Origin of the sequence: uncultured Barnesiella sp., assembly GCF_946496565.1 — a bacterium.
GTDB classification, from domain to species: domain Bacteria; phylum Bacteroidota; class Bacteroidia; order Bacteroidales; family Barnesiellaceae; genus Barnesiella; species Barnesiella merdigallinarum.
In genome coordinates this window covers 1-57,671 of sequence record NZ_CAMMHD010000010.1, presented here as the reverse complement: position 1 = coordinate 57,671, position 57,671 = coordinate 1, and the positions used below count along the sequence as shown (strand labels likewise).

Here is a 57,671-nt window from a genome sequence, read left to right as displayed (position 1 = left end):
ACATAGACGACCTGATGCTGCTGTGCGAGTCGGACATCACCTCGAAAAATCGCGAGAAGGTGAAACGGTTTCTCGACAACTTCGAACTCGTGCGCACCAAACTGCGCGAAATCGAAGAGAAGGACAGCATCCGCAACATGAAGCTGCCCATCCGCGGCGAAGAGATTATGGAGACCTTCGGGCTACCCCCCTCGCGCCCGGTAGGCGAACTGCTTTCGGCCATCAAAGAGGCCATACTCGACGGCAAAATTCCCAACGAACACGAGCCGGCCCGCCAATTCATGCTCGAGACCGCAGCCGCCATGGGATTGCAACCGGTCGAGAAATAGTATAATTATGAGAGATTTCTCACATTTCGAGCGATAATTCGCTCAAAAAGATATTATTCCGTCAATTTTCTTTGTAAAGTGAAAGTTTTTATCCAAAAAGGCTTTCACTTTATTTATTTTTACTATCTTTGTCGGCACAAATAAAGCCGAGCCGCTATTCTACAGCACAATTTGTTACGGAATCGAGGCACTGCACAACACGATGTCACCATAAGAAAGCATCACGCTTGCAACGTGTTACACCAGGAATAGCATTCCATCAAACCAAAAAACATACTTATCGATGAAAACAACAGAAGTATTGAACGAATTGAAACGCCGGTTCCCCAACGAGCCGGAGTACCACCAGGCCGTCGAAGAGGTATTGTCGACGATCGAAGAGGTCTACAACCAACACCCCGAGTTCGACCGCTACAACCTGATCGAACGCCTGTGTATCCCCGACCGCATCTTCTCGTTCCGGGTCACCTGGGTCGACGACCAGGGCCGCGTGCAAACCAACATGGGCTATCGCGTACAGCACAACAACGCCATCGGCCCGTACAAGGGAGGTATCCGTTTCCACTCGTCGGTCAATCCTTCTATCCTCAAGTTCCTCGCCTTCGAACAGACCTTCAAAAACGCCCTCACCACGCTGCCCATGGGTGGCGGAAAAGGAGGGTCGGACTTCAACCCCAAGGGTAAATCCGACATGGAAATCATGCGCTTCTGCCAGGCCTTCGTCACCGAGTTGTGGCGCTACATCGGCCCCGATACCGACGTGCCTGCCGGCGATATAGGCGTGGGCGGCCGCGAGGTAAGCTACATGTACGGCATGTACAAGAAGCTGGCCCGCGAAAATACGGGAACCTTTACGGGCAAGGGGCTCGAGTTCGGCGGCTCGCTCATCCGCCCCGAAGCCACCGGCTACGGCAACGTCTACTTCCTGCTCGAGATGCTCAAGACCCGCGGCATCGACCTCAAAGGGAAGGTGGTTACGGTATCGGGCTCGGGCAACGTGGCCCAATACACCGTGCAGAAACTCATCGCACTAGGCGCCAAGGTAGTGACCATGTCCGACAGCGACGGCTACATCTACGATCCCGACGGTATCGACGAGAAGAAACTGGCCTATATCTTTGAACTCAAGAACCTCTATCGCGGCCGCATCCGCGAATATGCCGAGGAGTATGGCTGCAAATATGTCGAGGGCGGACGTCCCTGGGGCGAGAAGTGCGACATCGCCATGCCCAGCGCCACCCAGAACGAACTCGACGGCGACGACGCCCGCACCCTGCTGGCCAACGGCTGCTTCGCTGTGTCGGAAGGTGCCAACATGCCCTCGACCCCCGAGGCCATCGAGCAGTTCCTCGCGGCCAAGATTCTCTACGCTCCGGGCAAGGCTGCCAACGCAGGCGGCGTGTCGGTGAGCGGACTGGAGATGACGCAAAACTCCATGAAGATAAGCTGGACAGCCGAAGAGGTGGACCAGAAACTGAAACAAATCATGCACGACATTCACGAGCAGTGTACCCGCTACGGCAAAGAGAGCGATACCTACACCAACTACGTGAAGGGCGCCAACATCGCCGGCTTCATGAAAGTGGCCAAGGCCATGATGGCACAAGGCATCTTGTAACAAACAGACAGTTAGTTATTGTTGAATAAGCCAAACAGGCGGGAGGTTCTCCAGAGAGTCTCTCGCCTGTTGTGTGTTTACAATTCTTCTAATTCTTCTTATTGTAGACGATATTCACCGTCCTACCATTATATGTATAATTACCTTTCGAAAATTGTGCTGGCACATTGGAATTATCGAACCATGCGGTTATAGGAAATATAGAACCGCTACCTGGATTTCCTGTACAGGAAAGGATTTCCAAAGATTTGTTTTTACTAATATCCAATGAGGTTAACTGGTTATCATCACAATACAATCGGGTCATATTAGTAAATAATTCTATACCTTGTAAAGAGGTTATACCCATTGATGGACAATAAATCTCTTGTATGGAATTTATTTCCGACTGGCTTAGTATCCCATTAAAATCCATATCAAAATTCTTAATAAGATATGATCTAAACCGCTCATCCGGGAAATAGCTCGATGTCCCGGCAGAAGAAATATATGGAGACTGGTATTTTACATAAGCACCCAATATAGCATTGTTTGCCGATAAGATATATTTCTCTACATACAAACGGGCATAGCTATTATTTTGGTTTCGGACAAAATAACCTTGTCCCTCTTGTACCGCAATCATAGAAGCCCACCCTTTGTTTGGAACTTTAGAAACATTATTCAAACTACTGACAGTCCCCACTGAACAGAATTCAAGATTAGAATTGTTAGGAACAAAATTAACCCCTTCGTCAATATAAAAATCACCTACCTCTGGAAGGCGAACAATCGTCTTCCCTTTATTTTCTTTACGAACAGAAACAAATCAAGAACCATCCGGATCGGAGTTTACCAAAGAAACGGGTTCCTCATCTTTTTCAGTACAAGCCACTCCAGCTACCAAAAAAGTAGCCAACGCCATCATCATAAAAAATTTTGTCTTCATAACAGTAAATATTAAGGATTAAACTTAGTGCTACTCTAGACAAAAAAACGTGGACAATTTGCATATCCACTGATGAGGTCTTGGCGTACCCGGATAAAGAGATAATGCAAACGCCCACGCCGTATGAACAGCGCGAGCATCAACTTTGCTTTTTCTTTATCCAATTAAACCGCCAAGTTTCATCAGTAAGAAAGAAAAGCCAATGCGCTTTTTATGTCGTAATATGTCTGCACACCTTGCAGATGTGCGAAGCAAAAGTAGTGCTTTTTCTTAAAAAAACAAAATCGGCATCACCTTTCTGCCTATACTCCTCTCGCCACTTGTGCTCCCCGTGGCATTTTGCACGGCGACACTCGGTCATTCCGCGCCACGACGCGGAATCCAGGGAAACCGACAAGAGACTACGTGAATAAATCTCCCGCCTGCTCTCTCTGGACCCCGCATCGAGTGCGGGTGACACGACATGTTCATTCTTCTCTGCAGCGAGAAGAACGAACCAAGAAGCGCCGCCGCTGTTATCGGGCTATCTCGCTCGGAGGCTGGCACCGCCCTCGGGGGCTGCGGAACTCGCTGCGCTCAAACAGTCCTCGCCCTTATTCCTCAACCGGCTGGCCTCCTCCCGGCCCGATAAAGGCGGGGGTATCGCTACTCTACACAGAAAATGTCCCGGACATTTCGCAGTACGATATCCAAAGATATACCGGCCTATCTCGTCATTCCGCGCCACGACGCGGAATCCAGAAATACTCGGGCACGGTATAACTCAAGACGCACGAGCCGTGCGGCACTACTCCACCAACTGCCACCTCCAGAAGCTGGACCCCGCATCGAGTGCGGGGTGACACAGTGCGCATCACGTGTGGGGTGACACAAAGCCCCCATCGAATGCAGAGCGCCCCTCTCCCTCAAAAAAAATACACCCACTCACTAAAAAAATATTCCGAAATATTTGGTTTATATTATAAACCGATTTATATTTGCAGCATCAATACTTTCCAAGGAGAGACCATATAGCTATATAGTTTATAAAATAAACCAATTTGTAAACCTTAAAATTTGAACGTATGGAAGAGAAAAAACTGAACGAAAAGGAGAGCCTGGAGCTCATCACCCAAATGATTAGGCAGAGCCGGAAGAATATCGGGACCGGAAGCGGTAACCGGTTCCTGCTCTACGGTTACCTGGCCGTAGTGCTTGCTGTCGTGGTCTTTGCGCTGGTCAGCACAACCGGCAGCTCGGTATGGGCCGCCGCCTGGTTCCTCATGTTTGCCCCCTTTATCTATACAACGGTACATGACCGCAAGCACCGCCCCACGGTGATTACCTATACCGACCGCATGATCGACGAGACGTGGAAGGTGATAGGCACCCTCTTCGTCATCACCGTGCTGACGATGATGATTCTGGGTTATGCCCTGGGGAGTGTCAACTTCGGGCTGATGATGCCGTTGGCTCTTATCTACTGCGGCATAGGAACCTCGATTACGGGGCTGGTGATTAAAGACTCGGTGCTGGCCTACCTGCCGCTCTTCGGACTGGTCTTTGCCATCTACATGCTGATGACCCTGCCCGCCCTGCTGCACGTACCTGCCACCTGGCACCTCTACTTTGGTATTTCGTTTCTGATTATGATGGTTATCCCCGGGCATAACCTGAACGCTAAATGTCGTAAGTGATGCTGCGCGAACTGAATCCCCTGCTACACTCGCAACTGCGGCTGGCCATCGTGTCGATACTTCTCTCGGTAGACGAAGCCGACTTCGTCTACCTGAAAGAGCAGACGGGCGCCACGGCGGGCAACCTGAGCGTGCAGATAGACAAACTGGCAGCGGCCGAATACATTCGGGTAAAGAAAGAGTTTGTGGGGAAAAAGACCCGCACGACCTGCCAGATTACCGAGCGGGGCCGCGAGGCTTTCGAGCAATATGTCGAAGCGCTCAAGGAGTATCTGAAACTGTAAGCGAGGCATCACACGGTATACAGAAATACCGGCGTCTGTGTCATTCCGCGCTACGACGCGGAATCCAGAAATACCGGCAAGATATAACTCAGGACGCACGAGCCGTGCGTCCCTACTCCTCCCACTGCCACCTCCAAAAGCTGGACCCCGCATCGAGTGCGGGGTGACACTCTCGTCATTCCGCGCCACGACGCGGAATCCAGAAATACCCGGGCATGGTATAACTCAGGACGCACGAGCCGCGCGTCCCTACTCTACCCACTACCACCTCCAAAGCTGGACCCCGCATCGAGTGCGGGGTAACACAATGCGCATCGGGGTATGGAGTGACGCGCACAAATACACCACGGGCCGGCTCGATTGATTTCGAGTCGGCCCGTGTTAGCTTTTTCTGCCACGCTTAGAGCAGAGCCTTCACCTTAGCTTCGAGGTCGGCCTTCGAGGCAGAACCTACGTGCTTATCTACCAGTTTACCCTCCTTGAAGAAGAGCAACGTGGGGATATTGCGGATGCTATACTCGGCGCTGATATCGGAATCGTCGTCGACGTTATATTTACCGATAATCACTTTACCTTCATACTCTTCGGCGAGTTCGTCGACCGAGGGGGCGATAGCCCGGCAAGGGCCACACCATTCTGCCCAGAAATCGATTACCACGGGTTTGCCCGAAGCAATCAGTTCCTTTGCATTTTCATCATTGATTTTCAATGCCATAGTTCTATCTGTTTATAATTTATCGTTATCACGTATTACGGAACAAAATTAGGTATTCTGTGGTTGAGTCGCAAACGATTATTCATTTATTTTGAAGGTCACCTCTTCGTTCTCGTTGAGGAAATCGATGAGCTCCTCGGTAATCATGGGACGACGCCGCGAGCGCAACCGCACCGACTTGCCCAGCTCCGAATCGTAAATCTTGAAGTTGAGTTCGGCCTTGTGCTGATGAGCCGGCGGCATAAAGTCGGAGAGGGTCTGGATGAAACCGTTCTTCACGAGGCGGGCCGGCATCTCGATGGTGATGGAGTTGAGCATCGTGCCCTTCAGCTCCGAGAGCAGTTTCATTTCGAGTATCTTCAGGTCGATGCGTCCGGGGGTATACTTCGAGGGGACACAGCGGGCCCGCACCCACACGAAGGTGCCGTTGTTGGCACCGAACTTGCCGTAGTCGATGAAATCCTGCCCGAAGAGAGGGATGTCGTCGGCCCCCGAATAGTCTTCGATCTTGATGAATCCATACTGCCCGCCGCGCTTGCCGATGCCGGTGCGGTAGTCGACCACCACGCCGCCGAAAGTGAGCTCCTTGTCGAGCAGCGCCTCGCGGTTCTTCAAGTCGGTCATACGGGTGTTGCAACCGTAGAGCAGTTCCAGTTTATAGGCATCGAGAGGGTGAGCCGAGAGATACATGCCCACGAGCTCGCGCTCCTTGTCGAGCCGCTCGATGTCGGAGAGAGGTACACCCCGCGGTATCTCGGGCGGAGTCGTCACGATAGAGGAGTCGCTGCCGAAAAGCGAAGCCACCTGCGACAGCTTGTCGCTCTGTACCTTCACTCCGTAGCGTACCAGCGTATCGAGGAAGGGCTCGCCCTTGCTGGTCATGGCCGAAAAGTCCTCGCGGTGAATCTCCTTGAACGAATCGAAGGCCCCCGAAATGGCCAGCGACTCGATGGTCTTCTTGCCACAGGCCGAGAGGTTGACCCGCTCGACGAAATCGAAAATGCCCTTGTACGGACCGTTGGCCTCGCGCTCCCGCACGATGGCCTGCACGGCCGAGTCGCCCACCCCTTTGATGGCCCCCAGACCGAAGCGGATGTTTCCCTTCTTGTTGACCGAGAACTTGTACTGGCTCTCGTTGACATCGGGGCCCAGCACCTGAATCTTCATGGCCTTGCACTCGTCCATGAATTTGGTGATTTCGGTGATGTTGTTGAGGTTTCGGCTGAGCACGGCCGCCATGTACTCCGAGGGGTAATTGGCCTTGAGGTAGGCGGTCTGGAAAGCCACCCACGAGTAACAGGTGGCGTGGCTCTTGTTGAAGGCGTAGGAGGCAAACTTCTCCCAGTCGGCCCAAATCTTCTCGAGCACCTCCTTCTTGTGACCGTTCTTCTCGCCGCCCGAAATGAAGAGGGGCTTCAAGGCGTCGAGCTTGTCTTTCAACTTCTTACCCATGGCCTTACGCAGACCGTCGGACTGACCGCGGGTGAAGTTGGCCAACAGACGCGAAAGCAACATCACCTGCTCCTGATAGACGGTGATGCCGTAGGTATCCTTCAGATACTTCTCCATGATGGGGATGTCGTAGACGATAGGCTCCTTGCCCTGCTTACGGGCGATGAACTGGGGGATATACTCCATAGGTCCCGGCCGGTAGAGGGCATTCATGGCGATGAGGTCTTCGAAGGTGGTGGGATGCAGCTCGCGCAGGTACTTCTGCATACCGGCCGACTCGAACTGGAAGGTACCGGTCGTGCGGCCGGCGCTGTACAGCTCGTAGGTCTTGGGGTCGTCGATGGGAATCGAATCGATGTCGAGGTCGATATGTCGGGTCTGCCGGATGTTCTCGACCGCCTCCTTGATAATCGAGAGGGTTTTCAGCCCCAGAAAGTCCATCTTGATGAGGCCGGTATCCTCGATCACGCTCCCTTCGTACTGGGTCACGAGCATCTTCTCGCCGGTCTCCTTGTCGTCGGCCGTGCTCACAGGCACCCAGTCGGTAATGGCATCACGGCCGATAATGACACCGCAGGCATGCACGCCGGTATTGCGCACGTTGCCTTCGAGCATCTGGGCATATTTCATCGTATCGGCCAGGAGCTGGTCGCTCGAGTTGCAAGCATCTTTCAACTCCTGAACATTTTCGATACAGTTTTTCAGATTGATTTTTTGAGCCTTGCCGTTCTTCTCGGGCAGGCGGTCGGGAATGAGGCGGGTCAGGCGGTCCGACTCGGAGAGCGGCAGCTTCTGCACCCGCGCCACATCCTTGATAGCCAACTTGGTGGCCATGGTACCGTAGGTGATGATGTGGGCCACCTTCTCGGCCCCATACTTCTCGGTCACCCACTGCAGCACCCGTCCGCGACCATCGTCATCGAAGTCGACATCGATATCGGGCAACGAAATACGGTCGGGGTTGAGGAACCGCTCGAACAGCAGGTCGTACTTCATGGGGTCTATCTGGGTAATCTTCAGGCAGTAGGCCACCACCGAACCGGCGGCCGAACCACGGCCGGGGCCTACCGACACGTCGAGCTCGGTGCGGGCGGCGTTGATAAAGTCCTGCACAATGAGGAAGTAACCCGGGAAACCCATCGTTTTCATGATGTGCAGCTCGAAGGTGATGCGCTCCAGCACCTCGGGCGAGAGCTCCTCGCCATAGCGCTCGTGTGCCCCCTTGAAGGTGAGCTCCTTCAGATAGTCGGCCTCGAGCTTGATACGGTAGAGTTTCTCATAACCGCCCAGCTTCTCGATTTTCTTGCGGGCCGACTCCTCGTCCATCACCACATTGCCGTTCTCGTCGCGGGTAAACTCGTTGAAAATATCCTCGTCGGTAAACTTGCGGCGATACTCCTTCTCGGTACCGAAGCTCTCGGGAATGGGGAAGGTAGGCATAAGCGGGGCGTGGTCTATCGAGTAGAACTCGACCTTGTCGAGAATCTCGAGCGTATTGGCGAGCGCCTCGGGCACATCGGCAAAGAGGTCGTTCATCTCCTGCTGGGTCTTCAGCCACTCCTGTTTGGAATAGAGCATGCGGGTGGGGTCGTCGAGATCCTTGCCCGTGCTCAGGCAGATGAGGCGGTCGTGCGCCTCGGCATTCTCCTCTTCGACAAAATGGACGTCGTTGGTACATACCAGCTTGATGCCGTGCTTGCGCGACATCTCGATAAGGTGGGCATTCACCTCGTTTTGCAAGACGAAGGTCTCGTGGTTGGCCCGCGGCACGGTGGCCTTGTGGCGTTGCAACTCCAGGTAGTAGTCGTCGCCGAAAATCCGCTTGAACCACAGGATGGCCTCCTCGGCTCCCGCCAGGTCGCCCGTCAGTATTTTGCGGGGAATCTCGCCACCCAAACAGGCCGAGCAGACGATGAGCCCTTCGTGATATTTCTCGAGTTCGTACTTGTCGGTACGGGGACGCGAGTAGAAACCCTCGGTCCACCCTTTCGACACCAGCTTGATGAGGTTGTGATACCCCTTCAGGTTCTTGGCCAGCACAATCAAGTGATAACCGCCATCATCGATGGCACCCTTGCGGATGGAGATGCCGTTCACCTCGTTGACCACGGCACTGCGCACCTCGCGCGGAGTGGCCTCCTTGTCGGTGAGCCGACGGCGGGCCACATACACCTCGCAACCCAGGATGGGCTTGAATATCTTGGCTTCGAGGTCGGCTACCTGCTGGCGCAACGAGGCCAGCTCGGCCTCCTTGTCGTCGACCGTTTCGTCGCCCTTCTCGATGGCATCGATGCGTTTTTGTATCTTTTTGATGTCATCCTTCACCGCACCGTTTTTCTTCTTCACCAGATTGAAAAACTCTTTTATCCCGAACATGTTGCCGTGGTCGGTCAGGGCCAAGCCCTTCATGCCGTCTTTCATGGCCTTGTCGACCAGCGCCGGTATGGAAGCCTGTCCGTCGAGAATAGAGTACTGGGAGTGAACGTGCAGATGAACAAAGGGTTGCATATATGAGACTAGATTTAGATTCGTGGGCTTAAAGGTACAAAGATATTCGCAGAGAACGAAGCCGCCGGCCGATGTTTTTTGAACAACTTATACACACCGACCCGCTCCTGAAAAAGCTGTCCCGGCAGACAACTCTGCCGGGACAGGAATCCCCAAAAGGGAAAATATCGTTTCGCTCACCCCCAGAGAGGGGGGGGGGGGAAGGAATCAGAAGAGCGGGAAGATGTCGACCGGGGCCTGTGTGATGGCCTGCAAACCGTCGGGAGTAACCACATAGGTATCTTCGATGCCTACGGCCCCCACGTGCGGAATCACGAACTTGGGCTCGATGGCAATCACCTGGTTCTCGGCCAGCACCTCTTTCGAGCGGGGAGCCAGCACCGGGGCCTCGTTCACCTCGATGCCCACGCCGTGACCGACGAAACCCGCCTTCTGGGTGTGACCCATGAAGTAGTCGTCCAGCCCCGCCTCGTGCGCTATCTCGACCGCCTTGTGGTAGAGGTCGGACGCAGCCACGCCGGGCTTGCCCATCTGGCTCAGCTGGCGGTGTATCTCGATAGAGCAGCGGTGTGCATCGAGTGCTTTCTGAGGCAGTTCGCCTATCGAATAGACCCGGGTCATATCGGTCATGTAACCGGTGAAGTTGCCGCACATGTCGACCATCACCGCCATGCCCGGACGCATGAGGGTACCGTTGGCACCCACCGGTATCGAGCAGCTCATGCCGGCTCCGCCCATGGCAAAATCGTAAGGTGTAGGAGTGTCGGCATTGTCGCCGCAAAGCACATTGCCCATGAATATCTCCATGCTCTGCCCGTTGATGCGGAAGAGCCCCAGGTTGCCGTGCAGACGCAACAGACGCTCGATTTCGATCTGGAGTTCGATGTCGGTCATGCCGTCGCGATAAATCGACTCGATGCGGTGGTACACCTCGGCATGCTTCACGGCCGACTCGCGCAACCGGGCCAGTTCATACTCGGTCTTCACGGCCCGCGCCCCACGCATCACAGCCGACGCGTTCGCCACCTCGGCCTCGGGGAATACGGCAGCCAGACGTACATAATCGCCATGTGAGGCATCCCACTCCAGCGCGATACGCCGGGGTTGCGGCATACCCAGTTCGGTCAACAGGGCAGGTATCTGCTCGGGCTTGTGGATATAGTGCACGCTGTCGCCTTTCAACCCCACGGGACGACGTACGAAATAGTGCGGCTCACCCTTGGCCGGGATATAGGTGTAACCGTTGAACACCCGACCCGACGTGTAATAGAGGTTTGCATTGGTGTGAATCAAGGCGGCATCGGCCCCCACGGCCTGCAAGCCCGCCTGTATTTTTTGACAACGCCGCAAAATCTCGGCATGAAATTCACTCGAGAACATAGCTTATTTACAATTTAAAAAGAATTCGGTAAAATCGGTAAACGAGTCGAAGGCCAGTTCGTAGTCGTCGGTCTGTCCAAAGCCGTAACGCGCATAGACAAAGGGCAGACCCACGCGGTGGGTCTCCTGCCCGTCGGCGTCGATGTCGCCCATGTAGAGCGGTTGTTGCAATCCGTATTTCTCTTTGAGCAGCAGCATGTTGTCGCCCTTCGGCTTGTGCGTGTTGCCAAAGGCGAGCCCCTCGGTAATGTAGGGCGTAATGCCTATGCAAGCCATAAACACGGGCAGGGTGTGCGAGTCGCAGTTGCTCACCAGAAACAGCTTGTACTTGTGCGACAGCCGTTCCAGCCCCTCGACCACCCCGGGATAGGGCGTGCCTCCGTAGCGCGACAGCAAGGCGGGTTCCTCCTGCGCCAGCTCGGCCGAGAAGCGGGCCGCCTCGCCGGGAGTAATATCGGGGAAAAGATTTTCCATAATGCGAGGAATCGGTTTCCCGATATTGCCGATGAGTGTCTCGCGGGTGACGTGGACCTCGCGGCCCGCCCGGACAAAGACCTCGTTCCAGATGCGGGCATAGGTGTCGACCGCATCCCACAGCGTGCCGTCCATATCGAAAATAAGAGCGTCGGTACGGCTCCAATCTACATGCTTTCTTTCCATGCCGCAAAGGTATGGATTTTATCGGGAAGCTCGCAATACAAACTTGAGGGAGAGATATTAAAAAATGTTCCACCGGAAGAGCCCGATGGAACATCTTGTACACCCGTGGGGAGTCGAACCCCAATCGAAGGAACCGGAATCCTTTATTCTATCCATTGAACTACGGGTGCCGCTAAACGATTCGAGGGAAAAGTACGCCTCGTCGGTGAGAATCTCCCCCTAATTGCGTGGCAAAAGTAAGAAATATTTGTAGCTTTGCAAACAGTTACGGTTAAAATCTTATACAAAGATTATGAATGTTCGCATCGAACCCAGCTGGCAACAACGGCTGCAACCCGAATTTGACAAGCCTTATTTCGAACAACTGACCTCTTTCGTTCGTCACGAGTATGCCACCAAAACGGTCTACCCGCCCGGCAGCCAGATATTCGCGGCGTTCGATGCCTGCCCCTTCGACCGGGTGAAGGTGGTGATTCTGGGACAAGACCCCTACCACGAACCCAATCAGGCTCACGGACTCTGCTTCTCGGTCAACGACCACGTGCCCTTCCCCCCTTCGCTCCAGAATATTTTCAAGGAGATCGAGAGCGACCTGGGTATTCCCATACCTCAAAGCGGCAACCTCACCCGCTGGGCACGCCAGGGGGTATTGCTGCTCAACGCCACGCTCACGGTCGAGGCGCATCGGGCCGCTTCGCACCAGGGCAAAGGGTGGGAGACCTTTACCGATGCCGTTATCCACAAACTGGCCGAGGAGCGCGAACACTTGGTCTTCATCTTGTGGGGAGCCTATGCCCAACGCAAGGGCGAATTCATAGACCGCAGCCGGCACCTGGTGCTGCAATCGCCCCACCCCTCGCCCCTGTCGGCTCACCGGGGGTTCTTCGGGAACCATCACTTCAGCCAGGCCAACCAATATCTGGTGGCCCACGGCATCGAGCCTATTCAATGGTAAATCATAAAAACAAGCATGGAAAAGATAGATGTAGAACAGAGAGCCGAGAAGGCTCGCCAACTTTTTTGCGAGGGCTACAATTGTGCCCAATCGGTCGTACTGGCTTATAACGACCTGTTTGACGTAGACCAGCAACTGGCTGCCTCGATAAGCGCCCCGCTGGGCGGCGGCATGGGCCGGTTACGCGAGGTGTGCGGTGCCGTGAGCGGCATGTTCATGATTGCCGGACTCTACTACAAAAACGACAAGCCGGGCGATCTGGCCAAACGGAAAGTGGTCTACACGGCCGTGCAGGATCTGGCGGCGCGCTCCAAAGCACTCAACGGCTCCATCATCTGCCGCGAATTGCTCGGGCTCGACCACAAGAGCGACGAACCTACACCCGAACCTCGCACCGAAGCCTACTACAAGCGCCGACCCTGTGCCAACTACGTAGCCTCGGCAGCCCGCCTCATCGGCGAAAAGCTCAACGAAGAGCTGGATAAAGCATGATGCCGCCATGCCCACGCTGCAATACGACCGCTCCGACTCTCAGGTACTCAAGGGTATAGGCATTTTACTCATTGTCCTACACAACTTTTTCCACACCTTCCCCGAGTTCCCGCCCGAGTGCGAGTTTGAATATATCCCCGATAACATGGGACGGTTTGTCGACACCCTGGGCAGGGGCAACCTGCGCACCATCGTGCTGTCGCTTTTCTCTTTTCTAGGGCATTACGGAGTATCGGTTTTTGTCTTCGTGAGCGGTTACGGACTGGCCAAGCGATACGGACAGAGCCCCGATGCGGGGTGGCGCATTCTGCTGCACCGGGCCACGCAACTGTGGAAGTGGATAGTCCCCATGGCCCTGTTGCTCCTGCTCGACCGCTACTCGGGCCACACCCACATTACCTATCAGTATCTGGAGAATCAAAAGATATGGACCGACCTGCTGGCGATGCTTACCTTTACCGCCAACTTCCTGGTCGACCGCTTCGTCATTGCCGGTCCGTGGTGGTACTTCGGCATGGCCTTTCAACTCTATGTTATCTATGTGCTGTTTCTGCGCCGGGCCGGTGACCGGGCGGTGTGGATTGCCTCGGCCGTCGCCTGGGCACTGCTGCTTGTGCTTCAAGGGTTGGGCTGCAACGACCTCGCCTTTACCCTCCGTTACAACTTTGTGGGGTGGCTGCCGGTATTCTGCATCGGCATGCTCGCAGCCCGGCATCCGCTGCGGCTCCCGTGGGGTTGGGTGGCTCTGGGGTGCGTGCTCTTTGTACTGAGTCTCTTCAACCCCTACCTGTGGGTATTCAGCTCGACCCTGGTGCTCTTCCCCTTCACGGCAGTTCTGCCGCTTTTCAAGAGAGGCATTCTCTACAAAATCTCTCTGGGATTGGGCGGACTTTCGGCCGCGCTGTTCATCACCCACGCCTTCGTACGGCAACAGATACTCATCTATGCCAAGCCGCTACCTGCCGAATGGTCGGGGCTGCTCTACCTGGCTCTGTGCCTGGCTGTTGCCTGGATTTACCGCCAGGTACTGCTCGCCCTCTACAAGCGGCTTCACTGGTGATAGTGCCCCTTCTCCTTGACCAGCACCACCTTCACCCGGCCATCCTTGAGGATGGCTCTCGAGCGTGAGAAGAAGGGCAGTTGCCAGGCCCAACGGCGATGCTCCCACGTGAGCAGGTCGACCGAGAAATCGAGATCTCTCAAAAATCCATAATACGATGCGGGGAACGACAGAGCCTCGACGGCTCCGCTTCGGGCTATCTGCTGAATCGAGTCGAGCCGTTCGCCTCGCTCGCGGTCGCTCATCTCGTCGAGATGTGGTATATCGAGGTAACACGAGGTATAATACCCCTCTTGTGTGAAATGGCGCAGGGCCTTCCAGTCGCGCGACTCGACAATGAGCTGCTCCTTGCTGGCACCCGAGCGGCCCAGCATGGCAGTCAGAAGCGACTCGGCCTGCCGGCTGTTGGCTTCGTTCAGATTCTTCAGGTCTATCCACAACTCCCGACCGGGATTCTTGCCCAGAAAATCGAGATAGAGGCCGAGCGATTCGGACGATGGGGTGTCGTGCCCGGTTCTGAAATCGGACAGCTCGGGTACAAACAGCACATCGCACTCGAAATTCTTATACTCTCCTTCAAACTCGTGCAGCTTCTCTATCGTATTGGTCCGGTGCAACCATATCTTATCGATATAATGGTCCACCACTTTGTCGTTACAAAGGGGGATAGTCAATAACGGCAGGCACAACACCAACAGAAAAACGGCACCTAAGCGCCGTTTCATATCTTTACTGCAAATGCAATTTCTTCAGAATCTTGGCTGGGACGGCATCCTTGTGCACCAGAATATCCATCGTCTTGTATTTGACAAAGGCCTCCGACGCATAGAAGAATCCGCCATACACCTGCTCGGTCCCCCACGAGTTTTTCACCTTGTAGTACTTCGTACCGTTCTGGTCGACAGCCGTACCCACGAACACCATGCCGTGGTCGTCGGTTGTCTCGTAGTTGTCAAAAGCCTCCTGGCGCACCTTCTGGTCGATGACCATCTCCTCCTCGGGCTCCTCGAATTTGTAGAGTTCGCCCTCTTTCTCGGCCTTCGACAGTTTCACCCAGCGGGCCAGCTCGGTACCCGAGAGGTTGTCGTTTTTCTTCTCGACGGGAACTACGGCAAAGCCCTTGAGGTATTGGAATCCCTTTTCGCTCACGTCCGACGCCCACATCACCGTATACCCCTTGTCAATCGAGTAGTCGATGGTCTCCATCAGCTCGTTGAGGGGTATGTTGTAGTACTGCGACCACAACCAGTTGTCGGGCACCTCGATGGCAAAAGGTTTGTAGAAGTCGTGGTGTGTAAACGAAGTCAACGGAATGTAGTCGCTCGACTTGATACCCAGCGACTCGGCAAACGACTTGGGCGTGTACTCTACCCCGTTGTAGGTAAACTTCTCGGGCACCTTGCCCAGGTAGGTATCGAGCACCGCCTTGAATCCGTCGAGCCAGGCCGACGACAGCTTCTTGTTGGGGTTGGCGATAACGGCATCGACATAGCCTTTGAGAATGGCATCGAGCTCACCGTGCTGGTGTTTGTCGGTACCGTAGTTCAGGCCGGTATAGACCTCCTCGGGAACCACACCGTATTTATCGATAATGTAGAGCACGTCGTAGGCGCTACCTCCGGCCGAGAACGAGATGCTGCCGTGCATGCGTACATACTTGATGGCCTTCTCGATATAGTCGTTGCGAACGATAAACATCTCGGAGAGGTCGACCGCCGGCTTGCCCTGGCGCAAGAGGTCATCCTCGATAAACGACAGCGTCGAGAAGCTCCAGCACGTGCCCGAGCGGCTCTGGTCTTTCACCGAATTGGTTTTCAACTCTTTCGTAACGGTAAACTGATACCCTACGGAATCTTTCTTGTTCTCTCCGGCCCAAGCGCACACCGAAACCACGGACAATGCGCAGGCAATAGTCAAATGTTTACAATTCATATATCGTCTTTCTTATTCAATTCTCATGTCAAGTTGCGCGCAAATATAGCCAATATTTTCATATTACACGATAATTGCTCCATTTGTATAACAGTTATTAGGAAACCGGCATAAAATTTCGTACATTTGCCACTAAGAACTTTCAAACCGACACTTTATGAAACCGAAATACAGACTGTACGCCCTGCTCGCCGCGATTGCCCTGTGGAGTCCGCTGACCGTTCTGGCCCAGAACTTCTCGAACGAGGTCTACGAAACCCGCGCCTTCAGCGACCGCTTCAAGACCATCCGCACCGACGTCGAGGGGCGCGACCTCTTCCCCCCGATTATCGAGTTGAACAGCAACGAGCACATCACCATCTCGTTCGACGAGATGACCGAGGAGGCCTCGTACCTGCAATACAGTCTCATACACTGCAATGCCGACTGGCGACCCTCGGCCCTGTCGGAGCTCGAATACCTCGACGGCTTCAACACCAACCCCATCGAAACCTTCGACTACTCCATCGCCACCTTTGCCCACTATGTGCATTACAGCCTCACCCTCCCCAACGAGGATGTGCAGTTCAAGGCATCGGGCAACTACGTGTTGCTGGTCTACCCCGAGAACGAACCCGAACAGATATTGCTGCAGGTCTGCTTCTCGGTCTACGAAAACGATATTCTGGTAGCCCCCAGCGTCACCTCGCGTACCGACATCGACTACAACAGCGAGCACCAGCAGGTGAGCGTCAGTCTCAATGCCAACAACTACCGCATACAAAACCCCTACAACGAACTGAAGGTGAGCGTCACCCCCAACGGACGGCGCGACCAGGAGGTGATTGTAACCCGGCCGTTGCGCGTACAGGGCAACCAGGTCATATTCGACCATGACCGCAACCTCATCTTCGAGGCGGGCAACGAGTTCCGCCGGTTCGAAATGGTAGCCACCCGCTACGCCGGGCTGGGTGTCTCGAAAATTTACCACTTCGACCCCTACTACCACGTGGTTCTGACTACCACGGAGCCCCGGGCCGAGACGAGCTACCTCTACGACAAGACTCAAAACGGACGCTTCGTCATCCGCCAGAGCGGTGCCAACGACAGCGACACCGAGGCAGACTACTTCGTGGTGCACTTCACCCTCGACTCCGACCCCATACCAGGCGGCAAAATCTATATCGACGGCGAGATGACCAACCATCTCTACACCCCCTACAACGAGATGGTCTATAACCCGGAAACGGGCCAATACGAGAAAACCCTGCTTCTGAAACAGGGTTCCTACAACTACCAGTATCTGTTCCTGCCCGACGGCGCAAGCTCGGCCACGGCAGCTCCTGTCGAGGGCAACTATTACCAGACGGTCAACGAGTATCTGGTGAAGGTATACCACCGCGCACCGGGCGAACGCTACGACAAGCTCATCGGGATAGGCATGACCTACTCGGGCCGATAATCGTCAATCGTTCCGGGCCTTGACAAACTCGCCCGCTTTCGAAAAATAGAGATGGGTCTCGGGATGGACAAGTGTGAGCTTATAGAGATTCTTGCGCTGCTCCATACTCTCGACTTTCGCACCGGGGTAATGCTGCTCGAGATATTCGCCCACGGGTGCGGGAAGCAATTTCACCAGCTCGGGAGCCAACGGGTTGTCGTGCGAATCGATCTCCTCCCAACGTCCCTTGCGGTCGAACTCCAGGTCGTAACCACCCGAGACCTTCACCCCGTATTCGTCCCACGTGCGCGAGTGTACACACTGCAATACCCGAGCCCCTGGAAAATAGGTTTGCAACAACTGACGCGCCGATTGTGGAAGCTCCGACAGCGAGATTTTCCGATTGGTCGTTTTGTTTTCGCCTCGGCTCGGCCCTATGCCTAATGCAATCGTTGTGAACAAAACGATAAGATACAAATAATTTTTCATATATTTACCTCGGTTTTTAGGTTTTCGGTATATTCTCAAAACAAATTCCTCGAAGCCAATGTTTATAATCCAGTCACTGGAAAACCGTTAAATAGGGTGTAAATACAGAGACTTGAAAAAGATTCCTCCCTCATGAAAAGAGCACTGAAATATATTGCCATCACCCTTGCCTCGCTTTTCGTGCTGCTGCTTGCCCTGCCGCTGTGTATCTACATACCGGCCGTGCAACGATGGGGGAAAACCGAAATATGCCGCTACGTGAACCAGTCGACCGGCATGCAACTGACCATCGGCGACCTGTCGCTGCGCTTCCCCTTCAAGCTGCAAATCGACGACATCCTGCTGCTCACCGCTCCGGGCGACACCCTGCTGCAAAGTGGCAACGTACAGGTAGGCATCGCCCCGGCCCGGCTGCTGAAGGGCGAGGTCGATGTCACCGAAATCGCCCTGCACGCCACCCGTTTCCGCTTTGCAAATGCCGACTCGACCCTCACCTTCTCAGCTCGCGTCGAACGGTTTGCTACCCAAGAGGCCCGCGTCGACCTGAAAGGTTCGCTCATCGAGCTGCCCTCGCTCCAGCTCCAGGGTGGCGACATTGCCCTCGACATCGCGGGCGAGTCGACCGACACCACCGATACCGCCAGCGCCCCGCTCGACTGGCGCATCTCGGTCGGCGAGATAGGCTTGTCGCAGATACACTACGCCATGCAGATGCAGCCCACCATCCAGCAGCTCGACGCCTCGATTGAGACAGCGACCCTGCGGAAGGGATACATCGACCTCTATCGTCAGCAGGTCGATGTGGCCGAGGCGACCATCGACCGGGGCGACTACCGCTACTACCCGGGCAGCGGCGAGACCGGCGAAACTACCACTCCCTCCGAAGAGGCTGCCGATACGGTGGTCTCGCCACCGTGGACCGTGCGGATAGCACAACTGCGGCTGCACCAAAACAGCGCCCTCTATGCCCTGCCGACGAAGATTCCACAAAAGGGGCTCGACCCGGGTTACCTGTCGCTCAACGGCATCGAGATTGCCATCGACTCGCTCTACAACCAGGGCAGTGCCATACGGGTACCTATCAAACAGCTTGCCTTTGTCGAACGCTCGGGGCTGGCCGTCACCCACACGCAAGGCGTCTTTGCGATGGACTCGACCGGCATCGCCCTGCACGACTTCCTCCTGCAAACCGCCCTTTCCGAAATTTCGGCCCAACTGCAGGCGGGGAGCGACATCTTCACCCAGTCGCCCCAGGCTCCCGTCGAGGCCGAGCTGCAAGCCCGCATTGCCGTGGGCGACCTCATCCGACTCTTTCCCCAATACGACTCCTATACCCGGGGAGTGCTCCTCTCGAACACGCTGCACACCGACATAACCGTGGGCGGCACGCTGGGCGACCTGCGCCTCACCCGGGGCGACCTGTCGCTGCCCGGCACATTCAATGCCCGCACCACCGGGCGCGTGCAACACCTGCCCGATACCGAGCGTCTGGCCGGCGAACTGCAATGGGGCATCGCCCTCAGGGAGTCGCCGCTCATCGCCCAATTCATACCCGACTCGCTGCGCCATCGCCTCCATCTTCCCCCTACCCGATTCTCGGGCAGGGCCACCCTGGCCGGCCCGACCATCCAATCGCGGGCCCGACTCTCAACGGGCGACGGCAGCATCGCACTGCGAGCCCGACTCGATACCCGCAGCCAGCAATACCGGGGGCGTCTGCACATCGACCGCTTCCCCCTCTCGGCCTTTCTGCCGCACGATTCGCTGGGTGTACTCTCGGCTTCGGCTCGAATCGAAGGGGAGCGATACAATCCGCTCGACTCGCTGGCCCGACTCACGGCCCACCTCGAGGTAGACACCGCCCAATATGCGGGGTATCTCTACTCGGGACTGACCGTCGACGCCCGCGTGAACCGCGGGAGGGCCACGGGCCACATCGCCTGCACCGACCCCAACCTGCTCGTCGGCCTCAGCCTGTCGGGCTCGATCTCTCCACAACAGTACCTCGTAGCCCTCTCGGGCGACATCCATACCGACCTCGAAGCGCTGCGACTCACCACCGAGACCTGCCAGATGTCGACCTCGATAGCGCTGTCGGGGCAGGTAGAACCAGAGAAGGAGCAATACCAGGCGACCCTGGACCTCAGCAAGCTGTCGCTCCTGCTGCCCACCGGGCGACTGCAGACCGACAAGCTGTCGCTCGCGGCTCAAACCGACTCGACCCGCATACAGGCCTCGCTGCAAAGCGGCGACCTGGCGGTGAACTTCACCTCGGCTACGGGGCTCACGCCATTCCTGGCCAAACTTAGCGACGCGATGCCCATCGTCGCTTCGGTGCAGGAGAAGAAACGGCTCGACATGGAGGCACTGCACCAGGCGTTGCCCCCTTTCGAACTCACGGCCAGTGCCAAACGCAACAACCTGGTGCAACAATATCTCCAGGGGGCAGGCATGGGGTTCTCGCAATTCAGCCTCACGGCGGCCAACGACTCCCTGCTCAATGCCAGGAGTCAGATCGACCGCTTCTCGGCGAGCGGCATCGTCATCGACACCATACAGCTCTCGCTGTTCGAACGGCACGAACGCGAAGAGCGACTCTACTATTCGCTCCAGGTGGGCAACAAACCTGGCAATCTGGACCAACTGGCCTCGGTCAACCTCAACGGGTTCCTGTCGGGCAATACAACCAAATTCTTCTGCGTGCAGAAAAACCGGCAGGGACAGGAGGGATTCCGCATCGGTAGCCAAGTCGACTTCCTCGACTCGCTCGTGAAGGTCTCGCTCTTCCCCAAAAACCCCATCATCGGCTTCGAAACCTGGACCCTGAACCCCGACAACTTCCTGGCTTACCACTACGACCGGCACCACTTCGATGCCAACATTGCCCTCACCCACGGCGACCGTCACCTCATTGTCACCACCCTGCACGGCTCGCCCGCCGACCACGACCTGGCCCGGCAGGAGCCTCTGAAGGTCGACATCAACGGCATGGAGATTGCCCCCTGGCTGGCACTGTCACCCTTCTCGCCGCAGATTGCAGGCAGCGTCTCGGCCAACCTTCTGGTCGATTTCCCGCAGAGCGGCACCCAGGTAGCCGGCAACCTGGAGGTATCGCAATTCTACTACGGCAAGCGACGGGTGGGCGACTTCGACCTGAAGGTCGACTACCTGCTCGATTCGCTCGGTCGGCAGGAGGCTCAGGCCGCCCTGCAAATTGACAGCGTGCAGGTACTGACTCTGTCGGGAGAGCTCGACGACAAGGCTGAATCGCCCGTGACGCTGCAACTGTCGGTCGACAGCCTCCCCCTGGCCACGGCCAACCCCTTTCTGCCGGCCGACATGGCCCAGTTGCAGGGATACCTCAACGGGCAGATGACCGTGGGCGGCACCACTTCGGCTCCCCAGCTCGACGGCTATTTGCAGATAGAGCAGGCCTCGGCCAGCTCCAAATCGATGGGGGCCAGCCTCAACTTCTCGCCCAACCCCATACGCATCGACCGGAACGTGCTGCTGTTCGACAACTACGAAATTGCCGGTGCCAACAAGAACCCGCTGCACATCGACGGGAACGTCGACTTCCGGAATCTGGAGAAGATCAACACCGACCTGCACATCTTCGCCTCGGCCTTCCAGCCCGTGAAGTCGGGCCGCAGCACCAAGGCCACCCTCTACGGCTCGGTCATCGCCGATATGGACATGCGGGTAAACGGCCCCCTCGACGGCCTGAAGATAACCGGCAACGTGGGGTTGCTCACCGGTACCGAGGTGACCTACGTGATGCAGGACTCGCCCTTTGCCCTGCAACAGCAGGAGAACAACATCGTCACTTTCGTCTCGTTCAACGACAGCACCGAAGTAATCGAGGCCGATACTTTGCCCAAAAGCAACATGATGGGCATGGACATCCTGGTCAACATCAACATATCGCCCACCGTGAAGATGGGGGTAAACCTCTCGGTCGACGGCAAAAACCGCATCGATCTTCAGGGTGGCGGCAACCTCACCTACACGATGAATACCCTGGGCGACAGCCGGTTCTCGGGCCGCTACAACCTCTCGGGCGGATTCGTGCGCTACAACCCGCCCATCATCTCGGAGAAGCTGTTCAAGATACAGGACGGCAGCTTCGTCTCGTGGAACGGCGACATTGCCGACCCGCAAATGTCTATTACCGCCGTCGAGACGGTGCGCACCACCATTACCGAAGACGACAAGAACTCGCGGCAGGTCAACTTCGACATCAGCATCCTCATCAAGAACTCGCTCGAAAACCTCTCGGTCTCGTTCGACCTCTCGGCCCCCGAAGACCTCACCCTGCAAAACCAGCTCACCTCGCTCACGGCCGAGCAGCGGGCCTCGCAAGCCATGAGTCTGCTCATCTACAATACCTACACCGGGCCGGGCACCTCGACCACGCGGAGCGACCTGCTGGGCAACCCGCTCAACTCGTTCCTCGAGAAGGAGCTCAACCAGTGGGCCCAGGGGCTGAAGGGCATCGACCTCTCGTTCGGCATCGACTCCTACACCGACGCCTCGGGCATCAACACCCGCACCGACTACTCCTACCGGGCGGCCAAGAGCCTCTTCAACAACCGGGTGAAGGTGGTCATCGGGGGTAGCCTCAGCCCCGACGACAATGCCGACGTCAATTTCAAGGAGAACTTTATCGACGATATTTCGCTGGAATATTACCTCAACCAGCGCGACAACATGTATATCAAGGTATTCCGCCACACGGGTTACGAGAGTATTCTCGAGGGCGAAATCACTCAGACCGGCGTGGGCTTCGTCGTGAAGAAACGGCTGGTCAACCTCTGGGAGCTCTTCCGTTCCCGCAAAAGCCGAAAGGAGGCCGCACCATGAAACAGACCCTTGCCTACCTCTTTGTCGCCCTGCTGGCCACGGCGATACTCATCGGGTGTTCCACCACCCGTCGCCTCACCGACGACGAGGTGCTCTATACCGGCGTGAAGAAGATGGAGATTATCCCCGACTCGGGGGTGAAGATTGCCGACAACGTGAAGTCCGAAATCAAGACCTCCCTCTCGGTGGCTCCCAACAATCCCCTCTTCTCGCCCTACGTGCGCACCCCCTTCCCTCTGGGCCTTTGGGTATGGAACTATCTGGAACCCAAAAGCGACAAAGGGTTGAAACACTGGATTTACGAAAAACTGGCCAAGGAGCCGGTACTCGTCTCGAGCGTGCAGCCCGAGCTGCGCATGAGCGTAATCAAGGACATTCTGGCAAACAACGGCTACTTCGGGGCCGAGGCCGACTACGAACTCATCTACAACAAGCGCAACCCCCGCAAGGCCCGCATCTCGTACAAGGTCGAGGTGCCGCCGGCCTACACCCTCGACACCATCGAGCTGCCGGCGCCTACCACCCCCCTCACCCGGTTTATCGACAGCATCAACAGTGCCACGCTGCTGCAACCCGGCGACCGCTACTGCCTCGACTCGCTCTCGGCTGAACGCGACCGCATCACCAGCGCCCTGCGCAACAACGGCTATTTCTACTTCCGGCCCGAGTATATCGAGTATCTGGCCGATACAACCCTCTCGCCCGGCAAAGTGGCGCTGCGCATGACCCTCAAGAAGGGTATCCCTACCCAGGCGCTCAAACCCTACTACGTGGGGCACATCCACGTGAACCTGCAACGGGCCGACGGCGGCGGCACGCCCGACACCATCCGGTATCCCCACCTGACGGTAGTCTACCGCAAGCCTGTCCACCTGAAGCAGTGGATATTGCCCCGCAACATCACCTTCAGACCGGGCACCATCTATTCGGTAGCCACGCAGAACACCACCCAGTCGAATCTGGGACGGCTGGGCATATTCCGCTCGGTAGCCGTCGAGGTGACCCCGCTCGACTCGCTTGCGCAACGAGACTCGCTCGACGTTACGATACAGGCGGCTTTCGACGTGCCGCTCGAGGCCACCATCGAGGCCAACGTCTCGTCCAAGTCGAACAGTTACATAGGCCCAGGACTGATTTTCGGTATCACCCACAACAACCTTTTCGGGGGCGGCGAGAAGCTCTCGGTGAAACTCAACGGCAGCTACGAGTGGCAGACGGGCGGCGGCTCGCAACACGGCAAGGCATCGCTCTTCAACTCCTATGAATTCGGCTTGAACTCGTCGCTCTCCTTCCCCCGCATCGTGCCCGGTTTCCTGCCGCAGATGCCCCGCACCCGCCGGTACCCCGCCTACACGCGGTTCCAGTTGGGTGCCAACCTGATGAACCGGCCGCACTACTTCCGCATGGTGTCGTTCAACGGGTCGATGAGTTACGAGTACCGCACCTCGCTGCGGGCCGGCCATTCGGTCACCCCCTTCAAACTGGTCTATACCAAACTGCTCAATACCACCGAGTCGTTCGACAAGACCATGGAGGAGAACCCCGCCATCGCCCTCAGCTTCCGCGACCAGTTCATCCCCTCGTCGAGCTACACCTATACCTACGACACCTCCTACGGCCGCGAAGTCGACAATCGCTTCGTATGGCAACTGATGGGCATGTCGGCCGGCAACATCCTGAGCGGCATTACCTCGCTGCTGGGACAACACGGCGAGAAACGCATCTTCGGCAGCAGCTTCTCCCAGTTTGTCAAGGGGAGCGCCGAGATGGTCTACTACCACCGTTTCCGCCCCGACCACTGGCTGGTAGGCCGCCTGTTCATCGGGGCCGAACATGCCTACGGCAACTCGCAGGAGGTTCCGTACAGCGAACAGTTCTACATCGGTGGAGCCAACAGCATACGCGCCTTCACCATCCGCTCGCTGGGCCCCGGCAGCTACCTGCCGCCGCAGGACGATGTAGACGGATACTTCGACCAGACGGGTACCTTCAAGCTCGAGGCCAACCTCGAATACCGATTCCCCATCTGGGGCGACCTGCACGGCGCCGCCTTTGTCGATGCCGGCAACATCTGGCTGCTGAAGCGCGACCCCAACCGCCCGGGTGGCGAGCTAGACGGTCGCACCTTCCTCAAAGACATCGCCCTGGGTACCGGCGTGGGGCTGCGCTACGACATCGGGATGCTGGTGATACGCGGCGATCTGGGTATCGGCATCCACGCCCCCTACGAGACCGGCCGCAAAGGGTACTACAACATGACCTCATTCAAAAACAGCCTCGCCTTCCACCTGGCTATCGGCTACCCCTTCTAAGGTATTCCCCCCGACCTTAAAAGCTATTCAACAAAAATACAACAGGCGGCTCTCCGAAGAGAGTCGCCTGCTGCGTGCGTATGGCAAAAGGGAGATTAAAGTCCTCTCCCGTGACAGTTTTTGTATTTCTTGCCGCTACCGCAAGGACAGGGATCGTTGCGGCCTACGCGGGGAGCAGCCTTGATAGGCTCGGTAACCCGCGGCTGTTGCGGTGCAGCGGCGGCCTGTGCCTGAGCTTGGGCTTGACCCTGCTGGGCCGGCTGTTGGGCCTGACCGGGGTAGTCGTCCTTCTGGGTGCGGTACTTGCTGTAATCCTCGCGACGTTCGGGAGCGGCCTCGCGCACATCCTGCGGCTCCTGGATGTATATCTGACCCCGCATGAGGATGGCGATAGCCTTGCGGTTCATCGCCTCGACCATCGACTTGAAGAGGTTGAACGACTCGAGCTTGTAGATCAACAGCGGGTCTTTCTGCTCGTAGCTGGCATTCTGTACCGACTGGCGCAACTGGTCGAGTTCGCGCAAGTGCTCTTTCCAAGCCTCGTCGATAGTCATCAGCAATACGGCTTTCTGGAACTGCTTAACCACCGACTGCGATTCGCTCTTGTAGGCCTCGTTGATGTCGCAGGCGATACCAAACACCCGTTTGCCGTCGGTGATGGGCACCCGTATCATGCCGGTCGACAGACCGCGCATCTCTACGAAGGGCTTGATATTCATGTGAGCAATCTCGGCCATGCGTTCGCCCTTGCGCTTGAAGGTGGCGACCACGGCCTCGTAGAGGCTGTCGATAATCTCGTTCTTGCGCATCGAGCGGAATTTCTCTTCGTCGAAAGGCATCTCTACGGCAAATATCTTGAACATCTCCATCGACAGCGGTTCGTAGTCGTTGGAGCCGTTGTAGGCCTCGACCAGCGACTCGATGGTATCGTAGAACATGTTCATGATGTCGATACCGATACGCTCGCCCATCAAGGCGTGGTGACGCTTGGTGTAGATAACGTTACGCTGGGCGTTCATCACGTCGTCGTATTCGAGCAACCGTTTGCGGATACCGTAGTTGTTCTCTTCGACGCGACGCTGGGCGTTCTCGATCGACTTGGATACCATGCGATGTTCGATCATCTCGTCTTCCTTGAGACCCAGACGGTCGAGCATCTTCACCACGCGGTCGGTGGCAAACAGACGCATCACCGTATCTTCGAACGATACGAAGAATACCGACGAACCCGGGTCGCCCTGACGTCCGGCACGACCACGCAACTGACGGTCGACACGACGCGACTCGTGACGCTCGGTACCGATGATGGCCAGACCTCCGGCCTCGCGCACGGCGGGCGACAGCTTGATATCGGTACCACGACCGGCCATGTTGGTAGCGATGGTCACGGTACCCGTCTGTCCGGCCTGGGCCACGATTTCGGCCTCGCGCTGGTGATATTTGGCATTCAACACATTGTGCTTGATCTTGCGCATGGTGAGCATACGGCTCAACAACTCCGAAATCTCGACCGACGTGGTACCTACCAGTACCGGGCGTCCGGCCTCGACCATCTTCACAATCTCTTCGATTACGGCGTTGTACTTGGCACGCTTGGTCTTGTATACCCGGTCGTCCATATCGATACGGGCTACCGGCTTGTTGGTGGGGATAGTCACCACATCGAGCTTATAGATGTCCCAGAACTCACCGGCTTCGGTCTCGGCGGTACCGGTCATACCGGCCAGCTTGTGATACATGCGGAAGTAGTTCTGCAACGTGATGGTGGCAAAGGTTTGCGTGGCGGCCTCGACCTTCACGTGCTCCTTGGCCTCGATGGCCTGGTGCAGACCGTCGGAGTAGCGACGCCCCTCCATGATACGGCCGGTCTGCTCGTCGACGATTTTCACCTTGTTGTCGATGACCACATACTGGTCGTTGAGCTCGAAGAGGGTATAGGCTTTCAACAACTGATGCACGGTGTGAACCCGCTCGGCCTTGATGGCGTAGTTTTGCAGCAGCTCGTCCTTGCGGTTCTGTTTCTCCTCGGGCGTGAGGTTTTGATTCTCGAGGTCCGAGAGCTCTTCGCTGATGTTGGGCAGCACGAAGAAGTTGGGGTCGTCCGACTTGCCGGTCATCACATCGATACCCTTATCGGTAAGGTCGATGCTGTTGTTCTTTTCGTCGATTACGAAGTAGAGGTCGTCGGTAATTTCGGGCATACGGCGGTTGTTGTCGGCCATATAGATAGCCTCGGTCTCGAGCATCAGGGGTTTGATACCGGGCTCACTGAGGTATTTGATAAGGGCTCCGTTCTTGGGCAGACCCTTGAAGCAACGGTAGAGCAAAACGGCACCCTCGTCGCGGGTCTTCTTGTCGTCCGAGGCGATTTTGGTCTTGGCCTCGGCCAGCAGCTTGGTTACCAGGGTACGCTGCATCTTCACCAGCTCCTCGACTTTGGGCTGGAACTGCTCGAACATCTGGTCGTCGCCCTTGGGGGTGGGACCCGAAATGATCAACGGCGTACGGGCATCGTCGATCAACACCGAGTCGACCTCGTCGACAATGGCGTAGTTGTGCATGCGCTGTACCAGGTCGAGGGGCGAGCTGGCCATGTTGTCACGCAGGTAGTCGAAACCGAATTCGTTGTTGGTACCGAAGGTAATATCGGCATTGTAGGCGTTGCGTCGAGCTTCGGAGTTGGGCTCGTGCTTGTCGATACAGTCGACCGACAGGCCGTGGAACATGTAGAGCGGGCCCATCCACTCCGAGTCACGTTTCGACAGGTAGTCGTTGACCGTCACCACGTGCACGCCGTTGCCCGGCAGGGCGTTGAGGAATACCGGCAGCGTGGCCACCAGCGTTTTACCTTCACCGGTAGCCATCTCGGCAATCTTACCCTTGTGCAGTACCACACCACCGATGAGCTGCACGTCGTAGTGTACCATGTCCCACACCACTTCGTTGCCACCGGCCATCCAGTGGTTCACATAGATGGCCTTGTCGCCCTCGATATGCACGAAGTCGTGGTCTACGGCCAGGTTGCGGTCGAAGTCGTTGGCGGTCACCTCGATAGTCTCGTTGTTGCAGAAACGGCGGGCGGTCTCCTTCACGATGGCAAAAACCTCGGGGAGCGACTCGTCGAGCACATCTTCGATTTTCTTCAGAATGTTTTTCTCGATTTTGTCAATCTCTTCCCAAGTCGATTCACGCTTGTCGTAGTCGAGCGTCTCGACATGCTCCTTGAGCTCGGCAATGCGTTGACGGTCGGGAGCAACCGTATCCTGGATATGCTGCTTCACCACATCGACGCGATGACGCAGCTCGTCGTTCGTCAGTTTTTCGAGTTCGGGCGATATAGCCTTGATTTTCTGGATATAAGGCTCTATCTCTTTCAAGTCGCGCTGCGACTTGTTGCCGAACAGCTTTTTCAATAAATCGTTAAATCCCATATAAAGTGTCTGTTTTATTCGTTAATAAAAGGTTCTTCCCCGCAGGGAGTCCCATAGAACCCCTGCAAAAATAGTGCAAATTTTGCTAACTCCGCAAAAAGGAAGAAATTAGTATTGAATTTCGGAGAGCGGAGAGGCCGAAGAACCGTTGGGCGAACGGATGCGCAGCAGGCGCGAAACGGTGGGTGCAATGGCCGTAGCCCGCACCGGCGTGGCAATGTGTACCGGCTTCACGTCAGGAGCGAGGATGAAGCAAGGGGCCGGTATGGCGTTGATGCGCACATACTCGCGGGTGTCGGCATTGTCCTCATACACCACCTCCCACCCGGGGCAAAGGTCGAGCACGAGGTCGCCCGACAGCTTGGGGCAGTAGCCGTTGCGCATGGCGGCGAGCCGGTCGGTACCGTAGCTCAACAGCAGCCGTTGCGAGGTGTAGACATCCTGTACACCGGCCATCTGTATCAGGAACGAAGCGGCCTTGTCGCGCATCTCGTCGGCATCGAGGTCGCGCTCCTTGATGAGTTTGCGATTCAGAAATATCTGTCGGTTCTGGTAGCCGATGACCCAGTCGCCCTGGCCATAAAGAGCCATCAGGTAGACATTCAGCAGCGACACGGCACGGCGCGGATAGAACTCGCCCGAGGGTATGTTGTAGATGGGCGACTCCTTGGCTTCGCCCTTGAAGTAGCCGGTCGAGGCCACGAAGATGACGGTATGGTCGAGCCCCACCTTCTTGTCTATCTCGTCGAGCAGCCGGGCCAGATCACGATCGAGGCGCACGTAGGTGTCCTGCAACTCCAGGCCGTACTCCTGCACGGTCTTGTTCAGGTAGACCCCGGCCGTATAGCCGACGTTGAGCATGTCGAGCACGCCCCGGCGTCCCAGAAGCCCCTTGTCGAGGAACTCCACGGCCACATCGGTAATCTCGCGGTTGACCAGCGCCGTTGTCTTGAACTGGGCAAAGCGGTCGCGGTTGTCGTGCGAGAAGGTGCGCTTGAACGAAAAATCGTTGGTCAGGTAGGGTATGGCCGTATAGAGGTCGGGGGTATAGACCGGCGTCCAGGCCAGCGTATCGATGCGAGCCGACAGCGAACGTCCGTAGTTGAACTGCTCGATATAGGCCGGCACATCGCGGTAGTAGGTCGTGGTGGCCCACTTGCCGTTACGGTCGTTTATCCAGAAAGCACAGTTACCAGCATGACCCGCACTGATGATGGCCTGCTGGGCATCGGGAGCCACGGCATAGACGCGCCCCAGGCCGCCGCTCACAATCTTTACCTCGTCGCTGATGGTCGAGGTCTTGAGCCGTTCGGGCGAAAAGGTCTCTTGCGTATAGTTGCCTATCTTGGAAGGGTCGTTCAGAATAAACTCTTCGCGCTGGAATGTAGTATTGAAAAACCGCTCCGAGGGGATGCCATGGAAAAAGGGCATCGTGCCCGTGTAGAGCGTGGCCGTAGCCGAGGCTTTGTCGACATTGGGATAGTCGTAGACCAAGTTTTCGCAAACCACCCCCTCCTTCATCAATCGCTTGAAGCCCTTCTCTCCGAAAAGATGCTGCAAGGCCATCAGGTAGTCGGTGCGCAACTGGTCGACCGTAATACCCACCACCAGACGCGGTGCCTGGTCGGCCGACTGTACCAGCGGTACAACCAGCAAAGAGAGCAGAAGTGTTGCTAATACCTTTTTTTTCATATCTGTTCAATTCCGCTTCTTGCCGTGCTCCACCCACAGCCAGGTGAGCGAACGCATCATCAACACCAGCACCAGCGGAATGAATGCCGGGTTGAACTGCTGGGGAATCCAGTGCCACAGCACCAGAAAAATCAACAGCCCCGCAAAGTTAGCAAAATGATAGTATCTAACGATATTTTTAAGAGATTTAAACCAAATGAAGAGGGCCATCAACAACCACAGGGGATGAAGCCAAAAGGCCGAATAGTTGGGCCAGGTGGCCGGATGCACCGAGACGAACATGAGGAAAAAGACAATCACTCCTCCCAATCCGTAGGCGGTAAAGAGCACGGTATCGAGTACCCGCGAGCAACGTCCCCGCCGGATGTCGCAGAGCGACCACACCGCCACAATCGCCGCCAGCAACCAGGCCACGAAGAGGGGGGTGAGGTAGAAGGGGGTCACACCGGGACGGGCCGGGACTTCGGGGTCGTAGAGCACCTCGGTACGGCTCACCAGCGGCACCGCGGCCGAGTCGGGTGCGAGTTGAATCTCGGCCCGGGCAAAGGCCTCTTTCAGCACTTCGGGGCCGAACATCTGTTCGCGGTAAGTCATGGGGCGGTCCAGACTGCCACCCAGGGCCAGGTCGATGCCGAAGATGAGCCAGGGGCAACGCTCGGCGTAGCTGTCGATCTCCTCGCGGAAGGTGGGCAACTCGCCCTCGGGTTCGTGGTAGCGCACCCGATTGCCGAGGGTCGCCTCGACCATGTTGCGGGGCCGGGTGGCGCAGTTGTCGAAGAGGAAGTTATAGCGGTAGACGCGGTTCTGGGGCTGGGCATTCTCCAGCAGGGCGTAGAAGAGTGCCTGGCTCTGCTCGGGCGTGAGGTTGAGAATCTGCTCGTCGACCCGCGACTCGCGCATCACATAGTTGAACAGGAAGGTGCGGAAGTCGTTCACACCCAGGCAATAGTCGGTCTCGCCCTTGGTAAACCGCCACACAAAGGCCGGGGCATTGAAGTCGAACATGCCATAGTTGAACACATAGTCAAATCCGCCGGGAGTCAACTGCCTGACCCGCAAGGCCGTGTGCCCGAAAAGCTCGTACACCTCGGTACCGGGGCCGCACGTGAGCAGACTCACCTGCAGGGAGTCGCGGTTCTCGACCTGGGCCTGTACACTCATTGCCAGCGCGGCCACCAGCGCAGCCACGAATAATCGTACCTTTATCAACATGCTCGATTTCATCGCCTGAAAAAATGTGGTGTAAAAGTACAACTTTCCGCTCGATTCACCCGAAGGGTAACTCTTTTATTTTCTTCGACTTTGATAATTTTTACATTTTTATTTTAGGGCTCTACCGAATAAATCGTTATCTTTGTTCGTCGCACTCAAAACCAAGCAGTATGAAAATCAAAGGTTTACTTTTGTCGCTCCTCATAGCGAGCCCGATGATGGCCATGGCCCAGAACATCGAGCTCCCCGCCCCCCAGAAACAGGGAGGCCAACCGCTCATGCAGGTACTCGCCCAACGGGCCTCTACCCGCCAGTTCGATACCACCCGGGCCATCGATCCGCAAACCATGGCCGACCTCCTGTGGGCCGCCTGGGGATACAACCGGGAGGATAAACGCACGGCACCTTCGGCCCTCAACCGGCAGGAGATTTCGCTCTATGTCATCACCGCCCAGGGGGCTTACTGCTACGATGCCCGTCAAAACGTGCTGACTCAGGTAGCCGCCGGCGACTTCCGCAAGAGTGCCGGCAAACAGCCTTTTGCCCAGACGGCTCCGCTCAATATCGTTTTTGTGGCCGACCTCGACAAGGCTCCGGGCAACGACATGATGTTTGTCGATTGCGGTTTCATAGCCCAGAACATCTATCTCTATTGTGCCTCGGCCGGACTGGGCAGCGTGGTGCGCGGCTCGTTCGATGCCGCCGAACTGGCCCAGGTACTGAAACTGAATGAACGCCAGAAAGTAATATTGACACAGACAGTCGGCTATCCGGCTCGATAATCCCCCGGAAAAGCCTCACCTCATGCGTCACACCTTACTACCGATATTCGTCATCTTCGCCCTCCTCATCACCGGCTGCAAAGGCAAGCAGGTCGAGCCCGACTACCCCGACAGTTCCTTTATCGACACCTTCGAGGTGAAGCAGCAGACCCAGCCCCGCCCCACCGGTTGGCCGAAGAGCCCCATCCAGTACACCAGTTTCCGCAAACTCTTCAACGACCTCAACGACCAGCACCTGGCCATTGCCCGCAAAAACGGCATCGCCCCGCTCGAGTCGCTCGACGAGGCCCGCAGCATGGGCTTCTGGAAGCTGGCCAAAATAGACAGTTGCGAATACTACTCGGTCGACAAGCTCACCCACTCGATTCCCTACCTCACCCCCAGAACCAAGTGGCTGCTGATGACCATCGGGAAGAACTTCAACGATTCGCTCGAGAGCCGCGGTGCCGGCGGACGGCAAATCATCCTCACCAGTGCCCTCCGCTCCGACGAGTCCATCCGCTCGCTGCGCCGACGCAACACCAACGCCAGCGAAAACTCGGCCCACCGCTACGGCACCACCTTCGACATTGCCTACAACCGCTACAACGTGACCGACTCGACCTGCTTCGTCCCCTCCGACCGCCTGCGCCTGCTGCTGGGCGAGGTGCTCTACGATCTGCGCAAAAACCACAAATGCTATGTGAAGTACGAGGTTCGGCAGGGCTGTTTCCACATTACGGCCCGGTAAGACCGGCATATCTCTCCGAGCCGGACTCCGCTGCCCGAATATTCCACGCGGATGTGGGTGCGGTTGTTCCACGCTACGATGCGGAATCGTGCCAACAAAAGAGACTTCTCCCCACGCCCCAAGCTGGTCCTGCAGCCAGTGCGGGGGCGGCACAAACCACAGGAATTTCCGTTTTCATTTGCCTCGGCTTTCTCCTTTCACTATCTTTACAGCGTTGTTTAAGCAATACGACCGATGAAACGATATTTGTACGCCCTGCGCTATCTGGTTTCGATACATCTGCTGGGGCTTCTTTTCTTTGCCGCGTTCCGCCTGATATTGTTCATGCAAGGCTACGACTACCTGGCGGGTGAAAACCTGTCGGTACTCACCCGTGCCGAGGCTTTCGCCCGGGGCGTGTGGCTCGACAATGTGGTGGCCTGCTACATCATGATACTGCCGCTCACGGTGGTATCGATATGTGCCCTGCTGGGGTACTACGGGAAGGCGCTGTTCCGGGGCGTGGGCATCTTCTTCTCCCTCTTCTACGTGCTGGCCTTTGCCATATCGGCGGCCGACATACCCTACTTTGCCTACTTCTTCAAGCATATCAACGCCTCGATATTCAACTGGTTCGGCTACGCGGGTACCACATTGGGGCTGATGTTCGGCGAGTTCTCCTACATCGTCGCCTTCGTGCTCTTCCTCGCCCTCTCGATTCTCTTCGTCTTTCTGCTCCGCTGGTTGCGGCAACGCACCTGCCTCGACATCCATCGGGTATCGGACGAGAAATTTCACTGGCCCAACGAGCTGCTCATGCTGCTGGGCTCTATCGTGCTGATAGGCGGCTGCATGTTCGGCATCCGGGGCCGGGTGGGCTACAACCCCATCAAGGTGAGTGCGGCCTACTATTGCAACAATACGTTTTTGAATCAGTTGGGTGTGAGCCCGGCCTTCAATCTGCTGCGCAGCTCGCTGGAGGCTTCGAAATCGGAGAACCGCGAGATTGAGCTCATGGACGACCTGGAGGCCATCGCCCGCGTGCGCCGGGAATACCACATCGCCGACTCGCTGCCCGAGGTGTCGCCCATCGCCCGCCGGGTAGAGAACCCGGGCGAACCGACCCGCCAGAATGTGGTGCTCATCTTCATGGAATCGATGTCGGCCGAGCTGATGGGGCACTTCGGCAATCCGTGGCAGCTGACCCCCTTCCTCGACACCATCGCTACGAAATCGCTCTGCTTCAACCGATTTTTCTCGGCCGGCACGCACACCAACCACGCCATCCACTCCACGCTGTACTCCTACCCGGCTCTGATGAAACGCAACTCGATGAAGGGGGCCGTCATCCCCTTCTTTGCCGGATTGCCCACCATCCTGCAGGACAACGGATACAGCACCCTCTTCTTCATGACGCACGAGTCGCAATACGACAACATGAACGGCTACCTGCGCACCAACGGCTTCGACCGCATCTTTGCCCAGGAAGATTATCCCAAGGAGAAGGTGGTCAACAGCTTCGGCGTGCAGGACGACTTCCTCTACCAGTATGCCCTGCCGGTACTCACCCAGACGGCCCGCGAGGGTAAACCCTTCTTTGCCGCCCTGCTGAGCATCAGCAACCACCCGCCCTATGTGGTGCCCAAAGATTTCAAGGCCCGCAACAACACCGACGAGCTGCGCATCGTCGAGTTTGCCGACCACGCTCTGGAGCAGTTCATCACCCAGGCCAGCCGGGAGGAGTGGTTCGACAACACCATCTTTGTCTTTGTGGGCGACCACGGGAAGCTGGTAGGGACACCTCGCAGCGACATGCCCCTCAGTTTCAACCACGTGCCGCTGCTCATCTATGCCCCCTCGACCATCGAGCCGCGCCAGATCGACGACCTGGGCGGACAGACCGACATAGCTCCTACGCTGCTGGGGCTGCTGCAAATCGACTACGTCAACAACGGTTTCGGCGTAGACCTGCTGCGCGAGAAGCGTCCGGCGGTGGTCTTCACCTCCGACGATGCCGTAGGCTGCGTGAACGATTCGCTCTTCTACATCTATAAACCCAAGGATAACCAGGAGTGGCTGCTCGCCCACAAACAGACCATCGAACAGAGCGGCGACATAGCCGACCCGGCGGCCCGCCAATCGCTGCGCGACTACTCCTTCTCGATATTGCAAACGGCTCAATACCTGATGAGCAACGGCCTTACCGGCAAATACATAGGTTATCAACCCCGTTAAAAACCGATACCCGCCATGAACCGACTGTTTCGACTGATTTCTCTCGCCACCCTGCTGCTCCTCACGGTGCAGTGCCACAACCCCAAGACTCAAAAGTCGGGCGGGGAGGCGGCCAACGATACCCTCGTGCACTACGCCGACCTGCTGTCGATTACCCGTCACGACGGCTTTACCGACGTGGCCGTGACCAACCCCTGGGACACCACCCGACTGCTGCACCGCTATCTGCTCGTGCCCCGCGACGAAGAGCTGCCTGCCAACCTGCCGCAAGGTACGGTGGTGAGGACTCCCCTCGAAAAGACACTGGTCTACTCGTCGGTTCACGCCAGTGCCCTCGAGCTGCTGGGTGCGCTCGACCGGATAGGCGGTGTGTGCGACCTCGCCTACATCAAGACTCCGGCCCTGCTCGACCGGGCCAGCCAGGGCAAACTGGTCGACGCCGGCAACTCCATGAGCCCCGACATCGAGCGGGTGATGGAACTCTCGCCCGACGCCATTCTGCTCTCGCCCTTCGAAAATGCGGGCTATGGACGCATCGGCAAGATGGGCATCCCCATCATCGAGTGTGCCGACTATCTGGAAACTTCTCCGCTGGGCCGCGCCGAGTGGATAAAGCTGCTGGGGCTGCTCTACGGAAAAGAGGCCGAGGCCGATTCGCTCTTTGCCCAAATCGAACAGCGATACAACGCCCTGAAGGAGCAACTGGAACAAAGCGGCTCGAGACCGATGGTCATCAGCGAACTGAAAAGCGGCTCGGCCTGGTACATGCCGGGCGGCAAAAGCTACATGGCGCGCCTCTTTGCCGACGCCGGCGGCGCGTACCCCTGGAGCGAAAACGGCGAGTCGGGCTCCATCCCCCTCTCGTTCGAAACGGTATTCAACCGGGCGGGCGAGGCCGACATCTGGCTCATCAAGTCGTTCAACGTGGGACAACTCTCCTACCGCGCCCTGCAGAAGGAGTATGCTCCCTATGCCCGTTTCAAGGCCTTCCGCAATCATAATATCTACGGGTGCAACACGGCCGAATGCAACTACTACGAAGAGACACCCTTCCGTCCCGACCTGCTCTTGCAGGAGCTGGCGGCCCTCTTCCACCCCGATCGCTTCCCCCACTATCAACTTCGTTACTTCCAACCCTTAGCCGAATGAACAAGCCTCGCCATACCTCACGTGCCAAGCGCCTCATCGGGCTGCTCATCGTACTGCTGGTCGCCCTGTGTGCCGCCAACCTGTGGTTCGGGTCGGTGCAGATACCGGCCTCGGCGGTGTGGGATATTCTCTGCGGCCGGGAGAGCGAAAAAGAGGTATGGCGCTTCATCGTACTCGAGTCGCGCCTGCCGCAAATGGTGGCCGCCCTGCTCTCGGGAGCCGCGCTGGCCGTGGCGGGCCTGCTGCTGCAAACGGCCTTCAACAACCCGCTGGCGGGACCCTCGATACTGGGCATCGACACGGGGGCCAGTTTGGGCGTGGCACTGGTCATGCTCCTCTTCGGAGGAAGCCTGGGGCTCACCCAATCGACTACCCTCACGGGCTTTACCGCCATCATCGCGGGGGCCTTCGTCGGGTCCATCATCGTGCTGGGCACGATACTCTTCTTTTCGACTCTGGTCAAAAACAACATCATGCTACTCATCGTGGGCATCATGGTGGGATACGTCACCTCGTCGGTCATCTCGCTGCTCAACTACTTCTCCACAGCCGAGGGGGTACACTCCTACACCATCTGGGGCATGGGCAACTTCAGCGGCGTCACCGGCGAACAACTGCCCTACTTCGCCCTCTCGGTGGGGGTGGGGCTGGCCATCGCCATCCTACTCATCAAACCGCTCAACGCCCTGCTGCTGGGCGACCGCTACGCCGCCAACCTGGGGGTGAACATCAAGCTCACCCGCAACCTGCTGCTCATCGTCACGGGACTGCTCACAGCATCGACCACCGCCTTCTGCGGGCCCATCTCGTTCATCGGGCTGGCCGTGCCGCACATCGCCCGCCTGCTGCTGGGCACCTCGAACCACAACACCCTGCTGCCCGTCACGCTGCTCTGCGGGGCCGTCACCACGCTGCTGTGCAACCTCATCTGCATCCTGCCCGGCGAGTCGGGCATCCTGCCCATCAACGCCATTACGCCGGTGCTGGGAGCCCCTGTCATCATCTATGTGATTATCAATCAACGTAAAATACAATATTTCAACTGATGGAGAGCACGACCGCCATACTATCGGCTCAAGCGTTGAGCATCGGCTACCGCACGGGGCACCACGGGGTGAAGCAGATTCACCACGACCTCTCCTTTGCGCTGCATCGGGGCGAGCTCACCTGCCTGCTGGGTGCCAACGGGTCGGGCAAGTCGACGCTGCTGCGCACCCTGGCCGCGGCACAACCGCCTCTGGCCGGCACAATCACACTCGAGGGGCGCGACCTGTCGACACTCTCGGAGCGGGAACTCTCGCGCCTCATCGGGGTGGTGCTCACCGACAAGACCCAGACCGGCGGACTCACCGTCTACGAAATGGTATCGCTGGGGCGGCAGCCTCACACCGGATTCTTCGGACGGCTCGACCGCCACGACCGCCAGGTGGTCGACGAGGCCATCGAGGCCGCAGGTATCGCCCACAAGGCCGACACCTACATGGCGCAACTCTCCGACGGTGAAAGACAAAAAGCAATGATTGCCAAGGTGCTGGCCCAGGAGTGCCCGCTGGTGATTCTCGACGAGCCCACCGCCTTTCTCGACGCCGTGAGCCGCATCGAGACCATGACCTTGCTGCACCGCATCGCCACTACGCAACACAAAGCGATACTGCTGTCGACTCACGACATCGAGCAGGCGCTCGTGCTGGCCGACCGGCTGTGGTTGCTGCGCAAGGGGCAAGGCTTGTGCAGCGGTGTGACCGAAGACCTCATCCTCAACGGCGATCTCGACACGCTGTTCGACCGCCGCGACATCTGTTTCGACCGCGCACACGGCAGTTACTACCCCTCGGTACAATGGGAAAAGGAGATTGTGGTCGAAGCATCTGACGAGACCCTGCTCCACTGGACGGTCAACGCCCTCAACCGCAACAGCTACGGCTGCCGCATCGCTCCCGACGAAGACACCTCTTCACTCCCCCGCCTGACGGTAAGCGACGCGCACACGCTCACCCTGCGCACCGCTGCCGGAGTGCAGCCGTTCGCCACCTTTGACGCCCTCATCGAAGGGCTGAAAAAACAAGATTGATTTAGCCTCGCAGAGCTGAGACCATGGAGCGGGCAGCCTGCTCGGGCGCACCCGGCGCACCCAACCGACGGGCCACCAGATCGTAGCCGGCCAGCATGCGCTCGCGATTCTCTTCGTCGAACAGGCAAGCCAACTCGCGACGCAGATTCTCGACCGTAGCCCGGTAGCCCAGCAGCTCGCACACCACGGGAGCATCGGCAATGAGGTTGACCAGCGACACGTAGGGCACCCGCAAAATCTTCTCGAACGTCTTGTAGAACAGCTTGCCGCCACCTACCCAATAGCAGACCACCTGCGGCACCCGCAGCAAGGCGGTCTCGAGCGTAGCCGTGCCCGAGGTGACCAGTGCCGCCCGGCTCTGTTGCAACAGCCGGTAGGTCTTGCCCTGCACCACCTTCACCCGATGGCCATGCACATAGGGCGCATACAGCTCGGGTGCGATACCGGGAGCCCCCGCCACCACCAGCTGGTATTCGGGATAAGCCTCGGCCGCCTCGATCATCATAGGCAGGTTGTCCTTGATTTCAGAGACCCGACTACCGGCCAGCAAGGCGATAATGGGTTTGCGCTCCAGCCCGCACTCGGTCACAAAGTCGTCGAACGTCTCGTCGGCCTGAGGACGAGCCGCCAGCTCGTCGACCGTGGGGTTGCCCACATACTCCACCGCATAGTGGTGGCGGGCATAGAAATCGACCTCGAAGGGCAAGATGGAGTAGAGCCGGTCGACATAGCGGCGGATGCTCTTCACCCGCCACTCCTTCCAGGCCCATATCTTGGGTGAGATATAGTAATAGACAGGGATATTCAAGTGAGTCTTTACATACTTGGCAATCTTCAGGTTGAAACCCGGGTAGTCGACCAGGATCACCACATCGGGACGCCAGGCGGCAATATCCTGTTTGCACAGGCGCATGTTGGCCAGTACCTTGTCGAGATTCATCAGTACCGGGATAAAACCCATGTAGGCCATGTCGCGGTAGTGCTTCACCAGCGTACCGCCGCAAGCGGCCATGAGGTCGCCCCCGAAGTAACGGAACTCGGCGGCGGGGTCCTCCCGCTTCAACGCCTTCATCAAATTCGAGGCATGCAAGTCGCCCGAAGCCTCACCGGCAATCAGATAGTATTTCATAGACAAACCGATAGCATAATTGTTTCTACTCGATGCGCACGGCCGTACCGCTGCACGTCACCATCAGCATGCTGCCCGAACCGCCCACCGTTTCGTAGTCGAGGTCGATACCCACCACGGCATTGGCTCCCAGTCTCTGCGCCTCGCGCGACATCTCCTCGAGCGCCGTGTTCTTGGCCTCGCGCAGCACCTCTTCATAGGCGCCCGAGCGGCCGCCGAAAAAGTCGCGTATGCCGGCCAGGAAGTCACGCATCACATTGGCACCGATAATGGTCTCGCCGGTTACCACCCCGTAATAGGTCACAATTCGCCGCCCCTCTACCGTGGGCGTTGTCGTCAGTAGCATAATCTCTGTTTTTAGAATTATCTTCTACAAAAATAGTGCTCTTTTGCAACAACACAAACAAAACACCCGCAGATATGAAAAAGAGAACTCTCGGGCAGGACGTGCCGGTTATCTGATTGCGGGAACATGGATATACAATGTACAAGTTTCGGCAAGCATCCATCCTCGCCTCACGGGCGAGTCTCTACCAGAACCACGGTGACGTTGTCCTTCCCGCCGGCCTCGTTGGCCTGCCGTATCAGGGTCTCGACCCGCTGCTTCGCGGTGGGCTGTTCGGCAAGCACCTGTGCGATGGCCCTGGTAGGGAGCATGTCGTACAGCCCGTCGGAACAGAGCAGATATTGCGCGTCCGGCTCTACGGGAATAGTGGCCGTCCAGAAGTAGTCGGTCGTCCAGTCCAGCCGCCCCAGTCCCAAGGCCCGCGTAATCACATTGCGCCGGGGATGGTGCATGGCCTCCTCTTCGGTCAGGCGGCCCTCGTCCTCCTCGATACCCACCAGCGAATGGTCACGCGACAGTTTGGTCAATGCCCCCTCTCTGAATTGGTAACAACGCGTATCCCCCACATGGCACAGGTAGGCGACCGCCTGCCCGAAGTCGAACAGGAGGGCCGTAAGCACACACCCCATGTTATACCACCGGGGATTGACCTGTTGCGACACAATCGAATTATTGGCATATATCACCGATTGCTTCAATGCATCGAGTCCCAACTCCTCGACCGACAGCCCCTCCAGATAGTCTACCATACACTTGGCGGCCAGAGCTGCGGCTATTTCGCCCCCTTCGTGCCCACCCAGGCCATCGACCACGACAGCCAACAGATGACTGTCGTCACCCACAGGCTGAAGAAGATAGGTATCCTCGTTGTTCTGTCGACAACGCCCCACATCGGTCGCTCCATAACATACACTTTTCATCACATATTCGTTTTACATTTTACACTGGCTATCCGTTTCGTCCTCTCCCCGATTCCCCCTTGCAGCCACACACCGAATGCCACAGCGGAGCGTCTCGCGCCCCTTCTTGCCAAAGCCTGTTATCTCCTATGCTCCTTGTGCAACCAGTCCGTAAAATAGAAATGATTTTTCCCTTATCCCCTCTGTTTCGAAACAGAAATATCCATGTGGTAAATATAGCGAAAAAACAGCAGGAAACCAAGTTTCCGAATTTGAATTTTGCCTGCGGCCGAAAACAGGAGCCATTCAAAGAAATAGGCCGGCCCCTGCAATAAAGCCGCACAAAGCCCGTTTTTATAATACTATGAGAGCGATAACCGTTGCCATCACTTCGTTATGCCTGCTGGCGGCCACGCTGCTGACCGGCTGCATCGACGACGACTTCACCACGAGCCCGTCGCACGTGCTCGCGTTCTCGACCGACACGGTCGCCTTCGACACGGTATTCACCACGATAGGCACCTCGACCCGCTCGTTCCGCATCTACAACCCCAACAAGAAATCGCTCAACATCTCGAGCATCAAGCTGGCCGACGCCGAGCACTCGGGATTCCATATCAATGTCGACGGCATGTCGGGCGACTACTTTACCGATGTCGAAATCCGGGGCAAGGACAGCCTCTATGTCTTTGTCGAGGCCAACATTGACCCCACCAACCAGGACAACCCCATCTTTATCGTCGACTCCATCGTCTTCCTCACCAACGGCGTGCAGCAGGATGTGAAGCTCACCGCCTACGGACAGGACGTCATCATCAAGCGGGGTGAGACCCTCACTACCGACACCCGGCTCACGGCCGACCGCCCCTACCTCATCTACGACAGTCTGGTGGTGGCTCCCGGTGCCACGCTGCAACTCGACCCGGGCACCCGGCTGCACTTCCACAACCGGGCCTCGCTGCTGGTGCAGGGACGCCTGCAGGCCGAGGGTACTCAGCAGGCTCCCATACAGATACGGGGCGACCGGCTCGACCGCCTCTTTGCCGACCTGCCCTACGACAATCTGGGCGGACAGTGGGGCGGCATACACTTCTACCCCGAAAGCACGGGCAATGTCATCTCCCATGCCTATGTGAGGGGCATGAGTTCGGGCATCGTGCTCGACTCGTGTGCCACTGAAGAGATGCGCCTCGAGATTGCCAACTCGCGCATACGCAACTCGTCGGGCAACCTCATCACCTCGAACTACAGCCGCCTCTACTGCTGGAACAGCGAGCTGTCCGATGCTGCCGGGGCTGTACTCTCGCTCACGGGCGGCATAGCCGACTTCACCCACTGCACCATCGTCAACTACTACTTCTACGACGTCATCTCCTCGCCCATCGTCACGGTGAACTACTGCGCCGCAGCCGACTCGATCGACGGCGGTCTGCCCCTGCTGCGGGCCAGCTTCAACAACTCGATTCTCTGCGGCAAGACCTCCGAGGTGTCGGGCATCGACTTCATGGGCAGCCACGTCTTCTTCCGCTCGTGCCTCTTCAACTCCATGGGTACCGACGACGACAACTTCATCAACACCGTGTGGGGCGGCATGCCTCTCTTCAAGGCCACCGGCGAAGAGCATTACTACTACAACTACGAGCTGGGCTCCGAAGAGTCGCAGGCTATCGGCAAGGGCGACCCGGCATTTGCCGTACCCCCCCTCGACAAAGACATGTATGGCAACCTTCGTACCGACCGGGTCGACATCGGAGCCTACCAGTATGTGCCCCAGGCCGAGCCTCAGGAGTAGAACCTGCACACCGGTTTTGCAAATGCGCAACCCAGGTTATTACCTTGTCTACCTTTTCTTAATAAAAGTTACAAAATAGAATCGTCTTTTCTATTTTTTGTTGCATTTTTCTTTTTTGCTCTCTCATTTTGCTAATTTTGTAAGAGTTATTTAATCCTCTTTTAAACATTTGCACTATGAGCGAAGAGATAAAACAGATAGCCGAACGGCTGGTAGGGCTGCGAGATGCACTCGACCTCACGCCCGAAGAGATAGCCGCCGCCTGCCACGTCGACGTGGAGACCTACCGCGGTTACGAGTCGGGCGAAAAAGATATTCCCGTGAGTTTTCTGCACCAGATAGCCCGCCACTACGGCGTGGAATTGCCGGCACTCATGTTTGGATACGAGCCCCGCATGAACGCCTATTTCCTCACCCGTAAAGACAAAGGGGTAGCCATCGAGCGCACCAAAGCCTACAAGTACCAGTCGCTGGCAGCCGGGTTTGCCAACCGCAAGGCCGACCCCTTCATGGTGACCGTAGAGCCTACGGCTCCCGAAGCGCCTTTCACCCTCAACACCCACCCGGGACAGGAGTTCAACATCGTGATGGAGGGGAGCATGCACCTGCGCATCGGTGAAAAAGAGCTGGTACTCCACGAGGGCGACAGCATTATTTTCGACTCCACCCGGCCACACGGCATGAAAGCTATTGGCGAAAAGCCGGTCAAGTTTCTGGCCATCATCTTCTGACGGTCCACGAAACGACCTATTTATTTATAAACATCAAAACGAAATCGAAGGGGACATTCCTCTCTCATATACACGATTATGTTAGAACGCTTTTTAGATAAGACCTCTTTCTCATCGCAGGAAGACTTCATGCAGAATTTCAAGGTAAAGGTACCCGAGAATTTCAACTTCGGGTATGACGTCGTAGACGAATGGGCCCGCATCGAGCCCGACAAGCAGGCCCTGCTCTGGACCAACGACCGGGGCGAACGCATCGACTTTACCTTTGCCGACATCAAACGCGAGAGCGACAAAACGGCCGCCTACTTCCAATCGCTGGGCATCGGCCACGGCGACATGGTGATGCTCATCCTCAAACGCCGTTTCGAGTTTTGGTTCTCGATTATCGCCCTCCACAAGCTGGGTGCGGTGTGTATACCGGCTACCCACCTGTTGACCGAAAAAGACATCATCTACCGTTGCAACGCCGCCGACATCAAGGCCATCGTAGCCTGCGGCGACGAGATTGTACTCGGCCATATCGACCGGGCACTTCCTGCTTCGCCCTCGTTGCAGCACCGCATCTCGATAGGCCCGATTATCCCCGAAGGGTGGGACGACTTCCACAAGGGTATCGAGGCGGCTGCCCCCTTCGTGCGCCCCGAGCACCCCAACAGCAACGACGACATCTCGCTGCTCTACTTCACCTCGGGAACCACCGGCGAACCCAAAATGGTAGCCCACGACTTCACCTATCCGCTGGGTCACATCATCACCGGCTCCTTCTGGCACAACCTGCACGAAGGCAGCCTGCACCTCACCCTGGCCGATACGGGTTGGGGCAAGGCCGTGTGGGGCAAGCTCTACGGACAGTGGATTGCCGGAGCCAACGTCTTCGTCTATGATTTCGAGAAGTTCAAACCGGCCGACGTGCTCGACATGATACACAACTACCATATCACCTCGTTCTGCGCGCCGCCCACCGTCTTCCGCTTCCTCATCCGCGAAGACCTTACGAAATACGACCTCTCGTCGCTGCAATACTGCACCATCGCCGGCGAAGCCCTCAACCCCAAGGTATACGAAGAGTGGCTGCGCCTCACGGGCATCAAGCTGATGGAGGGTTTCGGCCAGACCGAGACCACCCTCACCATCGCCACCTACCCCTGGGTAGAACCCAAACCGGGCTCGATGGGCATACGCAACCCGCAGTACGACATCGACCTGCTCACGGCCGACGGTCGCCCCGCCGAGGATGGCGAGCAGGGACAAATCGTTATCCGTACCGACCACGGCAAGCCGCTGGGCCTCTTCAAGGAGTATTACCGCGACCCCGAAAAAACTCGCGAGGTCTATCACGACAACATCTACTACACGGGCGATGTGGCCTGGCGCGACGAGGACGGCTACTTCTGGTTCGTAGGCCGTGCCGACGATGTTATCAAATCGTCGGGCTACCGCATCGGCCCGTTCGAGGTAGAGAGTGCCCTGATGACACACCCCGCCGTAGTGGAGTGCGCCGTCACCGGTGTACCCGACGAGATACGCGGACAGGTGGTCAAGGCCACCATCGTGCTCTCGGCCGCCTATAAGGAGAAGGCCGGCGAGGCCCTCGTCAAGGAGATACAGGACCACGTAAAACGGGTGACCGCTCCCTACAAGTATCCCCGTGTGATCGAGTTTGTCGACGAATTGCCCAAGACCATCAGCGGCAAGATACGCCGGGTAGAGATTCGCGACAAGGACAATAAGGAAAAAGCTCAATAACCCCATAAAAACCGAGACCATGCAAGCAAGCAACGAATGGTTCGTGGCCGATGCCGAAAGCGAGGGGATGCCCCTCATCGTACGGGGCCGGCTGTTTCTCGACGCCCTCAGGCAGTCGGGGCGGTATACCACCCGCATCGCCCTCGTGTGGCCATACGGCGGCGACGGCAAGGGGCTGCCGACCGACAAGGAGACCCGGGGGCTCGACCTGCTCAACGAGCAGTTGCGCCAGAAGCTCGAAGATGAAGAGGCGGCCATACTCACCGCCATCTTCATCGGCAACCGGGCTGCCCGTTACGAATACTACGGCACGTCGGCCGAGGAGTTCGGCCGCATCGTCGAAGAGACCTTCGCCCAATATCCGCCCCTGCCCATACGGATAGGAGCCGAGAGCGACCCCGAGTGGAAGAGCTATATCGAGACCGTACAACAATTTGCCATACAGCCATGAGGTACAACCGCAAACGCATTGCCGTAAAGATAGGCAGCAACGTGCTCACCCGCCCCGACGGCACGCTCGACATCACCCGCATGTCGGCCCTCACCGACCAGATTGCCGACCTGCACAAGGCCGGCCTCGAGGTGATTGTCGTCTCGTCGGGGGCCGTGGCCTCGGGCCGCAGCGAGCTGCACATCGACCGCAGGCTCGACTCGGTATCGGCCCGGCAGCTCTTCTCGGCCGTGGGGCAGGCGAAGCTCATCAACCGCTACTACGAGCTCTTCCGCGAGCACCACATCGCCTGCGGACAGGTGCTCACCACCAAGGAGAACTTCTCGACCCGGCAACAGTACCTCACCCAAAAGCAGTGCATGGAGGTGATGCTCGAAAACCGCGTCATCCCCATCGTCAACGAGAACGACACCATATCGGTGACCGAACTCATGTTTACCGACAACGACGAACTGTCGGGCCTCATCTCGGCCATGATGGACGTCGAGACGCTCGTCATCCTCAGCAACATCGATGGCATCTACAACGGCACACCGGGCGAGCCGGGCAGCCGGGTCATCACCGAGGTGCGACCGGGCGAGGAGCTGTCGCAATACATCCAGTCGGGCCGCTCGTCGTTCGGGCGGGGCGGCATGACGACCAAAAGCCACATTGCCCGCAAGGTAGCCGACGAGGGTATCGAGGTAATCATCGCCAACGGCAAGCGCGAGAACATCCTGCCCCTCCTGCTGTGTGAGGGGAGCACCGAGGTGTGCACCCGATTCATCCCCTCGTCCACGCCCATCTCGAGCATCAAGCGGTGGATAGCCCACTCCGAGGGGTTTGCCAAAGGGCGGCTGCACCTCAACGCGGGGGCCGTCGAGGCCATTCACTCACAACAGGCGACCAGCATTCTGCCCATCGGGGTGACCCGGGTCGAAGGCGACTTCGAGCGCGACGACATCGTGCGCATTGTCGATGCCGACGGCCACACCATAGGGGTGGGACGTGTCGCGTTCGACAGCGAGTCGGCCCGCCAGCTCATCGGCAAGCAGGGAGCCCGACCGCTCGTCCACTGCGATTATCTCTACCTCGAGCAACTTTAACGGCAATCTTATTCCCGTACTCGAAAAAAAAGATTACTTTTGTTCAAATACACATATCACAGCCATGACTACCGATCTGTCACATATTCTCGACAATGCCCGGGTGGCCGCCAACAAGCTGAACCTCATCGACGATGCCACGATAGCCCGTGTGCTCTGTGCCGTGGCCGACGAGGCCGACCGGCAGGTCGACTACATTCTGCAGGCAAACCGCCGCGATCTGGAACGGATGTCGAAGAGTGACCCCAAGTACGACCGGCTGATGCTGACCCGCGAACGGCTGGCAGGCATCACTGCCGATATGCGACGCGTGGCCTCGCTGCCCTCGCCGCTGGGACGCACGCTGGCCTCGTACGACCGGCCCAACGGCATGCACATCGACAAGGTGTCCGTTCCGTTCGGCGTCATCGGCATCATCTACGAGGCCCGGCCCAACGTGACGTTCGACGTCTTCGCCCTCTGCATGAAGTCGGGAAACGTCTGCGTCCTGAAGGGTGGCAGCGACGCCCACGACTCCAACACCGCACTTATCAACATTATCAACAGGGTGTTGATAAGTCATGGAATAGACTCTAATACAGCCGTTTTACTACCCAACGACCACCGTTATACCGACCAGTTGTTAACAGCTGTGGGTAAAGTCGACCTGGTTATCCCCCGGGGCAGCAGCCGACTTATCAACTATGTGCGCGAGCATGCCCTCGTGCCGGTCATCGAGACCGGAGCAGGGATATGCCACACCTACTTCGACGAGGCGGGCGACCTGGAGAAGGGACGCCGCATCGTGTGCAACGCCAAGACCCGCCGGGTGAGTGTGTGCAACGCCCTCGACTGCCTCATCGTCCATCAAAAACGGCTGACCGACCTGCCCGCACTCTGCGCTCCGCTGGCCGAGAAGCACGTCATCATCTATGCCGACCCACAAGCCTACGAGGCCCTCGCCGGACAATACCCCGACGAACTGTTGCAACCGGCTACGGCCGAGAGCTTCGGCACCGAATTTCTCGACTACAAGATGGCCGTCAAGACCGTCGCCTCGTTCGACGAAGCTCTGGCACACATTGCCCGCTACTCGTCGAAACACAGCGAGTGTATCGTAACCGAGGACGAGGAACACAAGCGCCGCTTTACCCGGCAGGTCGATGCCGCCTGCGTCTACACCAACGTATCCACGGCCTTCACCGACGGCGGTCAATTCGGCTTCGGCGCCGAGATAGGCATCAGCACCCAGAAACTGCACGCCCGGGGGCCCATGGCGCTACCCGAGCTGACGACCTATAAATACATCATTTCCGGCAACGGACAAACCCGCGAATAAACTACGATTATGAGACACTTCACCAACGTACACGACATAGGCGATTTGAAAACTGCCGTCCGCGAGGCCCTCGAAGTGAAGGCCAACCGCTTCGCCTACAAACACCTGGGACAGGACAAGACCCTGATAATGATCTTCTTCAACTCGAGCCTCCGCACCCGGTTGAGTACCCAGAAGGCTGCGATGAATCTGGGCATGAACGTGATGGTGCTCGACGTGAACCAGGGCGCCTGGAAACTCGAGACCGAACGCGGCGTGGTGATGGACGGCGACAAACCCGAGCATCTGCTCGAGGCTATCCCCGTGATGGGCTGCTACTGCGACGTCATCGGGGTACGCTCCTTTGCCCGCTTCGAAAACAAGCGCGACGACTACGAAGAGAAGATTCTCAACCAGTTTATCCAATACTCGGGACGCCCCGTCTTCAGCATGGAGGCGGCTACCCGCCACCCGTTGCAGAGCTTTGCCGACCTCATCACCATCGAGGAGCACAAGCAGACCGAACGCCCCAAGGTGGTGCTGACCTGGGCGCCTCACCCCAAGGCGCTACCGCAAGCGGTACCCAACTCGTTTGCCGAGTGGATGAACGAGACCGACTACGAGTTTGTCATCACCCATCCCAAGGGATACGAACTCGACCCGCGCTTCGTGGGGAAGGCCCGCGTGGAGTATGACCAGCGCAAAGCCTTCGAAGGTGCCGACTTCATCTACGCCAAAAACTGGGCGGCCTATGCCGACCCGCACTACGGCGAGGTGCTGAGCACCGACCGCAGTTGGACGGTCGACAGCGAAAAGATGGCCCTCACGAACCATGCCTACTTCATGCACTGCCTGCCGGTGCGGCGCAACATGATCGTGACCGACGACGTCATCGAGAGCCCGCAGTCGCTGGTTATCCCCGAAGCGGCCAACCGCGAAATCTCGGCCGAGGTCGTTTTGAAACGCATACTCGAATCTCTTTAATCAATAAATTCTACTCCTATGAAACGGTTTTTGATTCTCCTTTTGATAGCGCTCTTGCTCCCGGCATACACCCGGGCCGAAGAATTTGCCGACTATAAGTTCTGGAACGAGGGCAAACTGACCTGGGACGACTTTCAGGATACGCTCAGTCTCAAAAGCGTACCCGCGGCTTTCACCGCCTTCCTGCGCATCGAGAAGACCAAAAACCGCGACGGAAACACCAGCACGGTACGCAACGAGGCCCAAGCCTGTTTCGACCGTCGGCACTCCTTTGCCGACTCGACGATGCGCACCGACAATCAACTGCGTTTCTTCCAGCTCAAATACGACCTGCTCGAGCTTTATCGCCGCCGGTTGCAGACCGAGCTGAACCTGGGCGTGGTGGGCATTGAGGCCGACAACCGCACCCGCCAGTATATGGACCTCTACAAGGAGCAAAGCCAGAAGGCCGAAGAGGAGACCGAGCACGGACAAAACGAGGAGAAACTGCAAGAGTGGGAGTTTTACGTAACCAAAGAGCTCATCGAGAATCCCGCCCCGTCGATACCCCGCATCTCGCCCCGCCGGTTCGGCTACGGCTTCTACCTGGGTACGGGGGCATCGTGGCCCGTGGGCGACATCGAACACTATTGGGACCCCGCCTGGCAGATACACTTCGGCTTCGACCTGGGCTACATCAATACCCACCTGTTGTGCGACTTCTCGGCCGGTATGGCCCGCACGCGTCGCGACATACGGGTACAAAAGGGCAACATCCACGACGTGTGGCTGCGCAACGGACACAACTCCTACACCTCGATTTCGCTCAGTCTGGGCCAGCAACTGATTTCGACCAAATACTTCGCCCTCATGCCCTACGCCGGCTGCATCTGGTCGGGCTACTCCGATCAGGTGAAAATCCCCGAAGGCAGCAACGAACGGGCTACACTGGCCTACGCCAACTTCAACTGGACGGCGGGCATCTGCTTCGACTACCGCTTCTCCAACACCATATCGATGGTTCCCTCGTTCTGGCGCGGACACCGCGAGATATTCACTGCGTCGATTCGGACCAAAATCTTTATCAACCGCGAACAATTCAAGAATTTCAATGCCATACAAGGCGACATGATTCGGGGCTGCAAACTGGGATTCTCCATCTCGTGCCTCGGCTTCAGCCGCCTGCTGCAAATTCAATAAGCATAGATACACGACATGAAACAATACCTCGACCTACTGCAACATGTGCTCGACCACGGCCTGCTCAAGGAGGACCGCACCGGCACCGGCACCCATAGCGTATTCGGCTACCAGATGCGATTCGACCTGCACGACGGGTTCCCCCTGCTCACCACCAAGAAACTGCACCTCAAGTCGATTATTTACGAACTGCTGTGGTTTCTCAAAGGCGACACCAATGTGAAATATCTGCAGGAGCACGGCGTACGCATCTGGAACGAATGGGCCGACGAGAACGGCGACCTGGGCCACATCTACGGTTACCAGTGGCGTTCGTGGCCCGACTATAACGGCGGGCACATCGACCAGATAACCGAGGCCATCGAGACCATCAAGCACAATCCCGACTCGCGACGCATCATCGTGAGCGCCTGGAACGTCGCCGACCTGCCCCAGATGAATCTGCCCCCCTGCCACGCCTTCTTCCAGTTCTACGTGGCCGGCGGCAAACTGAGCCTGCAACTCTACCAGCGCAGCGCCGACATCTTCCTGGGTGTACCCTTCAACATCGCCTCGTATGCCCTGCTGCTTCTGATGGTAGCCCAGGTTACGGGGCTCGAGCCGGGCGAGTTTGTCCACACGCTGGGCGATGCCCACATCTACAACAACCATCTGGAGCAGGTACACGAGCAGCTCACCCGCGAGCCGCGTCCGCTCCCCAAGATGAAGCTGAACCCCGACGTGAAGAGCATTTTTGATTTCAAATACGAAGATTTCGAACTCACCGATTATAATCCGCACCCCCACATTGCGGGAAAAGTATCTGTATGACGCCCATGACCCCGATAGCCCTCATCGCCGCCGTAGCCGACAACGGTGCCATCGGTCGCAACCAGCAGTTGCTGTGCCATCTGCCCAACGACCTGAAACATTTCAAAACCCTCACCTCGGGCCACACCGTGGTGATGGGGCGCCGCACCTTCGAATCGCTGCCCAAAGGGGCTCTGCCCAACCGACGCAACATCGTGCTCACCCACAATCCCGGGCTCTCGTGGCCGGGGATCGAGGTGGTGCACAGCCTCGACGAGGTGGCTCCCCTGTCGCCCGACGAACGTATCTTCATCATCGGCGGGGCCACCCTCTACAACGAGACGATCAATCGGGCCGACACCCTCTACATCACCCACATACACCACACCTTTGCCGACGCCGATACCTTCTTCCCCCCAATCGACGAGGCCCTCTGGACAAAAGAAGAGGTGCAGGAGATGCCTGCCGACGAACGGCACGCCTACCCCTACACCTTTGTCACTTATCGACGCAAACGGTAAACCTGCAAAGGAATTGCCCGAAAGAGAGGGGGTCAACGACCTCCGCCGGTCGTGGTCACCTCGCCGTCGTTGTTGAACTTCACTTCGGTGACGGGCGCCGTATTCAGTTCAATCTGGTATCCCCAACTGTAGCGCGACACCTCTACGATGCCGGCATCGGGGTACTGCGTAGCCGTATAGGTGAGCAGATTGCCCGGCAGGATGCCTATCTGCAACGCCGAAGGCAACACCTGCAGATTGCCGTCGACCTCTTGCCAACCGCCGTCGCGGTAAAACTTCAACTCAAAACCGTTGCTCAACCACAATTTATAGCGGGGCTCATCATCCTCCTCTTCGGCCTTGAGCACCTGCACATCGGCAAAGTAATTGTCGACAAACTGGTGAATGGCAGCCGGCAGATGCTGATAGTCTACCCGCTTGTCATCGTCGCAAGAACTCATCGCTACCCAAGCGAACAAAACCATAAAACTGCACAAGATTTTCTTCATAAGACTCTTTTTTGAATGAATGACTATACAGCATCATAACAATATTAGAGGGTAATGGGTCATCTTTTTATGCAAAATTTTAGCTCGAAAGAGCACAAAGAGCAAAGCATTTTGTAACACGTTTGTAACAATCGCCTGTCATATTGCCACAAAAACCCCTGATTGTAAAAATAATGTTAAATACCAGCGATTTTTTTCTACTTTTTGCTTGCATATAAAATTATATGCGTACATTTGCAATGTGTTTTTCATGGTATTAGAATTAAGGTTAACAAAGATTGGTTGTCGTGATGACAATCAATTTTTTTGTTTTAAACCTTTTGCGCCGGAATCGAGGGGTTTTCGTACCTTTGCCCCACCTAAACCAAAACTCGATTTCCCATGAAACTTCGTCTATTATCGTTTATCATCTTACTCGTTTCTATTCTCCCGGTTATGGCCGGTGACGGCAGTTCGGCCCAATCGCCCCTCACCGTATCGCAGGCCCTCGCCAAGAAAAACGACCAGAAAAGCTACTACGTGAGCGGATATATCGTAGGCGAATATCGCGACTACTCCAACAACAAGCATTTCTACTACCTGGCTCCGCCCTTCGACGGTACTTCGGCCTACCTGATTGCCGACGATGTAGACGAGATGGACCTGAGCCGAATGATGCCCGTACAGATAAAAGACTATGTCGACAACTACAACCTCGACGAAAACCCGCAATACTGGCGCAAGCAGCTCACCGTGAAAGGTACGCTCACCGACTACTTCACACTGCCGGGCATCAAGAACCTTACCGACTGGATTGCCCCGGCCGAACCGCTCGACGACGAGTCGCAATACTGGAATTTCTACGAGACTTTCGAGACGAAAAAAGCCTATACTCCCGCCGGAGAGCAAATGTACAGCGGCGGCACCTACACCAGCAGCGAGACCTGCCGATGGGAATTTACGGGTGCTACCTACGGCGACAGTTCCAACGACATGAAGTGGGACAACGCCGCTGCTCACCTGCGCCTCACCCAATCGACCAGCGGCGAACCGGGCTATATCTGCATGCTCGACGACAAGACCGACGGCATAGGCTACATACGACTGTGGACCGCCCGCTACAAAGAGGACAAAGGAGCCGCCTCGTTCGGCATCTTCCTCTCCAACGACCAAGGGGAGAGCTGGGAAACCGTGCAAACCGACATCGCCATCGAGAAAGAGCTCACCGAATACCAGTTCAAGATTATGCGCCCCGGCACCTGGCGCATCAAGATTGCCAAGACCGACCCGTCGACCAACGGCATAAACATCGACAACATACACATCAGCGACTACTACACCCCGTCGGCCGTTACAGCTACCTCTACCGAGGCCACAACTCGCCTGTGGGGTACCCAAGGCACTCTCTGTTTCGAAGCCTCACAGCCTGTCAACCTCCGCATCCATACCCTCGACGGTACTCTCGTAAGCGAGCAACATATCGCCGGCCACGGCTCCCTGCCACTCCCTGCGGGCTTCTACCTGGTATCGACACCGACCAGCACCGTGAAGGTGGTGGTGCGATAGTACGCCAACTTGTTTGTCGATGCAATCGATTCGAAATTCAAATACAAAAAAACGCCACATCGCATGATGTGGCGTTTTCTATATTCGGTAACCCTATCTCTTGATTACTCCTCGTTCAGAGTAACACGCTTGAAGGCAACAGCCGTAAGCTCTTTGTTGCTGGTTTGGAGATATTGTTGAATGTTGTGCTTCGGATCTTTTACGAACGATTGCTCGAGTAGACAAACCTCTTGATAGAATTTGTTCAGACGACCTTGAGCAATCTTGTCGAGCATCTCTTCCTTCTTACCCTCTTGACGAGCTTTCTCTTTAGCGATTTCGAGCTCTTTAGCTACCACGTCGGCAGGAACATCCTCGCGACGAACAGCCAGAGGACTCATAGCGGCAGCCTGCATGGCTACGTCGTGAGCAACTTGATAGTCGGTATCAGCCAAATTGAAACCTACGATGGTAGCCAGTTTGTTACCCGGGTGAACGTATGCCGTGGTATAGGGAGCCGAGATAGCCTCGTAGTAACCGAGTTCCATCTTCTCGCCCGTTTTACCAATCTCGTCAACAATCAGGTTGGCAACGGGAGTACCGTTGATTTCCAAAGCCTTTACAGCGTCCATATTGGCAGCTTTTGCATCGATGGCAGCGTTGAGGATAGCACGGGTCAACTCTACGAACGATTCGTTCTTAGCCACGAAGTCCGTTTCGCACTTCAAGGCAACGATAGCAGCGAAATCGCCTTTAGCGGCAGCCAAAACACAACCTTCAGAGGCTTCGCGGTCTTCGCGTTTTGCAGCGACGGCCTGACCTTTTTTACGAATAATCTCTTTTGCAGCTTCAATATCACCGTTGGTCTCGGTCAATGCATTTTTGCAATCCATCATACCGGCACCCGTCAGTTTACGCAGCTTGCTGATTTCAGCCATTGTAACAGCCATATACTTAATCTCCTATTCTTTAAATTAGAAACAAACAAAGAGTGGAGTCGGTTCTTTGACTTCACTCTTTGTCTTTTGATTATTTTTATTCTTCTACTTCTTTAGCTTCGGCTTCAGGAGCTTCCTCGGCATCGGCAACCTCGGCATCATCGGCTTTCTTGCGCGAGATACGAGCTTTGCGCTCTTTCTTTACAGGAGCCTCCTCGCCTTCGGCAGGAGCATCTTCTTTCATAGCTTTACGCTCTTCCAGACCCTCGGCAATAGCACCGCAAACGGCGTCGAGGATAACTTCGATCGATTTCGAAGCATCGTCGTTGGCAGGAATTACGAAATCTACGTCATTGGGGTTGGAGTTGGTATCGACCATGGCAAATACGGGGATACCCAGACGGTTGGCCTCGCGTACGGCGATGTGCTCTTTGAGAACATCGACAACAAACAGGGCCGACGGCAGACGGTTCAGGTCGGCAATGCTACCCAGCGTCTTCTCCAATTTGGCACGTTGACGAGAGATTTGCAGTTTCTCACGTTTCGACAGGTTGTCAAACGTACCGTCTTTTTCCATCTTGTCGATGGTCGACATCTTCTTCACAGCCTTGCGGATTGTGGGGAAGTTGGTCAACATACCACCCGGCCAACGCTCGATCACATACGGCATATTTACGGCAGAAGCCTTGTCGGCAACCACTTGTTTAGCTTGTTTCTTCGTAGCTACGAACAGGATTTTCTTGCCCGATTTGGCAATCGATTTCAAGGCAGCAGCGGCCTCGTCGATTTTGGCTACGGTTTTGTACAAGTCGATGATGTGGATACCGTTACGCTCCATGAAGATGTAAGGAGCCATAGCGGGATTCCATTTTCTTTTCAAGTGTCCGAAGTGAACACCGGCTTCCAATAATTGGTCAAAAGTTGTAATAGACATTGGTTTGATTTTAATTTGTTTACATTCTACTTATACAACCTCAAGGTAGCTTACCCCACAATAGAGTAAAGTCCTTGCGGTTTGGATACTAAACACAAATATATCTTCGGCACAGAGCCGTCGCATATTAACGTTTACTGAACTGGAATCTCTTACGAGCTTTGGGACGTCCCGGTTTCTTACGCTCAACAGCACGCGGGTCGCGAGTCATGAAGCCTTCGGCTTTGAGGGCCGACTTGTCTTCGGGGTTGATTTTTACCAAAGCACGCGAGATAGCCAAGCGCAGAGCTTCGGCCTGGCCTTTGAAACCACCACCGTTCAGGTTTACTTTGATATCATATTTCTCGGCAACGCCCAGTTTTTCGAGCGGTTGCTTTACAATGTATTGAAGTATCGAAGAGGGGAAGTAAACGGCCAACTCTCTTTTGTTTATGGTTACTACACCCGTACCTTCGCTCACAAATACTCGTGCTACTGCGGCTTTACGTCTGCCTAATGCATTAACTACTTCCATATTACTTATTTAAGGGTGTTAATATCAATTGTTTTGGGGGTTTGTGCAGCGTGGGGATGCTCGCTACCTGCATAGATATATACATTTCTCAGCAGTTGAGCGCCCAGTTTGTTTTTGGGAAGCATACCTTTCAGCACACGTTTGAATAATTTCGATTCTCCTTTTTTCATCAGAACAGCAGGAGAGAGCTCTCTCTGACCACCGGGATAGCCCGTAAAGTTCAGATAAACCCGATCAGTCCATTTTTTACCCGTCAATTGCACTTTGTCAGCGTTGATGATAATCACGTTATCACCGCAATCTACATGAGGAGTATAGCACGGTTTGTATTTACCACGCAATATCTTAGCAACTTTTGCACACAGACGACCCAAAACTTGGTCGGTTGCATCTACTACAACCCACTCTTTCTTAGCGGTCTCTTTGTTTGCAGAAATGGTCTTATAACTTAAAGTATCCACCGTTTATTGTTTTAATAATTAAACACTTAAATAACAGCAGTGCATACATTCCCGGCCAAAGGAATAACGACTGCCATTCAAATTTTCTCAAATTTGGGTAATAATCGGACTGCAAAGGTACACGCTTTTTATTTGAAAAACAAAAGATTTTGATTTTTTTCTTCGTAAATAGCCTTCAACCCCACAACATTATAATAAAACCAAACTATCCCCACGCAAAAATCGACTAACCAGCGCCAACCCGTCGGCCTATTAGAAAAAAGATAGAAGAGCAAGGGGGGGGCGCTTCTTTTGTGTCACCCCGCACTCGATGCGGGGACCAGTTCATGACATAAGAGGAATAGCAACAGTAACTCTCCCCCCAGATATTTATGGATACAGCGTCAGAGCGCATGACCAAGGGTGTCACCCCGCACATGATGCGGGGTCCAGATAAGTGTTGCTTATGGGTACTACAACGCGGGTACCTCTTGAATACCGAGTTACCGTTCGGAATGACCGAAGCGCGTAGCCCAGTCCGGCCTATGGGAGAAAGCGGAAAGAAAAATGGCGGAGAGGGACGAACATGGGAAAAAGATGTTTGAGCCGAAGTGTATCGGTCGAGAACCTGGAGCTGTATAGCCAGCCGAACAGCTGCTACGGAGCGAGCCCGGCGAGTTCTTTTTCCCCGGACCTCGCAGTCATTTTTCAGCTTTCGGACATCAGCCGGGAGCTTTCTTTTGGCTTCCCCTTTTCTTTTGCGGGAAAAGAAAAGGGCGATTCTGGATGCACGGGCCGTGCTCCCCAGTGGCCCGGACGGTACTGCCGGCTGTTTTCTTTGGGTATAAACAGCGGGTATATCCTGGATGCCGCGTCGAGAACCGTGTCAGCCCGCACAGCGATGCGGGGTCCAGGAAAGAGAATCTTACGAGTAAACTTGCCGGTATTCTCTGGATCCCGCGTCGGAGCGCGGGATGACCTTTGCCGATATTCCTGAATCCCGCATCGGAGTGCGGGATGACTGGGAGACCGCATCAGGGGCGATTGAGCAAACTAAAAAGGTGATTATAAAAAAGTGCGGTATAAGTTTACCAAAGGTACGGGATGACCTTTGCCGATATTCTCTGGATCCCGCATCAAAGTGCGGGATGACTGGGTGACCGCATCGGGGGCGATTGGGTAAACTAAAAAAGGTGATTATAAAAAGATGTGGGATATGTTTACCAAAGGTACGGGATGACCAAGGCGGGTATCCCCTGGATCCCGCATCAAAGTGCGGGATGACTGGGTGACCACACCGGAGGCGATTGGGTAAACTAAAAAAGGTGATTATAAAAAGGTGTAGGATCTGTTTACCAAAGGGCGGAATGACCTTTGCCGGTATTCTCTGGATCCCGCGTCGGAGCGCGGGATGACTGGGCAACCACATCGGAGTGCGGGATGACTGGCCACCCTCGCGACGTACCCTCCGGGGGATTGGGGAGGGCATAAAAAAAGAGCCGGAAGGTTGTCTTCTTCTGACTTCCTTCC

At 56.5% G+C, this 57,671-nt stretch carries 45 protein-coding genes, 1 tRNA gene and 1 pseudogene (1 of these 47 running past the window's edge); 27 read left to right on the top strand and 20 right to left on the bottom strand.

The window, feature by feature from the left end:
- On the top strand, nucleotides 1–329 hold the 3' end of the coding sequence (locus tag Q1K76_RS06875) for an HD domain-containing protein (protein ID WP_087409077.1). It extends 1,117 nt beyond the left edge of the window; only the last 329 of its 1,446 coding nucleotides appear in the window; its start codon lies off the left edge, out of view; its stop codon occupies nucleotides 327–329.
- Nucleotides 330–612: 283 nt separating this feature from the next.
- On the top strand, nucleotides 613–1,947 hold the full coding sequence (locus Q1K76_RS06870) for an NADP-specific glutamate dehydrogenase (RefSeq protein WP_087409078.1): 1,335 nt from the start codon (nucleotides 613–615) through the stop codon (nucleotides 1,945–1,947).
- 88 nt (nucleotides 1,948–2,035) lie between these two features.
- Here the strand turns inward: Q1K76_RS06870 and Q1K76_RS06865 are convergent, their stop codons facing one another.
- On the bottom strand, nucleotides 2,036–2,572 hold the full coding sequence (locus tag Q1K76_RS06865) for a hypothetical protein (RefSeq protein ID WP_300132071.1): 537 nt from the start codon (nucleotides 2,570–2,572) through the stop codon (nucleotides 2,036–2,038).
- A 1,367-nt stretch (nucleotides 2,573–3,939) separates the two neighbouring features.
- Between Q1K76_RS06865 and Q1K76_RS06860 the strand changes: the two genes are divergently transcribed.
- A complete protein-coding gene (locus Q1K76_RS06860) occupies nucleotides 3,940–4,551 on the top strand; it encodes a hypothetical protein (RefSeq protein WP_300132069.1) in 612 nt (203 codons plus the stop codon).
- Nucleotides 4,551–4,835 (top strand): transcriptional regulator, encoded by a 285-nt coding sequence (locus tag Q1K76_RS06855; RefSeq protein WP_300132066.1) that lies wholly within the window; start codon nucleotides 4,551–4,553, stop codon nucleotides 4,833–4,835. The genes Q1K76_RS06860 and Q1K76_RS06855 overlap by 1 nt, the downstream gene beginning before the upstream one ends.
- Nucleotides 4,836–5,235: 400 nt before the next feature.
- Here Q1K76_RS06855 and trxA read toward each other — a convergent pair whose 3' ends face one another.
- The 5 genes from trxA to Q1K76_RS06830 all read right to left on the bottom strand — a co-directional run bounded on the left by trxA (nucleotide 5,236) and on the right by Q1K76_RS06830 (nucleotide 11,720).
- Nucleotides 5,236–5,550, bottom strand: a complete 315-nt coding sequence (gene trxA / locus Q1K76_RS06850) for a thioredoxin (RefSeq protein WP_087409083.1) — start codon at nucleotides 5,548–5,550, stop codon at nucleotides 5,236–5,238.
- Nucleotides 5,551–5,628: 78 nt separating this feature from the next.
- The gene (gene dnaE, locus Q1K76_RS06845; protein WP_087409084.1) at nucleotides 5,629–9,510 is read right to left on the bottom strand and encodes a DNA polymerase III subunit alpha; all 3,882 of its coding nucleotides are present in this window, start codon (nucleotides 9,508–9,510) and stop codon (nucleotides 5,629–5,631) included.
- A gap of 207 nt (nucleotides 9,511–9,717) precedes the next feature.
- Nucleotides 9,718–10,890, bottom strand: a complete 1,173-nt coding sequence (locus tag Q1K76_RS06840; protein WP_300132062.1) for a Xaa-Pro peptidase family protein — start codon at nucleotides 10,888–10,890, stop codon at nucleotides 9,718–9,720.
- 3 nt (nucleotides 10,891–10,893) lie between these two features.
- Nucleotides 10,894–11,550, bottom strand: a complete 657-nt coding sequence (locus tag Q1K76_RS06835; RefSeq protein WP_258326775.1) for an HAD family hydrolase — start codon at nucleotides 11,548–11,550, stop codon at nucleotides 10,894–10,896.
- Between the two features lie 98 nt (nucleotides 11,551–11,648).
- A tRNA-Arg gene (locus Q1K76_RS06830) sits at nucleotides 11,649–11,720 on the bottom strand.
- Between the two features lie 122 nt (nucleotides 11,721–11,842).
- On the opposite strand from Q1K76_RS06830, the gene ung reads away from it, so the two are divergent.
- The 3 genes from ung to Q1K76_RS06815 are packed head-to-tail and all read left to right on the top strand — an operon-like array spanning nucleotide 11,843 to nucleotide 14,057.
- Entirely contained in the window at nucleotides 11,843–12,505 is a 663-nt protein-coding gene (gene ung, locus Q1K76_RS06825; RefSeq protein WP_300132058.1) for a uracil-DNA glycosylase, read from the top strand.
- 15 nt (nucleotides 12,506–12,520) lie between these two features.
- The gene (locus tag Q1K76_RS06820; RefSeq protein WP_087409088.1) at nucleotides 12,521–12,997 is read left to right on the top strand and encodes a C-GCAxxG-C-C family protein; all 477 of its coding nucleotides are present in this window, start codon (nucleotides 12,521–12,523) and stop codon (nucleotides 12,995–12,997) included.
- Between the two features lie 7 nt (nucleotides 12,998–13,004).
- Nucleotides 13,005–14,057: an acyltransferase family protein gene (locus tag Q1K76_RS06815; protein WP_300132055.1), complete on the top strand. Its 1,053-nt coding sequence runs from the start codon at nucleotides 13,005–13,007 to the stop codon at nucleotides 14,055–14,057.
- On the opposite strand, the gene Q1K76_RS06810 is transcribed toward Q1K76_RS06815, so the two are convergent.
- A complete protein-coding gene (locus Q1K76_RS06810; RefSeq protein ID WP_298662856.1) occupies nucleotides 14,048–14,782 on the bottom strand; it encodes a hypothetical protein in 735 nt (244 codons plus the stop codon). The genes Q1K76_RS06815 and Q1K76_RS06810 overlap by 10 nt on opposite strands.
- Before the next feature lie 4 nt (nucleotides 14,783–14,786).
- Nucleotides 14,787–15,989 (bottom strand): C1 family peptidase, encoded by a 1,203-nt coding sequence (locus tag Q1K76_RS06805; RefSeq protein WP_087409091.1) that lies wholly within the window; start codon nucleotides 15,987–15,989, stop codon nucleotides 14,787–14,789.
- Between the two features lie 157 nt (nucleotides 15,990–16,146).
- Between Q1K76_RS06805 and Q1K76_RS06800 the strand changes: the two genes are divergently transcribed.
- A complete protein-coding gene (locus tag Q1K76_RS06800; RefSeq protein ID WP_087409092.1) occupies nucleotides 16,147–17,430 on the top strand; it encodes a DUF5103 domain-containing protein in 1,284 nt (427 codons plus the stop codon).
- A 3-nt stretch (nucleotides 17,431–17,433) separates the two neighbouring features.
- Here the strand turns inward: Q1K76_RS06800 and Q1K76_RS06795 are convergent, their stop codons facing one another.
- Nucleotides 17,434–17,898, bottom strand: a complete 465-nt coding sequence (locus tag Q1K76_RS06795; RefSeq protein ID WP_258326780.1) for a PepSY-like domain-containing protein — start codon at nucleotides 17,896–17,898, stop codon at nucleotides 17,434–17,436.
- 132 nt (nucleotides 17,899–18,030) lie between these two features.
- Between Q1K76_RS06795 and Q1K76_RS06790 the strand changes: the two genes are divergently transcribed.
- Nucleotides 18,031–22,761, top strand: a complete 4,731-nt coding sequence (locus Q1K76_RS06790; protein WP_300132049.1) for a translocation/assembly module TamB domain-containing protein — start codon at nucleotides 18,031–18,033, stop codon at nucleotides 22,759–22,761.
- Nucleotides 22,758–25,073 carry a BamA/TamA family outer membrane protein gene (locus tag Q1K76_RS06785; protein ID WP_300132047.1) on the top strand — a complete coding sequence of 772 codons (2,316 nt, stop codon included), beginning with the start codon at nucleotides 22,758–22,760 and terminating at the stop codon, nucleotides 25,071–25,073. The genes Q1K76_RS06790 and Q1K76_RS06785 overlap by 4 nt, the downstream gene beginning before the upstream one ends.
- Nucleotides 25,074–25,168: 95 nt before the next feature.
- Here Q1K76_RS06785 and secA read toward each other — a convergent pair whose 3' ends face one another.
- The 3 genes from secA to Q1K76_RS06770 form a co-directional block, all read right to left on the bottom strand.
- Complete coding sequence (secA, locus tag Q1K76_RS06780) at nucleotides 25,169–28,504, bottom strand: preprotein translocase subunit SecA (protein ID WP_087409096.1); 3,336 nt, start codon at nucleotides 28,502–28,504, stop codon at nucleotides 25,169–25,171.
- Between the two features lie 108 nt (nucleotides 28,505–28,612).
- The gene (locus Q1K76_RS06775; RefSeq protein WP_300132045.1) at nucleotides 28,613–30,196 is read right to left on the bottom strand and encodes an alkaline phosphatase family protein; all 1,584 of its coding nucleotides are present in this window, start codon (nucleotides 30,194–30,196) and stop codon (nucleotides 28,613–28,615) included.
- 6 nt (nucleotides 30,197–30,202) lie between these two features.
- Nucleotides 30,203–31,408, bottom strand: coding sequence for a DUF4105 domain-containing protein (locus tag Q1K76_RS06770; protein WP_158096870.1), 1,206 nt, complete (start codon nucleotides 31,406–31,408; stop codon nucleotides 30,203–30,205).
- Between the two features lie 170 nt (nucleotides 31,409–31,578).
- Between Q1K76_RS06770 and Q1K76_RS06765 the strand changes: the two genes are divergently transcribed.
- The 6 genes from Q1K76_RS06765 to Q1K76_RS06740 all read left to right on the top strand — a co-directional run bounded on the left by Q1K76_RS06765 (nucleotide 31,579) and on the right by Q1K76_RS06740 (nucleotide 38,354).
- The gene (locus Q1K76_RS06765; protein ID WP_300132042.1) at nucleotides 31,579–32,190 is read left to right on the top strand and encodes a SagB/ThcOx family dehydrogenase; all 612 of its coding nucleotides are present in this window, start codon (nucleotides 31,579–31,581) and stop codon (nucleotides 32,188–32,190) included.
- A 22-nt stretch (nucleotides 32,191–32,212) separates the two neighbouring features.
- On the top strand, nucleotides 32,213–32,920 hold the full coding sequence (locus Q1K76_RS06760; RefSeq protein ID WP_258326785.1) for a DUF5715 family protein: 708 nt from the start codon (nucleotides 32,213–32,215) through the stop codon (nucleotides 32,918–32,920).
- A 234-nt stretch (nucleotides 32,921–33,154) separates the two neighbouring features.
- On the top strand, nucleotides 33,155–35,134 hold the full coding sequence (locus Q1K76_RS06755) for an LTA synthase family protein (protein WP_289540104.1): 1,980 nt from the start codon (nucleotides 33,155–33,157) through the stop codon (nucleotides 35,132–35,134).
- Between the two features lie 15 nt (nucleotides 35,135–35,149).
- Nucleotides 35,150–36,283, top strand: coding sequence for an ABC transporter substrate-binding protein (locus Q1K76_RS06750; protein ID WP_300132039.1), 1,134 nt, complete (start codon nucleotides 35,150–35,152; stop codon nucleotides 36,281–36,283).
- Nucleotides 36,280–37,329, top strand: a complete 1,050-nt coding sequence (locus tag Q1K76_RS06745) for an iron ABC transporter permease (RefSeq protein WP_298662837.1) — start codon at nucleotides 36,280–36,282, stop codon at nucleotides 37,327–37,329. Before Q1K76_RS06750 ends, Q1K76_RS06745 begins: the two co-directional genes overlap by 4 nt.
- Nucleotides 37,329–38,354, top strand: coding sequence for an ABC transporter ATP-binding protein (locus Q1K76_RS06740; protein ID WP_300132037.1), 1,026 nt, complete (start codon nucleotides 37,329–37,331; stop codon nucleotides 38,352–38,354). The genes Q1K76_RS06745 and Q1K76_RS06740 overlap by 1 nt, the downstream gene beginning before the upstream one ends.
- A gap of 1 nt (nucleotide 38,355) precedes the next feature.
- Here Q1K76_RS06740 and lpxB read toward each other — a convergent pair whose 3' ends face one another.
- From lpxB to Q1K76_RS06725, 3 genes are all read right to left on the bottom strand, one after another.
- The gene (gene lpxB, locus Q1K76_RS06735) at nucleotides 38,356–39,483 is read right to left on the bottom strand and encodes a lipid-A-disaccharide synthase (RefSeq protein WP_300132035.1); all 1,128 of its coding nucleotides are present in this window, start codon (nucleotides 39,481–39,483) and stop codon (nucleotides 38,356–38,358) included.
- Between the two features lie 25 nt (nucleotides 39,484–39,508).
- Complete coding sequence (locus Q1K76_RS06730) at nucleotides 39,509–39,829, bottom strand: heavy metal-binding domain-containing protein (RefSeq protein WP_087409106.1); 321 nt, start codon at nucleotides 39,827–39,829, stop codon at nucleotides 39,509–39,511.
- A gap of 170 nt (nucleotides 39,830–39,999) precedes the next feature.
- Nucleotides 40,000–40,749, bottom strand: coding sequence for a protein phosphatase 2C domain-containing protein (locus tag Q1K76_RS06725; protein WP_300132033.1), 750 nt, complete (start codon nucleotides 40,747–40,749; stop codon nucleotides 40,000–40,002).
- Between the two features lie 343 nt (nucleotides 40,750–41,092).
- Between Q1K76_RS06725 and Q1K76_RS06720 the strand changes: the two genes are divergently transcribed.
- The 10 genes from Q1K76_RS06720 (at nucleotide 41,093) to Q1K76_RS06675 (ending at nucleotide 51,303) form a co-directional block, all read left to right on the top strand.
- Nucleotides 41,093–42,520, top strand: coding sequence for a hypothetical protein (locus tag Q1K76_RS06720; RefSeq protein WP_300132031.1), 1,428 nt, complete (start codon nucleotides 41,093–41,095; stop codon nucleotides 42,518–42,520).
- A 176-nt stretch (nucleotides 42,521–42,696) separates the two neighbouring features.
- Complete coding sequence (locus Q1K76_RS06715) at nucleotides 42,697–43,251, top strand: XRE family transcriptional regulator (RefSeq protein ID WP_087409109.1); 555 nt, start codon at nucleotides 42,697–42,699, stop codon at nucleotides 43,249–43,251.
- Nucleotides 43,252–43,329: 78 nt separating this feature from the next.
- Complete coding sequence (locus Q1K76_RS06710; protein ID WP_087409110.1) at nucleotides 43,330–44,997, top strand: AMP-binding protein; 1,668 nt, start codon at nucleotides 43,330–43,332, stop codon at nucleotides 44,995–44,997.
- A 19-nt stretch (nucleotides 44,998–45,016) separates the two neighbouring features.
- On the top strand, nucleotides 45,017–45,448 hold the full coding sequence (locus Q1K76_RS06705) for a DUF695 domain-containing protein (protein ID WP_087409111.1): 432 nt from the start codon (nucleotides 45,017–45,019) through the stop codon (nucleotides 45,446–45,448).
- Entirely contained in the window at nucleotides 45,445–46,533 is a 1,089-nt protein-coding gene (gene proB / locus Q1K76_RS06700) for a glutamate 5-kinase (RefSeq protein ID WP_300132028.1), read from the top strand. The genes Q1K76_RS06705 and proB overlap by 4 nt, the downstream gene beginning before the upstream one ends.
- A gap of 64 nt (nucleotides 46,534–46,597) precedes the next feature.
- Nucleotides 46,598–47,851: a glutamate-5-semialdehyde dehydrogenase gene (locus Q1K76_RS06695; RefSeq protein WP_300132026.1), complete on the top strand. Its 1,254-nt coding sequence runs from the start codon at nucleotides 46,598–46,600 to the stop codon at nucleotides 47,849–47,851.
- A 9-nt stretch (nucleotides 47,852–47,860) separates the two neighbouring features.
- Nucleotides 47,861–48,814 (top strand): N-acetylornithine carbamoyltransferase, encoded by a 954-nt coding sequence (locus Q1K76_RS06690; protein WP_300132023.1) that lies wholly within the window; start codon nucleotides 47,861–47,863, stop codon nucleotides 48,812–48,814.
- Nucleotides 48,815–48,832: 18 nt separating this feature from the next.
- Entirely contained in the window at nucleotides 48,833–49,993 is a 1,161-nt protein-coding gene (locus Q1K76_RS06685) for a hypothetical protein (protein ID WP_300132021.1), read from the top strand.
- A 15-nt stretch (nucleotides 49,994–50,008) separates the two neighbouring features.
- Nucleotides 50,009–50,803, top strand: a complete 795-nt coding sequence (locus tag Q1K76_RS06680; RefSeq protein ID WP_087409116.1) for a thymidylate synthase — start codon at nucleotides 50,009–50,011, stop codon at nucleotides 50,801–50,803.
- A gap of 5 nt (nucleotides 50,804–50,808) precedes the next feature.
- Nucleotides 50,809–51,303, top strand: coding sequence for a dihydrofolate reductase (locus Q1K76_RS06675; protein ID WP_300132140.1), 495 nt, complete (start codon nucleotides 50,809–50,811; stop codon nucleotides 51,301–51,303).
- 32 nt (nucleotides 51,304–51,335) lie between these two features.
- Here the strand turns inward: Q1K76_RS06675 and Q1K76_RS06670 are convergent, their stop codons facing one another.
- The gene (locus tag Q1K76_RS06670) at nucleotides 51,336–51,791 is read right to left on the bottom strand and encodes a PepSY-like domain-containing protein (RefSeq protein ID WP_258326800.1); all 456 of its coding nucleotides are present in this window, start codon (nucleotides 51,789–51,791) and stop codon (nucleotides 51,336–51,338) included.
- 381 nt (nucleotides 51,792–52,172) lie between these two features.
- On the opposite strand from Q1K76_RS06670, the gene Q1K76_RS06665 reads away from it, so the two are divergent.
- Complete coding sequence (locus tag Q1K76_RS06665) at nucleotides 52,173–53,336, top strand: DUF6359 domain-containing protein (protein WP_300132018.1); 1,164 nt, start codon at nucleotides 52,173–52,175, stop codon at nucleotides 53,334–53,336.
- Between the two features lie 104 nt (nucleotides 53,337–53,440).
- On the opposite strand, the gene tsf is transcribed toward Q1K76_RS06665, so the two are convergent.
- From tsf to rplM, 4 genes and pseudogenes are all read right to left on the bottom strand, one after another.
- Nucleotides 53,441–54,265 carry a translation elongation factor Ts gene (gene tsf, locus Q1K76_RS06660; protein WP_087409119.1) on the bottom strand — a complete coding sequence of 275 codons (825 nt, stop codon included), beginning with the start codon at nucleotides 54,263–54,265 and terminating at the stop codon, nucleotides 53,441–53,443.
- A 163-nt stretch (nucleotides 54,266–54,428) separates the two neighbouring features.
- A pseudogene (gene rpsB, locus Q1K76_RS06655) lies at nucleotides 54,429–55,187 on the bottom strand (30S ribosomal protein S2); the annotation flags it as partial.
- A 127-nt stretch (nucleotides 55,188–55,314) separates the two neighbouring features.
- Nucleotides 55,315–55,701 carry a 30S ribosomal protein S9 gene (gene rpsI / locus Q1K76_RS06650; protein ID WP_087409121.1) on the bottom strand — a complete coding sequence of 129 codons (387 nt, stop codon included), beginning with the start codon at nucleotides 55,699–55,701 and terminating at the stop codon, nucleotides 55,315–55,317.
- A gap of 5 nt (nucleotides 55,702–55,706) precedes the next feature.
- Nucleotides 55,707–56,162, bottom strand: coding sequence for a 50S ribosomal protein L13 (gene rplM, locus Q1K76_RS06645; protein WP_087409122.1), 456 nt, complete (start codon nucleotides 56,160–56,162; stop codon nucleotides 55,707–55,709).
- Nucleotides 56,163–57,671: the final 1,509 nt, after the last annotated feature.

What these genes read in the sequence shown, in the direction of transcription:
- Q1K76_RS06865 (WP_300132071.1), bottom strand. Translation starts at nt 2,572, where the DNA reads ATGATTGCGGTACAAGAGGGACAAGGTTATTTTGTCCGAAACCAAAAT.
- Q1K76_RS06725 (WP_300132033.1), bottom strand. Translation starts at nt 40,749, where the DNA reads ATGAAAAGTGTATGTTATGGAGCGACCGATGTGGGGCGTTGTCGACAG.
- Q1K76_RS06835 (WP_258326775.1), bottom strand. Translation starts at nt 11,550, where the DNA reads ATGGAAAGAAAGCATGTAGATTGGAGCCGTACCGACGCTCTTATTTTC.
- rpsI (WP_087409121.1), bottom strand. Translation starts at nt 55,701, where the DNA reads ATGGAAGTAGTTAATGCATTAGGCAGACGTAAAGCCGCAGTAGCACGA.
- Q1K76_RS06775 (WP_300132045.1), bottom strand. Translation starts at nt 30,196, where the DNA reads ATGAAAAAAAAGGTATTAGCAACACTTCTGCTCTCTTTGCTGGTTGTA.
- Q1K76_RS06750 (WP_300132039.1), top strand. Translation starts at nt 35,150, where the DNA reads ATGAACCGACTGTTTCGACTGATTTCTCTCGCCACCCTGCTGCTCCTC.
- Q1K76_RS06840 (WP_300132062.1), bottom strand. Translation starts at nt 10,890, where the DNA reads ATGTTCTCGAGTGAATTTCATGCCGAGATTTTGCGGCGTTGTCAAAAA.
- Q1K76_RS06760 (WP_258326785.1), top strand. Translation starts at nt 32,213, where the DNA reads ATGCGTCACACCTTACTACCGATATTCGTCATCTTCGCCCTCCTCATC.
- Q1K76_RS06820 (WP_087409088.1), top strand. Translation starts at nt 12,521, where the DNA reads ATGGAAAAGATAGATGTAGAACAGAGAGCCGAGAAGGCTCGCCAACTT.
- Q1K76_RS06710 (WP_087409110.1), top strand. Translation starts at nt 43,330, where the DNA reads ATGTTAGAACGCTTTTTAGATAAGACCTCTTTCTCATCGCAGGAAGAC.
- Q1K76_RS06795 (WP_258326780.1), bottom strand. Translation starts at nt 17,898, where the DNA reads ATGAAAAATTATTTGTATCTTATCGTTTTGTTCACAACGATTGCATTA.
- Q1K76_RS06765 (WP_300132042.1), top strand. Translation starts at nt 31,579, where the DNA reads ATGAAAATCAAAGGTTTACTTTTGTCGCTCCTCATAGCGAGCCCGATG.
- Q1K76_RS06680 (WP_087409116.1), top strand. Translation starts at nt 50,009, where the DNA reads ATGAAACAATACCTCGACCTACTGCAACATGTGCTCGACCACGGCCTG.
- Q1K76_RS06715 (WP_087409109.1), top strand. Translation starts at nt 42,697, where the DNA reads ATGAGCGAAGAGATAAAACAGATAGCCGAACGGCTGGTAGGGCTGCGA.
- lpxB (WP_300132035.1), bottom strand. Translation starts at nt 39,483, where the DNA reads ATGAAATACTATCTGATTGCCGGTGAGGCTTCGGGCGACTTGCATGCC.
- Q1K76_RS06670 (WP_258326800.1), bottom strand. Translation starts at nt 51,791, where the DNA reads ATGAAGAAAATCTTGTGCAGTTTTATGGTTTTGTTCGCTTGGGTAGCG.
- Q1K76_RS06860 (WP_300132069.1), top strand. Translation starts at nt 3,940, where the DNA reads ATGGAAGAGAAAAAACTGAACGAAAAGGAGAGCCTGGAGCTCATCACC.
- Q1K76_RS06790 (WP_300132049.1), top strand. Translation starts at nt 18,031, where the DNA reads ATGAAAAGAGCACTGAAATATATTGCCATCACCCTTGCCTCGCTTTTC.
- Q1K76_RS06870 (WP_087409078.1), top strand. Translation starts at nt 613, where the DNA reads ATGAAAACAACAGAAGTATTGAACGAATTGAAACGCCGGTTCCCCAAC.
- Q1K76_RS06800 (WP_087409092.1), top strand. Translation starts at nt 16,147, where the DNA reads ATGAAACCGAAATACAGACTGTACGCCCTGCTCGCCGCGATTGCCCTG.
- tsf (WP_087409119.1), bottom strand. Translation starts at nt 54,265, where the DNA reads ATGGCTGTTACAATGGCTGAAATCAGCAAGCTGCGTAAACTGACGGGT.
- trxA (WP_087409083.1), bottom strand. Translation starts at nt 5,550, where the DNA reads ATGGCATTGAAAATCAATGATGAAAATGCAAAGGAACTGATTGCTTCG.
- Q1K76_RS06745 (WP_298662837.1), top strand. Translation starts at nt 36,280, where the DNA reads ATGAACAAGCCTCGCCATACCTCACGTGCCAAGCGCCTCATCGGGCTG.
- Q1K76_RS06785 (WP_300132047.1), top strand. Translation starts at nt 22,758, where the DNA reads ATGAAACAGACCCTTGCCTACCTCTTTGTCGCCCTGCTGGCCACGGCG.
- Q1K76_RS06665 (WP_300132018.1), top strand. Translation starts at nt 52,173, where the DNA reads ATGAAACTTCGTCTATTATCGTTTATCATCTTACTCGTTTCTATTCTC.
- Q1K76_RS06810 (WP_298662856.1), bottom strand. Translation starts at nt 14,782, where the DNA reads ATGAAACGGCGCTTAGGTGCCGTTTTTCTGTTGGTGTTGTGCCTGCCG.
- Q1K76_RS06805 (WP_087409091.1), bottom strand. Translation starts at nt 15,989, where the DNA reads ATGAATTGTAAACATTTGACTATTGCCTGCGCATTGTCCGTGGTTTCG.
- Q1K76_RS06675 (WP_300132140.1), top strand. Translation starts at nt 50,809, where the DNA reads ATGACCCCGATAGCCCTCATCGCCGCCGTAGCCGACAACGGTGCCATC.
- Q1K76_RS06815 (WP_300132055.1), top strand. Translation starts at nt 13,005, where the DNA reads ATGCCCACGCTGCAATACGACCGCTCCGACTCTCAGGTACTCAAGGGT.
- dnaE (WP_087409084.1), bottom strand. Translation starts at nt 9,510, where the DNA reads ATGCAACCCTTTGTTCATCTGCACGTTCACTCCCAGTACTCTATTCTC.
- secA (WP_087409096.1), bottom strand. Translation starts at nt 28,504, where the DNA reads ATGGGATTTAACGATTTATTGAAAAAGCTGTTCGGCAACAAGTCGCAG.
- Q1K76_RS06755 (WP_289540104.1), top strand. Translation starts at nt 33,155, where the DNA reads ATGAAACGATATTTGTACGCCCTGCGCTATCTGGTTTCGATACATCTG.
- Q1K76_RS06720 (WP_300132031.1), top strand. Translation starts at nt 41,093, where the DNA reads ATGAGAGCGATAACCGTTGCCATCACTTCGTTATGCCTGCTGGCGGCC.
- Q1K76_RS06690 (WP_300132023.1), top strand. Translation starts at nt 47,861, where the DNA reads ATGAGACACTTCACCAACGTACACGACATAGGCGATTTGAAAACTGCC.
- Q1K76_RS06695 (WP_300132026.1), top strand. Translation starts at nt 46,598, where the DNA reads ATGACTACCGATCTGTCACATATTCTCGACAATGCCCGGGTGGCCGCC.
- ung (WP_300132058.1), top strand. Translation starts at nt 11,843, where the DNA reads ATGAATGTTCGCATCGAACCCAGCTGGCAACAACGGCTGCAACCCGAA.
- proB (WP_300132028.1), top strand. Translation starts at nt 45,445, where the DNA reads ATGAGGTACAACCGCAAACGCATTGCCGTAAAGATAGGCAGCAACGTG.
- Q1K76_RS06770 (WP_158096870.1), bottom strand. Translation starts at nt 31,408, where the DNA reads ATGTTGATAAAGGTACGATTATTCGTGGCTGCGCTGGTGGCCGCGCTG.
- Q1K76_RS06705 (WP_087409111.1), top strand. Translation starts at nt 45,017, where the DNA reads ATGCAAGCAAGCAACGAATGGTTCGTGGCCGATGCCGAAAGCGAGGGG.
- Q1K76_RS06740 (WP_300132037.1), top strand. Translation starts at nt 37,329, where the DNA reads ATGGAGAGCACGACCGCCATACTATCGGCTCAAGCGTTGAGCATCGGC.
- Q1K76_RS06855 (WP_300132066.1), top strand. Translation starts at nt 4,551, where the DNA reads ATGCTGCGCGAACTGAATCCCCTGCTACACTCGCAACTGCGGCTGGCC.
- Q1K76_RS06685 (WP_300132021.1), top strand. Translation starts at nt 48,833, where the DNA reads ATGAAACGGTTTTTGATTCTCCTTTTGATAGCGCTCTTGCTCCCGGCA.
- Q1K76_RS06730 (WP_087409106.1), bottom strand. Translation starts at nt 39,829, where the DNA reads ATGCTACTGACGACAACGCCCACGGTAGAGGGGCGGCGAATTGTGACC.